This is a genomic window from Micromonospora sp. NPDC047527, from assembly GCF_040643015.1.
GTDB lineage: Bacteria > Actinomycetota > Actinomycetes > Mycobacteriales > Micromonosporaceae > Micromonospora.
Map to the genome: position 1 here is coordinate 170,632 of NZ_JBEYTK010000001.1, position 57,671 is coordinate 228,302.

Sequence of the window (57,671 nt, forward strand, 5' to 3'; positions counted from 1 at the left end):
CAGAGATGACGTCGCTGCGCAAGCTGGCGTACGTGACCTGCGGCGACTGGCACACGGCAGAGGACGCCGTGGCCAACGCGCTCATCAAGCTCTACCCGCGCTGGCGGAAGCTGGAACGGCCCGATCTCTACGTCAAGACCATGGTCTACCGGGCCGCGATCGACGAGACCCGCCGGCCCTGGCGGCGCGAGCGGTCGGCCGGCAACGCCATGCCGGAGGTCACAGGCGGGGACCCGGTCAGTGCGGCCGACGAGCGGATGCGCCTGCGGGCGGCGCTCGACGCCGTGCCGGCGCGGCAGCGGGCCGCGGTCGTGCTCCGGCACTACCTGGGTCTGAGCCTGGAGGACACGGCCGGCGTCCTCAACTGCACGGTGGGCACGGCCAAGAGTCAGGTCTCCCGCGGCCTGGCGAAGCTGCGCGAGTCACTGGCCGGCGAACGCATCAATCTGAACGGCACGTCGATGGAGGAGTGGACAAATGCAGTTGCATGACCTGGTGGACGCCGTGACGGGCGACGAGCCGCCGATGGCCCGTACCGCCGACGACATCATCACGGCAGGCCGGCGGGCCGAGCGGCGTCGTCGGGCCGGCTTCGCGTCGGCCGGCGCGGCCGGCCTCGTCGCGGTCGCGGTCGCCGGCGCGTTCCTGCTGCCGACCCTGGCCGCCGAGCAGAGCACCCCGGTCGCACCGGCCCCGGCCGGCGCGGCGACGTCCGAGGTCGACGCGGCCGAGTGGTCCGACGCCGCGCCGTTCACCTTCACCTTCAAGGGGTACGACGCGGGCACGCTGCACGTGCAGGACCCGATCGTGGTGTCCACCGCGTACCAGATCGCCTCCGTCTACTCCGACGGCCACACCTCGAACGACAAGCCCGTCACCAAAGAGGAGGCCGATGCTCAGGGCGACACCATCGAGCAGAAGAAGAAGGCCAGCGGGGGGAAGCCAAGCCTGTGGGCGTACCTGACCGTCTACCGACCGGGCGCCTTCGACCCCGCCGGGATCAAGGACGGCAGGAACGTCACAGTGGCCGGGCGCAAGGCCGTGCAGGCGACACTGCCGGTCGGCCTCGATCCGCGGAACGAGTTGGACCCGGGCAACAAGCTGTTCGCCTGGGAGTACGCCGACAACGCCTGGGCGGCCGTCACGTCGGTGTCCAGCGACGACGCCACCCCGAGCTTCGAGACCCTGGGCGGCCTGGTCGAGGGCTTGAAGCCCAGCCAGCCGACGCCGGCCCTGGTGCCGTTCACGGTGGGCTACGTGCCGCAGGGCTACAAGCCCCTGCAGATCGGCACGCACGCCATGCCCGGACTCAGCGGCATCGCCGCGGCCCGCGCCGGTGATTACGGCGGCGCGACGTACACCAAGCCAGCGGCGCCCACCTCGGGCCTGACCGCGCCGTACGACGCGGTCGAGGGCGCCATCAAGGACGGGTTCCACATCTTCGTCACGCCGAGCACCAGCTCGAACCAGTCGCCGGAGCCCGGCACCACGAAGTGCTACAACGGATCCGACCGGCGCGTCGGCGACGGCGGCGGCCCCGAAGACGGCGGCTTCTGCAACATCTGGAGCGCCGACGGAAGGGTCGTCCTCCAGGTCAGCACGAGTGGCCTCGGCAACGGACTGCCGCAGTCCGAGCTGGAGAAGATCGCCAAGGGAATCACGGTCGCCGACGTCAAGGACGAGTCGACCTGGACCCCTGCCGCGAAGGCCCTCCAGCCGTAACAACCAGCGCCGGACACCACGGGCGGCTCTCTACCGTCGCTCGGCTCCGGGACGCGCACCATGGTCACGGGCAACTGCCGGCGGTTCCGGCAGTTGCCCGTGACCGTCTGCGGAGGCGACAACTTGTCTAGGGCTCGAGTGTGGCGGGCATGCTGAAGGCGGCGACGTGGCGGGCGCCGATGAAGGCGTTGCTCTCCACGATCTTCCCGTTCTCGATCCGGAGTACGTCGACGACCAACGCCTCGTAGTGCGGGCTGCCGGGCCGGCGGAGATAGTTGATCAATGCCGGGCGCCCGTTGGCCGAGGTGGGGAACGTACGCCAGTCGAGCGGTCGGCCGAGGAACTCCGCGGCCGCGTCGATCCCGACGACCGGCGGCTCGGGCGGCATCGTGATCCGTACGTCCTCGGCGAGCAGTGCCCGGATCGTCTCCGGGTCCTTCGCGTTGGCGTAGCGGCGCAGGATTTCTTCGTCCTCACAGGTGAGCTGCGGGCGGCGCCAGTCCTTCGGGTCCGACGGCGCTTGCCGTCGGAGGGTGTGGCGGGCCCGCTGGAGGAGGCTGTTGACGGCCGCTACGGCGGTGTCGAGCGCGGCGGCGATCTCCTGCGGCGTCCAGCCGTGGACGTCGCGCAGCACGAAGGCCGCCCGCTGCCGCGGCGGCAGGTACATGAGCGCTGCGATCACGGCCAGCTCGACGGTTTCCCGGGCGGCGAGACCGGTCTGCGGATCGTCGGCCAGCAGGGCGTCGGGATAGGGACCGAGCTCGGTGGACCACTCCAGCGGGTCACCGTACGGTACCGTCCGGTGACCGGCCGCCTTGCGGCTATCGAGGAAGACGTTTGTGGCGATCCGGTAGAACCAGGTGCGCGCCGACGCGCGACCCTCGAAGCGGTCGCGAGCCCGCCAGGCACGCAGGAAGGTCTCCTGCACCAGGTCGTCCGCGTCGGTGACGTTCCCGGCGAGGCGGTAGCAGTGCACGTGTAGCTCACGCCGGTGCTCGTCGAAGGCGCGCTGCAGCCAGACCGCCTGCTCGTCAGGCGCGTCGGACATGTGATCTCCCCGGGGCTGACTGGTCCTCACAACCGTACTGACGACCACGGACCCCATCCGTCATCGGACACCGATGACGATCGCCGACTCGGTCGTCTGTACCTGTGACCGATCCCCGCTCCACGAAGGAGATAGCCGTGACGGCAACCCCCGCGTCCAGCGCCGCCGCGCCCCCGGTCGTCGACCGGGAGACCTGGCTGCGTGAGCGCAACGAACTGCTGGTCCGGGAGAAGGCCCATACACGCGAAGGAGACGCGATCGCAGCCGCTCGTCGTCAGCTGCCGATGACCTTGATGCCGACGGTGACGGTGCGGGGCCCTGGCGGGGACACCCCGCTGGTGGAGGTGTTCGAGGGCCGCCGGATGCTCATCGCCTACTTCCACATGTGGCACGACGGCAAACCGTACGAGCATCAGTGTGAGGGGTGCACCTTCTCGACCTGTCACATGCAGATGCTGGACTACCTGCACGCTCGGGACGTCACCTACGCCGTGTTCTGCCAGGGTCCCTACGACGAAAGTGCCCCATTCGCGGAGTTCATGGGCTACAGGTTCCCCTGGTATTCGGCGAAAGACTCCGACCCGGCTCTGGCCGACGGTCGTGACTTCGGGTTCATCGCGTGCTACCTGCGCGACGGCGACGACGTCTACGAGACCTACTGGACCACCGGGCGGGGCGTGGAGGCGTTGATGACCACCTACCACGCCCTGGACCTCACGGTGTACGGCCGGCAAGAGAACTGGGAAAACTCGCCTGAAGGCTGGCCGCGGGTCACCGGGCACCCGTGGCGTCTCAACGGCCGCCCCACCGCGCAATGGTCACGCCCCGGCGTCGCACCGCGATGACGTCCTGATGATCGAGGTGATCATGCTCGGGTCGGCCGCGGTGTCAGCCTGCTGCTGCGTCGTGCTCACCTGACAGAGGTGACCGGTTGCCGCTGTTTGGCGAGGCGGACGGCGTCGTGCGGGGTGCCTTCATCGGGGGTGAGGGCATAGCCAGCGCGTTCGTACAGCCTGATGTTGCGGTTGCTGCGGCGGCCGGTGAACAGTTCGTAGTGCTCGGCCTTCTGGGGGGCCTGCTGCTCGACGTGCGTCAGGAGCCAGGTGCCGATGCCGTTGCCGGCCTGGTCGGGAGCGACCATGAGGCGACCGATCAGCCATGCGCGCTCATGCGCCCGTGCACGCACCGCTGCCACGAGGCGTCCGTGCCGCCGTACGCACCACAGTTGCCAGGTCGGCATCGATTCGCGCAGTTCGTCAAGTGTCTCCCGCAGCGGCGCCAGGTCGAGGGTGTCGTTCGCGAGGGCCTCCTGCACCCAGCAGCACCGCTGGAGCACGAGCAGTTCGGCCAGGTCGTCGGGCTGGGCTGTGGTCAGCCTCAGCCCGTCGACCGGCCCGGTGACCTCACTCTCGGGTTCGGTACGCAGGGACCGCATCGCTGAGGCCACCCGGGTCAGCTCACGCAGCATTCTGCGGGCGGTCTCGTCGAGTCCTGCGGATTGCAGTACCTGCCCGTTGCGTGTGCTGTCGGCGATGCGCAGAGCGACTGTCGCACCGATGGGCATCATCTTCAATGTGGTGACGACCTGCTTGGCCATCTGCACGGAGCGGGTGCCGGCCGAGGTGTTGCCGTAGCTGACGAACGCCACCGGCTTCCACGCCCACTCGTGGTAGAGGAAATCGAAGGCGTTCTTCAACGCCGCAGGCATTGCGTAGTTGTATTCGGGTGTCACCACGACGAACGCGTCGGCGGCGGCAACCCGTCGGCTCCACGCCCGGGTGTGCTCGTGCGCGTACACGCCGCTGGAGGGGTGCTCGGGCTCGTCGAGCAGCGGCAGCCCGATGTCGGCCAGGTCCGCGGTGTCGACAGTGACCCCGGCGCGGGTGGCCGCCGGAAGGGTCGCCTGGACGAACCAGTCGGCGATTGCCGGGCCCAGCCGTCCGGGGCGGGTGCTGGCGACGATGACAAGTACGTGCAGGGGTGAGGCCGCTGAATTCGATGACATGTCACAGAAGCTAGCCGAGTTTTCAATGACGTGTCAACGAGTAGTACTGTGGCCAGGTGGACACCCAGTGGCTCAGCAAGGACGAGGAGCACGCGTGGCGTGCCTTCCGGCGACTGCTGACGGCGCTGCCGGCACGGCTCAGCCAGGACCTGGCCCGCGACTCGGGGCTGTCGCCGGCCGACTACGAGGTGCTGAGCACGCTCTCGGAGAAGCCGAACCGGCGGTGGGCGCTCAAGGACCTCGCCGCCAAGATGGAGTGGTCGCGCAGCCGGCTGTCCCATCACGCGGCCCGCATGCAGGCGCGAGGGCTGATCGACAAGGAGCCCGACCCGCAGGACGCCCGGGGCTGCATCCTGCACCTGACCGATGACGGCTTCACGGTGCTGGAGGAGGCCGCCCCGCACCACCTTCGTTCCGTACGAGCGCGGTTCCTCGATCATCTGAGCCCGGACGAACTCGCGGTGCTGCGCAAACTGTCGACCCGGATCGCCGACCTGCCGGACTGATGACCGGAATCACCGGGCAGCCGGCGGCGCGGTGCCGGGCTCGTCGCCATCCGGTCGGGCCTGTGGGAGCGGTGCATCGACCGCACCCACAGGCTCTGCCGGATCGGGCCAGGGCCCCCGGCGTCAGCCCGCGACCGACCGGAAGACCGGGTAGAAGCCGCCGGACTGGCCGGCCGCGGTCGGGTGGTAGGAGATGCCGATGTTTGCGAAATTCAAGGCGTGCAACCACTTGTCGCCGTAGCTGCACAGTTGGTGTCCGACGAACTTCGACCGTACGTCGGCGAAGGTGAAGCCGGCGGCCAGGGCGGCGCTTCGGGTGATGTCATCCACCAGATTGATGCCCTCGTTGATCTTCGCGCGGGAGGTGGCGCTGAGCCCGACACACGTCGTGCCGAGCTGGTAGAAGACCGGGTAGCCGACGACCACCACCCGGGCCGAGGGCGCCCGGGTGCGGATTCCGTTGTAGACGGCGCGGAGCAGGTTGGCGAGGTCGGCCCGGGCCTTGTCCTGGGCGGCCTGCACGGCGGCCACGCAGTCGGTGGTCCCGTAGAGCACGCAGGTGGTCATGATGTTGGCGAAGCCGACATCGTTGCCGCCGACAGTGACGCTGACCAGTGTGGTGGTGGCACTGAGCGCGCTGAGCTGCGTGTTGATCACACTAGTGGTGGTGGCTCCGGAGCAGGCAACCGAGCGGTACGACGCGGGTCGAACGTTGGTGGCGTACAGCGCCGGGTAGGCGTTGGTGCTGCGCTGACAGGAACCGCTTTCGGCGGTGTAGCTACCGGCACCCACCCCTGAGGAGTAGGAGTCGCCGAGAGCGACGTAATGGTCGGCGGGAGCAGCCTGGGCAGGCGCTGCCAGGGTGAGGGTGGCACCCAGGGCCGCGGCCAGGCTCAGGGCGAGGGTTGCCAGACGGGATCTCCACACGTCGCGCTCCGGTGGTTAGGAGGATCGGTGTGAAATAGATACCACTAAATATTGATGTAGGAAAGATTCCTGCGAGCCCAGCCGCTGCTGATCGGCCTACAGCGCTTGCCGCCGGGCTCGCGCCTCGCGCGGGAAGACGTCCGCCTGCCACGCCGTTTCACGGCGTCGCAGCGCCAAGGCCGGCGTTCGGACGGCCCGTCAGCGACGGGCCGAGCGGACCGGCTCGGTGCGGGGGCGACCGACGCGAAACACCGCGAGGGGTGTGCCGCCCACCCGCTCGGCGAGCCGCGCGGCCGTCGCCGGGCAGTCGATGAGCTGGCTGAGCGGATGGACCGCCAGGCCGTGCCGGGCGAGAGTCAGCCACGTACGCAGAAGGCGCCTGCCTGCGGCGATGCGGTCGTCGCCGTCGGCGAGCAGGACCAGGATGCTGCCGTTGTAGCGCAACAGGCCGCGACCGCTGGCGGCCAGCAGGGCCGGAAGGCCCAGCCGGCGGGCGACGGGGTACGCGCGAAGCGCTGTGGACAGGGCCCACGCTTCGGACCGGGACAGGGCGAGTGCCCGGTCCGTGAGTCCGTCGAGGTGATACCGAGGGTGGCGTGGGCTGAGGCGCAGCCAGTCACGCAACTCGACCGCGACGGCTGGCGTGCCGAACATCCAGCGGTCGGCGACCGCCAGATCCGGTGCGAGATCCCGGGTCGCAACGTGCGCGATGCCGGGCTCCAGCTCCGCGATGACATCGGCGTCGACGTACCCGGGCTCGTAGGGACCACGGGCGACCCGGCGGGCCTCGACGTCGGCGATCGTGAAGGGAGTCCGGTAGCGGTTCGCCGCGGGGATCAGTTGCGGGCCGGGGGCCGCGGTGACGGAGAGACCGAGTTCGGCGGAGACGATGAGGCAGGTCTCCACGAATGCGCCGATACCGAGGGCCAGATCGCGGCCGGTCGGGTCGGAGTCGGGCAGGCTGCGGGCGGCGTCGACATCGATGACGATCCTGTCGGCGTGGTATTCCGGTCGCCACGGCTGCGTGTTGTGCGCGCTCGGTGCCCGGTTGCAGATCGCCGCGTTGGCCCGCAACTGCTCCACCCAGCTCACGCCGTCGCCCTCTCGTAGAAGGTGTACCCGTGCAGGGGCCGTCCGCCGGCGCGCCGGTACTGGGCTGCCGAGGCGTCGTTCGTCCGCTCGACGAAGGTGCTGCGCAGGGTGCGGTACCGGTTGCTGGAAAGGTTGCGATGCAGTTCCCGGGACAGCAGCGTCAGGTACCCCTTGCCCTGCTCGTCGGGCACGGTGCCCTTGATGATGAGGACGGCGTCGCGCCGGTACCGGTCGCGGGTGGCGAGGAGGCGGAGCTGGTTGATGACGCCGAGCCGACCGCCGATGCTCATGAGGTACTCGGAGATGTCCGGCACTGTGACGACGAACGCGACGGGTCGGCCGGCCTTCTCCAGCCAGAGCAGAAGGGCCTCGTCGAGCAGGAACGCGAGGCCGTCCGTCTGCTCCGCCAGCTGCTCGGCGGAGATGGTGGTGTAGTAGCCGAGCTGGGCGAAGCTCGCGTTGAGCATCTGCCGCAGGATCGGCAGCTGGCGGTGCAGGCGCCATCGGGAGCCGTGCCGGATGACGAGCTGTTCGGCGTCGACCCGGGCGTCGTCGAAGGCAAACCCGTGGTCGGGGTCGCCGGTGGCCGTACCGTCGAGGTCCACAAGCCAGGTGTCCGCCTCGAAGCGACGGTGGAAGCCGTGCCGCTCGTACATCATCGGGTAGTAGGCGGGGTTCCACGCGGAGTCCACGAAGCCGCGGTCGGCGAAGCCGGAAGTGATCACCCCGCCGGTCTGGTTCGGCAGCAGCGCCACCGGACCGAAGAGCGGTCGGCCGTCGGCCCTGGCCTCGACGCCGTCCATGATGGCGGCGAAGACGTCGTCGTCATCGACGAACTCGGTGTGCCCGAACAACTGTCGAGGGCCCACCTTGGCGTCGAAGGCCGCACTGCGGTGCATGCTGGTGCGTCCCACGACGGTGCCGTGTCGATCGCGGACCAGGAACAGTTCGGCGCTGCGGCGTTGGGTCGCGGTGACCGATGACAGCAGGGGAACGTACCTGTCGGTCGGGTGGAGCCGGAGCGGGAAGTCGACGAACGCCCGCAGGTCTGCCCGCGACCGCACAGGAACCAGTCTCATCCGCGATGCACCGCCGGGCCGGACGTCTCGGTGGGCAGGGGAGTGAAGGTCGGGATGTGTGCCATGCCGTCGGACTCGGCGCGCCAGACGCCGTTGCTGTAGCCCTGGGGCTCGGCGTTGTACAGGCGGATGTAGCCGCCTGTCGCGTTCTTCGTGCCGTGATCGGTCACCCAGCACATGAGGTCGCGGTGGTGACGGCTGCGGGCGAACTTCAGCAGCGCGTCGCGGTCGCTGAAAAAGGCGATGGTGCCGAGAGTGAAGGGGAACTGGTAATACACGGTGTGCCACCGGTATCCGTCCATCCGCTTCATCTGCCGAACCATCTTGAACCACACCCGGGTGAGCGTGAGGATCGAGCGCGGCCCCCGGTAGCGGGTGGCGCCGACGAACATCGCTGTCGCCTGGCCTACCGGAGGCGCGGCCGAGAAGTCGCTGGTCCTCACACCGTCACGCCCTTCACCAGGTACACGTTCTTGATCTTAGAGGCGGCGTCGGCGAACGGCCCGGTGCCGAACTCGTGGACCTCCACCCGCAGGTCGGCGGCGGACGGATCCTCGGCGAGGGATTCGGCAAAATCGCGGCTGACCTGGGCGAGGTGACGCAGGACCCCCGCGCGGCAGGTGTCCACGAGGCTTCGCCGCTCGTCGGAGCCGAGTGTCAGGTGCTCGCGAAGTTGCAGGTGGATGACCGGCCGAGTCTCCAGGTCGGCCTGCTCGGTCAACTCCAGGCAGAAGCTCTCCAGCAGGTGCGCCTGCGAATTGCCTGCGTAGAGGCCGTACTCGACGTCCTGCGGGTAGATGTTGGCGCCCATGTAGGAGATCGTGCTGTCCTTGCGGCCGTACAGGAACAGAAGCGGCAACCGCATCCGGTCGACCTGCCAGGCGCGCTCCGCGTCGGCCCGCGCCTCGGGGTCGGCGATGGCGGCCACAACCTCCGGGTACGACACCAGCCGGCCCTCGTCGCCGATGTTGTAGCGGACCCGCGGATTGAGCACCGCCGTCGAGTTGATCGTGCAGAGGACCTCCTGATCCGGGGTGGTCTCCAGGTACGTCTCCAGCGGGTTGTACTGGAAGACCATCGGCAGCCGATGCTCGCCGGCCCCCAGCAGGGCGGTCCGCAGCGCGACGTCGGTACGTAGACGCCGGCGGACCCAGACGCTGAAGTCGGTCTCACCGGCGATGCCGATGGTGAGGTCGCTGGCCCCGTAGCCGGAACGCACCTTGACGAACCGCTCCTGGAGATAGTCGCGTAGCGCCTCGGTCATCCCCTCACCGCCGACCAGGCCACTGATGCGGTACTCGGCCCACGGGAAGTCCTCGGCGTCGAGCTTGTCGCGCAGATGCTTGAGGAACGGGGGGTACGCGGTGACGATGTAGTCGAAGCCGGGCCCGAAGTACCGCAGGGTATCGACGATCTTCTGCAGGTCCGGTCCGGTGTTCTTCACCATGGCGATCGTGGACATGGCGATGCCGGTGTTGGTCCCGGTGGCCCAGGCACCCATCGAGTACGCGTTGATGACGAACCGCCGCTTCGACGGAAAGACCATTGTGGCGAAGCCGGCCAGGTTCTTGTGGACCGAGCGCAACTCCCGGCGGCTGCGGATCCAGTTGAACGGCTGACCGGACGAGCCCGACGACTCGTCGACCACGCTGCCAGCGATCTCGATCTCACCGTGCCAACAGCGCTGCGCCTCCGGGTACGCCTGCACGTAGGACCGCTTGTCAGTGGGCGGGTACGACGACAGGTCGAACCACCGGAACCGCCAGTGGTTGCGGCGGAGGTAGTCGCCGTACGCGGGCACGTCGATAGCGGCGAACTGGCAGGTCATCCAGGCGTGCAGCCGGGCGAAGCGACCCATGTACGGACGATACTGACGTGCGGTGAGCCGCCACATCGCCGGATGGATCCGGTACAGCGTGTAGAGCCAGGTCAGTGCGAAGCTCGCGAAGCGCAACGTCCACCGGCGCAGGAATGTCACCACGCGCCGAGGCTATTGGACCTTCGGGTCGGGCGCCTGGTGCCGGATACTCGGCCGTCCTGAGTATCCGGACCCAGCCGCCACCCACCGGGAGGGTCTGCCGCTGCGACAGCTGAAGCGTACTCCGCGTCCATGGTCCGAGGCGGCAACCACGAGTACGGTTTCGGTTCTCGACAGGCACGGGAGGGAGCGAGGGTGGCGCAGCAGAGAGCGTTGGTGGTCCGGGGCGGCTGGGAGGGGCACCGGCCGGTCGAGGCGACCGAGTTGTTCATCCCCTTCCTCGAACGTAGTGGCTACGCCGTACGGGTTGAGGAGTCGACGGAGATCTACGCCGATGCCGCCGAAATGGCCGCCACCGACCTCGTCGTGCAGTGCGTGACGATGTCGCAGATCACCGCGGAGCAGGCGGCGGGCCTCAGCGCGGCGGTCGTCGCCGGTACGGGGTTCACCGGCTGGCACGGCGGAATCGTTGACTCGTTCCGTGCGTCATCTGAGTACCTGCATCTGGTGGGCGGTCAGTTCGCGACCCATCCGGGTCGGGAGCCGTGCGAGCGTCGCGGCGGCGAGGAGGACAACTTCCTGCCGCACACGGTGCACATCACCGATCTCGGCCGGGAGCATCCGATCACCGCCGGAATCGAGGACTTCGACCTGGTCACCGAGCAGTACTGGGTGCTGCACGACGACCTGATCGACGTCCTGGCTGTCACGACCCACCCGACGCAGGAGTGGCATCCGTGGCACCGGCCGGTCACCTCGCCGGCGATCTGGACCCGACTCTGGGGTGCCGGGCGCGTCGTCGTGACCACCCCGGGGCACAGCCTTGACGTGCTGGAGCACGCGAGCGTCCGTACCGTCATCGAGAGGGGGATGATGTGGGCGACCCGCACCGCGTCGGCGTCGTAGGTCTCGGGGTCATCTCCCGCGCGTACCTGGACACACTGGCGAACCACCCGGCGGTGACCATCGCCGCGCTTGCCGACCTCGACGCTGCCCGGTCGGCCGCCGCGGCGGCCACCATCCCCGGCGCTGAGGCGTTGACCGTCGAGGGTCTGCTCGCCCGCCCGGACGTGCAGACGGTGCTCAACCTGACGATCCCCGCGGCGCACGCGGAGATCTCGCTCGGCGCGATCGACGCGGGCAAGAACGTGTACGTCGAGAAGCCGCTCGCCGTGACGTTCGAGGACGGCCGTTCGATCGTCGAACGCGCCGCGGCGGCCGGCGTCCGCGTCGGGTGTGCGCCGGACACCGTCCTGGGCACCGGCACCCAGACGGCGCGGGCGGCGATCGACGGCGGGCTCATCGGCCGCCCGTTGTCCGCGTCGGCCGTCATGGTCACGCCAGGGCACGAGCGCTGGCACCCCCACCCCGACTTCTACTACGCCCCGGGCGGCGGCCCGTTGCTGGACATGGGGCCGTACTACATCTCGGCGCTCATCCACCTGCTCGGGCCGGTTCGCGCGGTGGGCGGAGCCGCCAGCCGTCTGCGCGCCGAGCGCGTCATCGGCTCGGGCCCGCGTCTCGGCCAGCGGATTCCGGTTGAGGTGGACACCCACGTGACAGGCGTGCTCGAACACGTCAACGGTGCTCTCTCCACCATCACCATGAGCTTCGACGGGGTCGCGACGACAGCCGCACCGATCGAGGTGCACGGGGAGACCGGCACGCTCGCCGTACCCGATCCGAACGACTTCGACGGTCAGGTCCGCCTCTGCGCGCTCGGCGGCACCGAATGGCGCGTTCTCGAGCCGCGGGCCGGTTACGCCGAGGGTTCCCGAGGCATCGGTCTGATCGACCTTGTCCGGGCCGACGGTCAGCGTCCGCCGCGCGCAGGCGGCGACGTCGCGCTGCACGTACTCGAAACGATGACCACCCTGCTCCAGTCGGCAGCCGAAGGCCGGCGGATCGAGCTGACGACGGTGGTGGAGCGACCCGCGCCAGTGCCGCTCACTCCGGTCGCGGACTGGAAGGTGTACGACGCCGCGTAGGCGAAACTGTCCAGGCTCAGTTGCCCGCGCCCCTGACCTCGCTGACGCTGCCGCCGATCACGGTCCTGAACTGGGGTGTACCGGCGGATCCGTGCGGCGCGGGCGTGGCGAGCAGCATCCGCAGCCCTTCGGCGAGGCCGGCGCTCCTGGTGACCCGCTGGGCGAACGTCAGCCGGACGTCGGTGTGCCGGTCCGGCGCCTCGGCGCGGAGCACGATGCCGTTGGCGTCGACGGCGACCGGTACGACTCGCGTCGACCCGGCGGTCAACGCGGGGTCGAGCAGTGCGGCGAGCTGGTCGAGGAGATCACCGTGCTGGTCGGTGAGGTGTTGCAGGTGTACGGCCTCGTCGGCGGCGAGCGGGTCCGGCCGCGCGCCCCGATAGGCGCTGACGCTCAGCGTGGTGTCGCCGATGTCGCGGGTGAGGCCGACCTCGACCGGTTCGACAGCCCACAGCGCGACGGGAGGCAGATCGAGCAGGGACATGACGGTGTCGCAGTCACACGAGTCCAGGACGCCGGAGTCGAACCGGCGCGCGGTGCCCAGCATCCAGACTCTGGCCCGCACGCGGGAGCGTACGGCGACCGGGACGAGTTGCGTCACGTCGAGCCGCGCCGCGCCCTGCCGCCCGCGTGCCGCGACCAGCAGGCCGCCGGTCCGGCTCATCGCGTCGACGGCGAGGATCACCGTGCCGTCGGGCAGGACGGCGTGCGATTCGATGAGGTCGGCGCAGGCGTCGCCAAGTCGGAGCCGCAGGGACGACGCAGCGGCCAGGGTCGATCGTGCCGTCACGGCGGCCTGATCAGCCGCTGCGGCAGCGTGCGCGGGATCCGCCAGCTCCGTTGGTCGCACGGCTGGGTGGAACACCATGTCAGTCCCCTTGGCCCGTAGTGAAGGTGAATCGGCCTCGGATCGTGACAATAGTAGGTAAGGCTAACCTTTGCCAAGGCGGTGCCGTGCCGTGGGTGTGACGTCACGTCGGCACGCGCCAGTGGCGTCAGGCCGGCTGGTAGGTGAGGCAGTCGCTGGCGGTGGCGCCCGGGCCGACGGTGATGGACTCGGCCGTGCAGGCGAGGTTGGCGTTGTAGGTGCACTCGGAGCGCGCACACGCGCCCACCGCGCCGGTCACCTCCGGGATGCCGCCCTGGATCGAGGACTCCACGAACGTGGCGCAGGACGCGGCGTCGCCCGTCGAGGCCACGGTGATCGCCGGAGCGTGGCAGCCCTTTGCGTTGAAACTGCACGCGGTGGCGGCACATTCACGCACGGGGGGCGACTGGAGCAGAGTTTTCATGATGTTCTCCCAAGCCAAACCGTAGGGGCCGGCGCGGTAAAGGAAGCCGGCGTGCTCATATGTCAGTCCGTATATTTGCCACTCAGGTGGAAGGCAAACCCGCCACCGATCGGGACCTTGAAGACATCACGCTAACAGCGCGACGTGTCCCGCACGACGTTTTCATCGTTCCTTCGCGGTCGCGCCGGAGGCAAGTCGGAATTTGTTAGGTAAGTCTTGCCTTACCTGTTCGGAGGCTTTGTGTGCGCCTGGCGGCCCTGATTTCAGCATCACGGAAAGGAGAGGGGGTTCGGCAATTACCGCAATTGCTCAACAGCGCTTTCAGCTTTCGGCGCTACTTCACGAACGTGGGAAGGTGCCGGGTGGCGGTCAAATAGATCCCGCCTTCGCGGTACGGCCGCACAGGCGCCAGGTAATGCGGCCGGTCGGACCGTCGTCATGGCCCGGCCAAGCCCTCGCCGGATCGAGACCGTTCAGCGTGGTACGCGTGCGCCAGGGCACGACCCGAACGTCCGAGGCGTACGCCCGCCGGAGTCCGCGACGATGAAGGCTCAAGTGCTCAGTTGCCGCCGGCGTAGCGAGCGACAGCCTGGACGGCGGGTCGCGCTGTCGGTCCGGCCCGATCGCTGCCCTACTCTGCATTGGACATGTTGGGACCATCGTTGTGGTGATGGCATGCAGTTCCGGCTGCTAGGTCCGCCGGAGATCCTCCGGGGCGGGCGAGTGGTGCCCCTCGGAGGACCGAAGCAACAGGCGCTGCTGGCCCTGCTCCTGCTGCGACCCAACCGGTTCGTGGCCGCCGACTGGCTGGTCGAGGCGCTGTGGGACGGACGGCCGCCGGCCAGCGCCCAGATGACGCTGCGCACGTACGTGGCCGGGTTGCGTCGGGTCGTGGAGCCCGAGCGGTCCCATCGCGAGCCGGCACGAATCCTGCGCAGCCACCCGAGAGGGTACGAGCTGCGGGTGGACGCCGAGGCCATCGACGCGGTCCGGTTCGGCAGCCTCGTGGACCAGGCGGCGGATGCGTTCGCGGCCGGGGAGCTGGCGGCCGCCGAGGATTGCTACGCCGAGGCGTTGGCGTTGTGGCGGGGTGAGCCGCTGGCGGGCGTCGCCGAGCTGGCCGCGGTGCGCCCGGAGGTGACTCGGCTGGCTGAGCTGCGGTTGAGCGCCGAGGAGGGGCGTTTGACCGCCGCCGTCGTGGCCGGCCGGCACGCGACGCAACTGGCGGAACTGCGCCGGTTCGTGTCGGCGAACCCGCTGCGCGAGAGGGCTCGGGCGCAGTTGATGGTGGCGCTGTACCAGTCCGGCCGGCAGACCGAGGCGCTGGCGGCCTTCGACGAGGGGCGCCGGATCCTGGCCAGCGAGTACGGGCTCGACCCCGGGGAGCAGATCCGGGCGGTGCACCGGCTGATCCTGGAACAGGCCGAACCGGCGGAGTCCGACGGTCCGGCGACGGTCGGTCCGGACGTCGTACGGGTGGCCGAGACCCTGCCGCTCCGCGTCGAGTCCCTACCGAGCTCAGTCGCGGTGGTCCCGAACGAGCCCGGAGCCGAGGGCGCGGACCCGCTGGTGGGTCGTGGCGCGGAGCTGGAGCGCCTACGGGAATCGCTCGACGCGGCCACCCGGCACGGCGGGCGGGTGCTGGCTCTGGTGGGGGAGGCCGGCATCGGCAAGACCAGCCTGGCCGCGGCACTCGGCGCGCAGGCCGCCGCGAACGGCGTCCCCGTGGTCTGGGGCCGCTGTCCCGATGTCGGGCAGGCGCCACCGTTCTGGCTGTGGAGCCAGGTGGTACGCGCGCTCGTGGCGATGCCGGAGGCCAGCGCCACGGGTTCGGCGAGCCGGCTGGGCGGGTTCGCCGCGGGGTCGCTGCCGGCCCCGGCGGACGGTGGCGGGTTCGACCCCACGGCGCGGTTCCAGGTGTACGAGGCGGTGTCGGAACTGGTGCACGCGGTGGCCCGGCGGCGCGGCCTGCTGGTCGTGGTGGACGACCTGCACGCCGCCGACCCGGACTCGCTGCTGTTGCTGCGGTTCCTCTCCGCCGATCTGTCGGCGGCCCGGGCGCTGGTGGTGGCCACCCTTCGGCCGTACGACCACGATCCGGCCCTGGTGGCGACCGTCGCCGAGCTGGCTCGCGGTCGGGGGTTCGGCCAACTTCGGCTCGCCGGGCTGGACGCGTCCTCGGTCGCCGACCTCGTCCGGGACCGGACCGGGGTGGCACCGCCGGAGCCCGTCGTGGCGCGACTCGTCACCCGTACCGGCGGGAATCCGTTCTTCATCACCGAGCTGCTCCGATCCCGGACCGACCCGGCAGCCGCCGCGGAGCTGCCGCCGAGCATCCGCGACACCGTACGGCTGGGGCTCGGTGGGTTGCCCGAACCCGCCCGACGCTGCCTCGACCTGCTCAGCGTGGCCGGACACGACCTGGACCTTCAGGTGATGGCGGCGGCGCTGGACACCACGGCCCCGGCGGTGGCCGAAGGGCTGACCCCGGCCTACACGGCGGCACTGGTGACCGAGGCCGGACCGGGCGCGGTCACCTTCCGCCATCCGCTCATCGCCGAGGTCACCTACGCCGAGCTGGTCCCGCCGCGCCGGGCCGCTCTGCATGCCCGGCTGGCCGTGGTCTACGAGCGGGCGGCGGACGTCGCACCGGCCGAGTTGGCCCACCACTACGGTCAGGCGATCGGGCTCGGCCACGGTGAGGACCACCTGCGGTGGTCGCTGCTCGCCGCCGACGACGCGACCCGGCGGGTCGCCTACGAGGACGCGCTCGGTCACCTCGAACGCGCCGCGCACCGGCTGGCCCCGACCGCGCAGGGCTCGCCCGACGTGGCGTCGACCGAACTGGCCGTCCAGTTGCACCGCGCGTCGCTGTTGCAGATGACGGTCGGTGTCGGCAGCGACGCGGTCGACCAGATCTGCGCCCGCGCCCGGGAGCTGCTGACACTGGTGGGGCCGGACGCCGACATCCGGCACGCGCTCTGGGCACTGGGCGAACTGGCCGCCAACCGGGCCGAGTTCGCGTTCTGCACCGACCTGGCGGAGCGGCTGGTGCGGGCCGAGGACGACGGCAGCCGGCTGATCGCCGTGGCCGGCGAGTACCTGCTCGGTGCGGTCGGCTACTTCACCGGCCGGCTGGCCGACGGCGAGCGCCGGCTCACCGTCGCGATCGACCGGCTGCGAACGGTCGATCGGGTGCTGCTGCGCCGAGAGATTGGTCGGCGTCCGGTTCTCGGCTGCCACAACTTCCGGGCGTTGGTCCGCTCGGTACGCGGCAACCCCTCCGGCGCCTGGGCGGACATCGCCGATGCCGAGGCCCTTGCCGAGGAACTCGACGACCCGTACGGCCGGGCGAACGCGGCACTCTACGCCGCCTGGCTGGCGATGCAGGAACACGACGTCGCCGCAGCCGACGTCGCGGGGCGGCGGTGCCAGGACATCGGCCGGGCCACCGGCCTGCCGCACCTGATGGCGACCGGCGCGTTCTTCGCCGAGTGGGCTGCCGCGCGGGGCGGTGAGCACGGCCGGCTCGAAGCGATGCGCGCCGCCGGTGAGGAGATCTACCGTCCAGGACTGCGGTCCACCCGGACCATCACGCTCTGCGCGATGGCCGAGGCGTACCTGACTGCCGGTCAACCGGAGACCGCGGCGACGCTGGCCGAGGAGGCGCTGGCCGTGGCCGACCGGGTGGGGGAGCGGGTGTTCGTCGCTGAACTGCACCGCATCCGCGGCGTCGCGCGCCGCGACCGCACGGAGTGGGACGTCGGGGCCCAGATCGCCGCCGAACAGGGCGCCGGGCTGTTGCTGCCCCGGTTCGCCGGTTTCTGACCGGCGTGGAGGCCCGCCTCCACGCCGTCTCCACAACTTTTCCACGCCGAGCTGGTGCCCTGGTTGGCGTCGGGGAGGACGGCCGGGTGCCGTCCCCACAGGAACGTGTTCCGAGAGGGCACCGCCATGCGTCCAGATCAGCCGTCGGCTCACCACCCGGTCCAGGAGGTCGACGTGGCCGTCATCGGCTGCGGACCGGTCGGTGCGCTCACCGCCAACCTGCTCGGCGCTCGCGGCGTCACCACACTGGTCGTGGAGCGGAGCGCGGCCCCGCACGGCCAGCCGCGAGCCTTCTCCTGCGACGACGAGGCGCTACGCATCTACCAGCAGGCCGACCTGCTCGACGAGGTACGGGGTGAGACGATCGCGCCGCCGCTCGTCGAGTACGTCAACCGCGCGGGCCGGGTCTTCGCCCGGATGGCGTTGTCCGAGACGGATTTCGGGTACGGCCACGCCCCGCTGCGCTTCTTCGACCAGCCACGACTGGAACGGACGCTACGGTCCGGGCTGGACCGCTTCCCGCACGTCCAGCTCTCACTCGGCACCGAACTGGTCGGCCTGACCCAGGACGAGCACGGGGTGACCGTGCTCCTGTCCGACGTGGTCACCGGTCAACGGCGGGCAGTTCGCGCCAGGTACGTGCTCGGCTGCGACGGCGCCCGCAGCGCCACCCGATCCGCCGTCCGGATCCCGCTGGGTGGGGCGAGCTACGCCGAGCCGTGGCTCGCGGTCTCCGGCGACGTGCCGCCCGACGCGGTGCGGGTCAGGGACACCCGGTTCGTCTGCGACTGGCAGCGCCCGGCGTTCGTGTCTCCCGGCGCGGCCGGCAGCTACCGCCTGGAGTTCATGCTGCGCCCGGGGGAGACCGAAGCCGAGATGCGGCACCCGGAGATGATCGCCGCGCTCGTCTCGCCGTACGTCGACCCGGACCGGTTCGACGTCACCCGGGCGGTGGTCTACAGCTTCCACCACCTCATCGCCGAACGGTGGCGGGAGGGGAGGGTCTTCCTGCTGGGCGACGCGGCCCACCAGATGCCCCCATTCTTGGGTCAGGGTCTGTGCAGCGGCCTACGCGACGCGGCGAACCTGTCGTGGAAGCTGGCCCTGGTGTTGTCCCGCGCCGCCGACGCCGCGGTGCTGGACACGTATGAGACCGAGCGGCGCCCGCACACCCTGGAGATGGCGCGGACGAGCGTCCGGCTGGGGCGGGTCTTCCTGGCCCGCAACCGGTCCGCCGCCTGGGTGCGGGACACCGTGCTACGGGCGGTCCAGACGATCCCCCGGGTACGGCGGTTCGTGGAGCGGTTCGAGTTCAAGCCGGTGCCGGCGTACCGGCGGGGCCTGATGTCCGGCGGTCGGCGCGACGGCGTGGTCGGGACGATGTTTCCCCAGCCGCGGATCCTCATCCCGGGATCGTCCGGTGCGCGTTTGCTCGACGAGGCGCTCGGTGACGGCTTCACCGTGCTCGGCCTCGCCACGGCGGGCAGTTCGCTCGGACCGCAGTGGCGAGGGCTGCCGGTACGGTTCGTCGCCGTCCACCCGTCCGGCACTCCGGTGGCTGGCCTGCCGGACCTGTCCGGGGACGGCCAGCCGGACCGGGTCGATGTCGTTGACGTCGACGGTGTGCTCGGCAGTTGGCTCCGGCACCGCCGCGCCGACCTGGTGGTGCTGCGGCCGGACCGGTTCGTGTTCGCCCTGTCGGCGGCCGCCGGGATCGACCAGGTCGGGCGGGATCTGTCGGCCGCCCTCGGCGTGCCGTCGGATCGACCGGGTCAGTCCGTGCGGCCGGTGGGCGGGGCTGCCTCGTGACCTGGTGCAACCACGTCCACCGGCGCCCAGAGGCCGGCCGACCCGCGACGAGGTCAGTACCTGACCTGCACTCCCATCTTGCGCCAGGTGCGCGGGCCGACCGCGCCGTCGGCCGTGAGGCCCTGCATCTTCTGGTACCAGCGGACCCCGGCCTCGGTCCGGGTGCCGAACTCCCCGTCCGCGGTGCCGCACCGCCGCTCGCCGATGAACCGCTGGACGAAGCCGACGTCGTCGCCGGTCGCGCTGCGGCGCAACGTGCGGGAACCGGGCTCCCGTCGGGGTTGAGCCGGCGGCTTCGTCGGGGGCTTCGCGGGCGGTTTGGTCTGCGGCTTCGCGGGCGTCGGCGGCTTCGCTGTTGTCGACGGCTTCGCGGGCGTCGGCGTGGACGCCGTGCGGAGGGCCGCCACGGTCTTCGGCCCGACCAGGCCGTCGACCGTGAGCTTCTTCGCCTTCTGGAAGCCGCTGACCCACGCCTCGGTACGGCTGCCGAAGTCGCCGTCCACGGTGAGCGGTGGCTTCGCGCCGAGCGTGTTCGCCAGGGCCTGGAGTTCGCGGACGTCAGCGCCGGTGCATCCCGTACGCAGCACCCGGTCGCCGAGCTTCAGGGGCTTGGTCGGCACCCCGGCGTCGATGCCCCAGGCCCGGCGGCTGTTCTCCAGTTCGGGGGAGTGGCTGACGCTGACGTGCAGGTGCTTGGTGTGCGGGTTCGACCCGGTGTACCGGGACGGCGTGAACCCGCGGGTGCGGCTCCAGATCGTCCGGTCGAAGATCACGTACTGGGTGGACGGGTGGACGATGGCCCGGCGCACCACCAGCTGCGGGTCGATGCCGTCCCGGTCGACGTCCAGCGCGTTGACGGAGTTGTCGTGGTCGGGGTTGTGGTCCGATTTCGTGGCCTGGTGGGCGGTGTCGCCGATCCAGCCGTCGGAGGCGCGGTCCCGGTTCGGCCAGCGGGCGTTGATCTCGTTGCGCAGGCACACCAGCACCGGGGCGAGCCGGACCGGCGGGCGCATGCCCGGCGGAGGTTCCTCGCCGTCGTCCGGGTCCTCCCCGCCCGGGTCCTCTCCGGGACCGGTGCCCGGGTCGTCGTCCGGACCGAGGTCGTACTCGACCTCGTCGCCGATCAGGCTGCCCGGGTCGTCGTCCTCGTCGTGGTGGGTGACATCCGGATCGTCGATGTCGGGTGCCACGTCCATGTCGTCCTCCCAGGGGTTGGGTCTCGGCGGCGGTGCGGGAGACGAGCCATCCCGGCCGCGGTCGCCGCCAGCCTGGATCTCCAGAATTCCCGTCCACAAGGGCAAGTCGGGTTCCTTGCAGTAGGAGGGCCGGACAGGTTGAGCCGCTGCCGACCGATCGGTAGGTCGGCCGCCCGCGAAAGGCCCCTGGTTGGCAAACGAAGGGTTACGAGTTGATCGGCAATCGAGCGATGTTACTGAAGGGTCACCGCAGCGTTGACTGAGCGCACGGGACAGCAGCGAGCTTGGAATGGGTGGCGTGTGAAGGGATCCAACGCATTGGAGGTGTCCACAATGGACATACATGGCCAGTTCGGTGCCGTCGGCTCGGGCCCGTGGAGGTCGGCGTGACCTGGCAGCCTCGCCCGCTCGCCAGCCTCCCGCTGGTGCTGGCCGGCCCCCTGCTGCGGCGGGTGGACGGCACGTCCGTCACCGTGTGGTTGGCGCTGCGCGAACCCCGCAAGGTCACTCTCCGGGTCTACTCGTCGGACGCCGACGGGGTCGGGGTGACCCAGGTCTGCGAGGGCAGCCGCAACACGGTCAAGGTGGCCGCCAACTGCCACCTGGTCGCGGTCACCGCCACCGGCGCGGCGCCGCTGGCGGCCGGCACCCTCTACCGGTACGACGTGTTCTTCGCCGCGCCCGGTGACGAATCCGTGCCGGTACCGGCCACCGAGCCCCGGTTGTACTCCCCGAACGTGGTCGCCGCCACGGCGGCCGCCGCCCGCGCGGCCCTCAGCTACGCCGGGCCGGGCGCGCCGAGCCTGCCGAGCTTCGCCACCCCGCCGGAGGACCTCAACCGGCTGCGCGTGGTGCACACCTCCTGCCGCAAGCCGCACGGCGGTGGCGACGACGCGCTCGCCGTGCTCGACGAGATCCTGCGGGCCGATGTCGCCAACCCGCTCGCCCGGCCGCAGCAACTGGTGCTCAGTGGCAGCCAGATCTACGCCGACGACGTCGCCGACCCGCTGCTGGCGGTCGTCACCGGGCTTGGGCAGACCCTCAAGGCCGGCCCCGAGGCGCTGCCCGGAGTCGTCGACGCGGACCCCCGAATGCGGCCCGGGCACCGGCAGGAGCTGGCCACCGGGGCGGCCGGACTGACCGCCACGGCGGCGAAGAGCCACCTGCTGACGCTGGCCGAGTTCTGGGCGATGTACCTGCTCGTCTGGTCCGACGTGCTCTGGCCGGAGAACCTGCCGGAGTTCGCCGACGTACACCCGGACGACCACGCGCTGCTGGAACGCTCGCTCACCGACTCGGGGCTCTCCGACGCGTGGGCCGCCATGGCCCGGTACGGCCCGGCCAAGCAGCGGCGGGACACGTTCGCCGACGAGCGCGCGGCGGTGCTGGCGTTCCGGTCCAGTGTCGGCGCGGTCCGCCGGGTGCTGGCGAACACCCCGACCTACCTGGTGCTCGGCGAGCACGAGGTCAGCGAGGACTGGTTCTCGACGCAGGGTTGGACGGAGAAGGCACTGTCCACCACCGGCGACGCCAGCGGGCTGGGCCGCCGGGTGATCCAGAACGCGCTCACCGCGTACGCCCTCTGCCAGGGCTGGGGGAACACGCCGGAACGGTTCGCGCCCGCCGGCCCGGCCGGTGAGCCCGGCCGGCGGCTGCTGGCCGCCGTCGCGGCCTGGGACGGCACCGAGAACGACACCTCGGCGGCCATCCGTGCCTGCGTCGGCCTGCCCACCGGCTTCACCAGCGGCGTACCGCTGCGTCCCGCCGGGGCGCTGAGCTGGCACTACCACGTCGAATGGGCGAAGCACCAGCTCATCGTGCTGGACACCCGGACCACGCGGGTCTTCCTCGGCGGGCCGGGCGACCCGCCCGCCCTGCTCTACGGCGACGCCGCCCTGAAGGAACAGGTGCTGGACCCGCCGGACCTCGGCCCGGAGGCCGCCACCTTCGTGGTCTCCGCGACACCCGTGGTCGGCTACCCGTTCGTCTCCGACTTCGTGCAACAACTGCTCGGCAAGCGCTACCGGGGTCGGGCCACCGTGGACGGCGAGGCCTGGGGGCTGCAACGCGCCGGGTACGAGAAGCTGCTGTCCCGGCTGTTCAACCGGGGCGCCGCACGACCGGACGGCACCCGCCGGCAGCGACTCATCCTGCTCTCCGGTGAGGTCGGCTACGGTTTCGCCGCGCGGCTGCGCTACGACGGAGCGGTGCCGTTCCGGGCCACCGCTCCGGTGCCCACCCGGGGAGTGGTCGCGCAGTTCGTGGCCAGCGCGGCGCGCAACGAGGACGGGCTGACCCGGTTCCTGCACGGCACCGGCTTCGACGTGACCGCCGACGTGCTGCCCCGCAGCAGCCGGGTCGGCTGGGCGAACCCGGACGGCGGGAGCCTCACCGTCGGCTCCGAGCTGGTCGACACGATCACCGGGCACCTGCGGAGCGTGCCGTGGACGGTGCACGGCACCCCCGCCGTGGCGGAGACCGGGCCGCTGCGCACTGTCACGCGTACCCCGGACTGGTCCTACGACCTGAGCTTCGCCAAGCACGACGCCGCCGACCCGACGATCCCGCCCCGACCCGGCTCGCCGCGACCGGTCTACCCGCCGACCGGCGACCGCGCGGCGGCCCTCGGGCAGTACCTGGCCGCCACCGAGAACCACGACGACTACCTGGGCAAGTGGGGCGACGGCAAGGAGGTGGTCGGCTACGCGAACATCGGCGAGGTCAGCCTCTCCTGGCAGCCGGGCAACGCCAAGAAGGCGATCCAGACCCTGTGGTGGCGGCTGCCCGGCCAGGAGGCCGCCGCACCGTTGACCCGCTGCGTGGTGAGCCTCTCCACCCGGGCGGCCACAGCGCCGCACGACCCCGACCACCTCGTGCTGATGACCGGGCGGCCCGCCGCGGGCGGGGTCGCCGCGACCAGTCAACCCGCCGAGGACACCTGGGTCTACTGGCGTACCGGCGGCGCTGTCCGCCGGCTGCGCGCCGGCACCGACGGCTACCTGTACGCCAGTGCCGTCGCCGGGTCGACCGAGCCGTGGGACTACACCGAGGCGTTCAAGCCGGCCGCCGGCACGGTCGCCGAGGTCGCCTACAGCACCGGCGCCCGACCGCTGCCGGACGCGCTGCTCGGCACCGCCGGCCTGTTCCAGCAGCGCACCGTGCCGCCCGTGCCACCGGCCGGCGACGGGGAGCCCGAACCGGTCACGGTCACCCTCCCCGCACGTGTACTGAGCCTGGTCAGTCCCGAGGAACTGGCGCTCTGGCCGGTGCTGTGGCATGTGCCCGACACCTACGCCAAAGCGGGGCTCCGGCAGCAGGCCAACGCGTGGGCGCCCCCGGCCGTGGTGCACGGCGACCCGGCCCCGGCCGCAGTGGCACCGGACCGGCCGGTGGAGCGGGGCCTGCGGATCGAGGGGCAGGTCGACGCCGCGGCGACGCAGGTCCGGCTACGGCTGCAAACCTCAGCCGGCGTCGCACTGCGGTTGCGGACCGGGATCGCGGCCGACGCGCCCACCGCCGACGAGGTGACGGCGACGCTGGCACCCCCGGCCGGCGGGGTGCGTACGTTCACCGCGACCGTGTTCCTGCACGACGCGGCTGCCGCGTTCGGCCCGGTGGAGGTCCTGGTCGTCGCCGAGGGGCCGGCCGTGCCACACGTCGAGTCGTTCACCCTGCATCTGTGCGGCCTACAGACCGCGCTGGTCGACGACCCGACCGCGCAGGATCGCGGCCCGCTGCGCGGCGAGGCCGACGAACTCGTCGTCGTGGACTTCCTCCGGTCGCCGCAGAACACCCTCGCCCTCCTCGACAACGAGACGAGGGTCCGCCGGATGGTGCCGTACCAGTTCCGTAACGAGCGACGGCCACTGGTCGCCGGTGGGCCGGACCGGCTGCGACCGCAGATGCCGATGTGGATGGGGGAGGTGCACTTCGTCGGCGTCACCGACGATCAACTGCGCGACCTGCTGCGCCGGCGGTACGCCCGGTCGGCGGTGCTCGACCCGCCGGACCCGGCGGCCAACCCGGCTCCGCCGCGCAAGCTGCGCATCGACTGGGCCTGGAACCTGCGGCTGAGCTGGGACGGCCCGGACGACAACGCCGACGCCATGGCCGGCCCGGTGCAAAACCCGCAGCTCGGCCACAACTACCAGTTGGACCTGGCGGAAAGCCCGACGGTGGTGCTGCACTACGGCGCCACCGGGCAGTTCACCGACGCCCGGGGGCGGGACCTCGTCGTGGACGACCAGGGACGGGTGCCGGCGGCCTTCGCGCCCGCACCGACCGTGGTCCCGTTCCCGGTCGCGAACCGGCGGTTGCCCGCCGTGCTGGTCACTGGCCAGCAGCGGCCGTGGGGGCGTCTCGCCGGTGCCCAGGCGCGGCCGGCACTGGTGCTGGAGTTCCAACCTTCGGTGACCGATGCCGGGCGGGAGGTGATCCGGGGCGGCGACGGGAAGTTGGGCGTGTCGAGCTTCTCGTTCGACGAGCGACCGCTGGATTCCGGGCTGATCCCCAACGCGGCAGGAGTGCTCGGGCCACCGCCGGCCGCCGTGCCGCTGCTGGTGCTGCCCGACTTCCGGGTCCTCGGGCGAAACCCCGCGCCCGACGCCGAGATCGAGGCGGTCATCGAGGACATCGTGGAGGAGTACTACAACACCAATCAGGCCCTGCCCCGGGTCAACATCCTGAGTTTGGCGTGCTGGCAGCGGACCGCGCTGTTGATCTTCGGGCACGAGAGCGGCGTACGTGGCGGCTACAACCAGTTCCGTACGGACCCCCCGCGCCGCCCCGAGTACACGTTCCAGGGCGGCTCCTGGCGGTACGGCCACGAGACGGACATGCCGCTGTTCGGGCCGCCTCACGGTTATGGAATCGGCCAGCTCGACAACTGGGGCAACCCGCCCACGGGCGTCGATGCCGACGAGGCGTGGAACTGGGTGGAAAACATCCGTCGAGCCGTCCGCCTGATTTTCGGGACCTACGGCGCCGGCGCCTACAACCTGATCGACGACCATCTGCCAAATCCGATTGACCAGCGCATCCGCGCGGTCTTCCAGCGGGAGACGATCCGCCGCTACAACGGCGGTCGGGAGTTCCAGTGGAACGGCAACGCCTGGGAGATCGAGCCGAGCATGCAGTACCGGACGCCGGGCAACGTGGCCTCCGGCCCGAACCCCCGGCTGCTCTACCCGAACCAGGTCCTGGCCCACGCCGGCGTGCCGGCCATCACCTACTTCAGCAGTGCGGCGGGCGCCGCGAACGTCGGCGACGGGGCCAACACGGTCTACAACCGGCCTGCTGCCTTCACCGCGGCTCACTACGGACCGGAGACGGCATGACCGACGACGGCAACTTCCAGACACAACTGCTCGGCGAGATCGAGGCGTTGCTGTCGCCGATCACCATGGCCGCCACCAGCCAGTGGCGTCGCTCCGGCATCCTCGACTCGCTCGGTTGGGACCTCGCCGCGCTCGCCGGGATGCCGGCTGACGAGTTCGAGAAGTGGTTGACGGACTGCGCCGAGGCTGTCGACGGTGTGCGCCGGATCGTCGAGCACGGGCCGCCAGAGACGCTCGACGACCTGACCGCGGCGCTGGACACCGTGTCGGCGGCGGTCGCGGCGGTCAGCGGGCTGCCACCGGCGCTGAGCGCTGGTGCGGCGAACCTCCCGCCGGCCGAGGTGCTGGCCGAGGATCTGATCACCTTCCTCACCGTCAACTACCTGCAACGCCAACACCCGGTCGCGTACCAGGTGGCGATCCTGCTGACGCTGCTCACCCCGGCGGGTGAGCCGCCGGTGAGCGCGCCGATGCCGGCGACCGGCGCACCGGTACGGCTGCCCCGGTCCCGGCCCGAGTTGCACCTGGACCGGCTCGGTGACCTGCTCAGCGACCCGGTCGGCACGCTGCGCGCGGAGTACTTCCCGGACGGGCTGGCCACCACGGCGGCGGCGGACGCGGCGGCGGCGAAACTCTTTCCCCGCATCGCCGCCGTACTCAAGGAACTCGGCGTGCCGGCGCTGTACGGCCTGAACCCGGCCGACGGGCCGGACCTGGGGGCCGTCGGCACCGCCCTGGCCGCCCGGATGCTCACCGTGGCCGCCCCGATCCGAATCGGCGACGCCCGGGTCACCGTGGGGGCGAGCGCGGCACTGTCCGCCGCCGACCGGGGCGGGCTCGGCCTGGTCCTGGCGCTGCGGGGCGCCCTGGAACTCGATCGGATCGTCGCTGGCTGGGCGTTGAAGCTGGCGGTCCAGGGGGCCGGCGCCGGCTTCGCGATCGGCCCGGACGGGCTGACCCTGCCGGCTGGTCTGGACGCGATGGTGCGGATCGCGCTCACCGCCGACCGGGTGCCGGACGCGACAGGGGTGGCCCTGCGCATCGGTAGCGCCACCGGCACTCGGCTGGAGGTGCAGGGTCTGCGGCTGGCCGTCGGCGCAGCGCTGGGCGGCGGGGTGGACGACATCGAACTGTCGGTCTCGGCGGCCCGCGCGGCGCTGGTCGTCGCGGCCGGCGACGGCGACGGGTTCCTCGCCCAGGTGCTGCCGCCGGAGGGGCTGCGCGCCGAGTTCGACCTCGCGCTGACCTGGTCGCTGCGCAAGGGCCTGACGTTCCGGGGCGCCGCCGGGCTCGACGCGGACCTGCCGCTGCACATCTCGGCCGGCCCGGTCGAGATCTTCGGCCTGCACGCGGCGCTCGGCGTACGCGGGGAGGGGCTCTCCGCCGCGCTGGCCGCCTCGGCGACCCTGCGGTTGGGGCCGTTGCGCGCGGTGGCCGAGCGGATCGGCGTCGAGGCGGGCCTGACGTTCCCGCCGGGCGGCGGCAACCTCGGCCCGGCCGAGACGACGCTGGCGTTCAAGCCGCCGTCGGGCATCGGGCTGTCGCTCGCCGCCGGGCCGCTGGTCGGCGGCGGATACCTCTTCGTGGACGCCGACGCCGGCCAGTACGCCGGTGCGCTGCACCTCCAGTTCGAGTCGATCGCGGTGAGCGCGGTCGGCCTGCTCGCCACGAAGAACCCGGACGGGTCGCCGATCCGGATGCCGGACGGCAGCGACGGGTTCTCCCTGCTGGTCATCATCGCGGGCGAGTTCACCCCGATCCAGCTCGGTTTCGGCTTCACCCTCAACGGGGTCGGCGGGATGCTCGGCGTGCACCGGACGGTCAACGTCGAGGCGTTGCGTTCCGGGGTGCGCAACGGGTCGCTGAACTCGCTGATGTTCCCGACGGACCCGGTGGGCCGGGCCGCGGAGACGGTGGCGGCGGCCGGCGCGATCTTCCCGGTGGCCGTCGGCCGGTACGTCTTCGGCCCGATGGCCCGGCTCGGCTGGGGTACGCCGACCCTGCTCACCTTCGACCTCGGTCTGGTGCTGGAGTTGCCGGCGCCGCTGCGCCTGGTGGTGCTGGGGCGGCTGCGGATGGCCCTGCCCGACGAGAAGAACCCGATCGTAAAGATCAACATGGACGTCCTGGGCATCGTCGACTTCGGCGCCGAACAGGCGTCCATCGACGCGTCGCTCTACGACTCGCAGATCGCCGGCTTCCCGATCAGCGGGGACATGGCGATGCGGATGTCCTGGGGAGCGAAGCCGACGTTCGCGCTCGCGGCCGGCGGGTTCAACCCGCGATTCCAGCCGCCGCCGAACTTCCCGCAACTGCGTCGCCTCGCGATCGCCCTGTCCGAGAAGGACAATCCCCGGCTGCGACTGGAGTCGTACCTCGCGCTGACCTCGAACACCGTGCAGTTCGGTGCCCGACTGGAGGTCTACGCCGAGGCGGCCGGCTTCAACGTCTCCGGGATGCTCTCCTTCGACACCCTGGTGCAGTTGGCGCCATTGGGCTTCGTCGCCGACATCGCGGCGGCGGTGGCGTTGCGCCGGGGCAAGCGGGAGCTGATGGCCGTCGCGCTCAGCGTGACGCTCAGCGGGCCACGGCCGTGGCGGGCGCGCGGCAAGGCCAAGTTCAAGGTGCTGTTCGTCAGCGCCTCGGTCTCCTTCGACCTGACGATCGGATCGCGGACCCCACCGCCGCTGCCCACCCCGGTCGACGTCGGCGGGCAGCTCGACGCGGCGTTCGCCGACCCGCGCAACTGGACGGCGCAGCTGCCGCCGCAGGGCGAGGCACTGGTCACCCTCCGCAAGATCGAGGTGGCGCCCGGACAGTTGCTGGCTCACCCCCTGGGCGCGATCGCGGTCACCCAGCAGGTCGCCCCGCTGGGCCTGACCATCGACCGGTTCGGCAGCGCGCCGGTGACCCAGAAGACCGGCTACGCGATCGCGTCGGTGCGGTTCGGCGGTGTCGACGCCACCGACGCCGGCACGGTCACCTACGAGCATTTCGCGCGGGCCCAGTTCCAGTCCATGACCGACGACCAGTTGCTCTCCACCCCCTCGTTCGAGCGGATGGAGGCGGGCCGCAGCTTCTCCTCCCCGGAGGTGGAGTACGACCTGGCCGCCCCGCCGCCGGTGCCGCTCGGCTACGACGTGCTGATCATCGACGAGCCCGACGTCGCCGCCCGTACCCCGGGCGGGACCGGGCGGGCGAAGCGGTCGGCGGTCGACCAGGCCCCGGCCATGCGGCCGATGGACGGAGCGACGCTGAAACGACTGACCCGATCCAGCGCGGCCGCGCTGGCCCCCGCCCGGGCCACCGGCCCGGCCGCCTACCGCGCCGGGCTGACCCCCCTGGTGCGGTTCACCGAGCCGGTCGCCGGTTCGCGCACCCCCGAGGAGGCACGCCGGTGACGGCGCAACTGCATTTCCTGGCGTACGTCCGGCAGGGGCTGGCCGCCGCCGGTGCGGTGGCCGACCCGCTGGAGACGGACATCCCCGCCCGGCAGCCGGTCACGGTGGGCGTCCGGCTGGCCGGTCGCACCGAGCACCAGTTCGACATCCGCCTGTACGGGCCGGGCGACATCCGGGGCATCGACACCCGCCAGGTGATCCGCACCGATCCGCCGGAGCGGGCCAGCGACTTCGAGCCGAACAACCTGGTCACCATCGAGTTCGACCGGCCGGACTTCCCGTGGCTGTTCACCCCGGCCGCGCCCGGCGATCGGCAGCGGCTGCGTCCCTGGCTGTTCCTGGTCGTGGTGCCGGTGGAGAACTCCGACCTGCGTACGGACACCGGCACCCCATTGCCGGTGCTGGAGTGCGCGTTGCCGGACCTGCCCGACCTGGCCGAGTCGTGGGCCTGGGCGCACGCTCAGGTCGCCACCACCGGGGCGGGCGAGCCGGTCGCCGACGTGCTGGCCGGTGACCCGCGCCGCACCCTGTCCCGGCTGATCAGCCCACGCCGGCTGGCTGCCGGCATCGCCTACCGGGCCTGCCTGGTGCCGGCGTTCGAGGCCGGCCGGCGGGCCGGGTTGGGCCTGCCCGTCGACGACGGCGCGGATCTCGCCCCAGCCTGGACGCCCGGTCTGGGCGCCGCGCCGCTGCTGCCGGTCTACCACAGCTGGGAGTTCTCCACCGGGGCCGACGGCGACTTCGAGTCCCTGGTCCGGCGGCTGCGGGCCCGTGGCCTGCCCGCCGACGCGGGGCTGCGCCCGATCCTCCTCGGCCGGTCCGGGGTCCCCGGGCTCGACCCGTCGGTGCCCACGGTGACCCTGGGCGCCGAGGGTGCGCTGCGTGGAGCGCTCACCATGCCGACCCTCTGGCCGGCGCAGTCCCGGGAGGCGTTCCAGGAGCTGCTGCGGGCGCTGATCGCCGACACCGGCACCCGGCTCGGTCCGCCGCTCTACGGCGGCCGGTACGCCGGGGTCGACCGGGTACCCGGCGCCGCGGCCCACCCGCACTGGCTCCGGGAGCTGAACCTCGACCCCCGGCACCGGATCGCCGCGGCGCTCGGCACCCGGGTGGTGCGCGAGCAGCAGGAGGAGCTGATGGCGGCGGCCTGGGAGCAGGCGGCCGAGGTGCAGCGGGCCAACGAGGCGATCCGCCAGGCCCAGCTCGCCGCCGAGGTCAGCCGCTCGACGTACGAGCGCCGGATCGCCGGTCCGGAGGGTGCCGGTCTCGCCCGCTCCGACGCCGGCCGGCTCGCCCTCGGCGGCCCGCTGGCGGCCGGCCGGCTGTTGCAGGTCTCCGGGGCGGTGCTGGACGCCGTGACGGTCACCCCACGCGGCAAGCGGCTGGTCAGCGGCGAACTGCACCGCAACCCGACCGCGACGGCGACCCTGTCGGCGACGTTCCGCCGGATGACCCGGCCGGACGGTCCGCTGGCCCGGCGGGCCGGCGCCGACGCGCTGGAGTCCGTGGTCGAGGCGGCGGCGAGCAACGAGGTGACCGCGACGCCGCCGGAGCAGCCGCCGGCGGGCACGGTGCTGTTCGACGACGTCGCGGGCGACGACATCGCCTTCCACCTGATCAACCGGACCCGCATCGACCGCGCCGACCCCTGGTGGCGGGGACGCGCCGCGGGCCTCGCGGCAGCCGCGACGACAGATGCGGCCACCGCTGAGGCACCGGCCGTGGCGGCGGACGAGCCCGCGCCGGCGTCGGCCGTCGCGGTGGATGAGCCGGCTCCGGCAGCGGATGCCGTCCCGTCGACGTCGGAGCCGGAGGTCGCGCTGGCTCCACCGACGTCCGACGGCACCGGTGGCGACAGCCGGCCGGGGCTGACCGGCCTGCTCGACACCCCGGTCGGCGCCGCCACCGTCGAGCAGTTCGGCGAGGTGTGGACGGTGTCGCCGTTGCGACCGATCGAGCCGAGGCTGCCCCCGGACGACCCGAACTGGCCGCCGCGAGACCCCTATCCCGATCCGGAGCCGATCCCGGACCCGCCGCAGCCGTTGCCGGTGTCGTACCCGGACACCAGCCCGCTGCCTGCCGGCGTCCTCGCCGCACCGACCGGCCTGCCGGGCACGGTGCTCAGCCCACCCGGCCCGGCGGTGAACGACCGGCAGACGTTCGTCACCACCAGCGACGGCCGGTTGTTCGAGCGGTCCTACGACGGCACCCGGTGGCTCTGGTTCGACCACGGCGCACCGCCCAGCACCCAGGCCGCCGGGGTCGAACCCGGCGGGGTCATGGACGGCGGCCGGCGGATCTTCGTCGCCACCGTGCACGGCGGGCTCTTCGAGCACTACCGCGAGGACGACCGCTGGTACTGGCGCAAGCATCCGATCCCGCCTGGCAGCTACGGGCTCGGCAGCTCGCCGTTCCTGGTGCTCAACAACCAGAGCATCTTCCTGACCACCACCACCAACGGTGGCGGCAACCGGCTCTGGGAGCGGCGTCGCAACGGCGCCCAGTGGAGTTGGGTCGACCACGGCAACCCCAACCACTACAGCGCCGAGAAGATCGTCAGCACCCCGGGCAGCGCCCAGGGCAACACGAGCTTCTTCGTCACCAGCGACGCCGGCCGGCTGTGGCAGCGCTACTGGACCGGCACCCGCTGGGAGTGGCGCTGGCACGGGCACCCGACCGGCGCCCCGCTGCGGCACGTCGCGCCGCGGACCGCCCCGGTCAGCGTGTTCGCCGTGTCCTACGACGGTCGGTTGATCGAACGGGTACTGGCCAGCGGCACCTGGGGCGACCACGGCACCCCGCCGGGGACCACGCTCACCAACGCCCCCGGCGACATCATCGTCAGCGGCAACGAGGTGATGATCTTCTGCGGGGCCGCTGACGGGCGGCTGTACATCCGGTATTGGAACGGCTCGGCCTGGTCGTGGCAGAACCTGGGGTTCCCACCCGGTACGAGGGTGATGCAGGTGCCCGGCGCGGCGATGTGGGGCCGGTTGACGGTCTTCGTGACCGGCAGCGACGGCCGCCTCTTCACGGTGAGCCGTACCGGCAACGGGTGGAGCTGGGACGATCAGCACGGCTTCCCGGTGGACTCCCGGGGCGCCGGCTCGATCGCCGCGGAGCCGGTCGGCGGCCCCCGGTGGGCGCTGCCGCTGGGCTTCATGTCCAACCTGGTCGCCGCGCACGTCGACAACGGCGCGACCGACAACGTCATCTACCACCGGGTGGGCCGCGACCTTGGGTTCGAGGCCGAGGTACGCGGCGGCTGGTCCGCGCAGATCAACAAGCCGGGTCCGATCGGCTGGGAGACCCAGGGCCTGGGCATCGCGGTCGCCGACGTCAACGGCAACGGCCAACCCGACCTGGTCCTGATGTGGGTGGACAACCCGGCTGGCGCCAACGCCGTCCACTACCAGATAGGCTGGAATCTCGGTGTCACCGGCGAGGTGACCGGCGGGTGGAGCGCGGTGCACCGGCTGCCCGACGAGGTAGCCGCCGAGATCCAGGGCGCCGACCTCACCGTGGCGGACCTGGACGGCGACGGTCGTCCCGAGCTGATCCTGGCGTACGCCACCGGCGGTGCCGCGCCAGGGCTGTACTACCGGGTGGGCTGGCGGCTGGACACCCAGGGCGCGATCAGCCGGGGGTGGTCCGACGCGGTGTCGGTGCCCTGGACGCCGCGGCCGGTGCAGGGCGTCGGGGTGGCCGTCGCCGACCTTAACGACAACCTGACCCCGGACATCATCGTGCTCACCATCGAGCCGTCCGGCGGCACCAACCAGGCGGTCTACCGGATCGGGTGGCAGCTCAACGCCCGGGGCCGGGTCGCCGGCGGCTGGGCGCCGGCCAAGGTGGTCGGCGGCGGCCCGCTGCCGGCGGCGCACCAGGGCGCCGGCATCGCCGTCATGGACGTCACCGGAACCCGCCGGGCCGATCTGGTGCTGTTCCACGTGGCCAACCCGGCCCAGTCCAACCGCGGCTACTATCGGGTCGGCTGGGACCTGGACCGGTACGGGGTGGCCCGGCAGTGGACGGCCGACGCCGAGGTCCCCGGCTGGCTCGGGTGGGAGGGGCAGGGGGCGGCCATCGCCCTCGCCGACCTCGACCCGGCGTTGACCGCCGCCCGCACCGCGATGGGCGACCGGTTCGCCGCCGCCGCCGGACGGCATCAGGACCGGGTGCTGGCGGCCCAGGCGCTCGCCCAGGCGAAGCAACGGGTTTCGGTCGACACCGCCACGCTGGCGGCCCGGATGACCGCCGCCCTGGAACCCGTCGGCGGGATCACCGACCAGACCGCCGGCCGGTTGAAACTGGCCGGTGCCGAGTCGGCGCAGGAGTTGCGCGAACTGGTGGTGGTGCCCCGGTTCACCCGCCCGATGTACGAGGCGCTGCGGGACCTGTCCCAGGAGCTGCTCTTCCCCGGGGTGTCCGCGATCCCGCCGGAGACGGTCACCCTGTTGCGGGTCAACGCGTCCTTCGTGGAGGCGTTCATGGTGGGTCTCAACTCCGAGCTGGGCCGGGAGATGCTGTGGCGGCGCTACCCGACCGACCTGGGTGCCACCTTCTTCTCCCAGTTCTGGGACGTCCGGTCAGCGCAGCCGTCCGTCGGCCCGCTCTCCGACATCCCACCGATCCAGGGCTGGAAGCCCGGGAACGGGCTGGGCGAGAACGCCACCGCGGTCGGTGCCGGCGACCTGCTGGTGGTGCTGGTCCGCGGCGAGCTGCTGCGCCGGTACCCGGGCACGGCGATCTACGTGCAGAAGGCCTTCTTCGCCGAGGACGGCAGCCGGCAGTTGGCCGACGAGACGCGTGAGCCGCAGTTCGCCGGCCGGCTCGACCCGGACATCCAGTTCTTCGGCCTGCCGCTGGGGGTGTCCGACGCCCGGGGCAGTGACACCGACGCCGGCTGGTTCATCGTGCTGCGGCAGCCGCCGACCGACGCCCGGTTCGGGTTGGACGCCCCGCCCGACGGGGCGAGCTACGGCGGTGCCCCGACGCACTGGTCGGACGTGCACTGGCGGCACCTGACGGGCGACGCGTCCGAGGAGCAGCGACTGCGGCACGCCCAGGCCTCCGGCCGGCTGAGCAGCCTGCGACTCGGTGGCCTGGAGTGGGGATACAACAGCGCCCACCAGGCGCAGATCACTCTCCAACGGCCGGTCCTGGTGGCGATCCATGCCAGCGACATGATCCCGCCGATCGACGACACCTGGCAGATCGAGGCGGTCGCCCGGCACGCCGCCGGGGTGCCCCAGCACCGGATCGTCGCCGTCGGCGGGCGCCGTGTCGACGGCACGCCGTGGCGGATGAGCACCGAGGAGGTGATCGCCGCGATCGGCCGGCACGAACGGTTCTTCGTCGAACGCCCCGTCGGTGACCAGGTCCAGGTGCTGGTCTCGCGGACCGTGACCGGTCGGCCGTACCTCACCACCGAGGCCGACGGCGACCTGCCCAACAACCTGCTATTCCTGCCCGAACTGGCCGAGGACGCGTGATGAGTACACCCAACCCGCCGTGGCACCTGCCCACCCAGTGGCCGGTGGCCCTGCTGCCGGTGCGCGTGGAGACCCGATTCGTCGACACCGGACCGACCGGCACCGAGCTGTGGCTGCGGGTACTGCCGGACGTGCTGCACGTCGACACCCACCAGCCCCGACTGACCGACGACGAGGTGGCCTGGGGCAGGCAGTACTGGATCGACGTGTGGCGGGCCGGGCGGGTCGCCGCCGACGAGGTCATCGCCTGGCGGCGGCTGTGCCAGCTCGTCGACCCGGAACGGGCCGTCTGGATCGCCCGGGCGCTGGAGCCGGCGGCGGACGGCCGCCCAGGCAAGCCCGTCCCACCCGGCCGGCCACTGCTACGGGAACCGGACTTCCCGCCGGTGTCCGGCGGCGCCGACGCCTGGGACCGCGAGCCGGTGGCCCGCGCCCTGCCGAGCCAGTGGCACGCCACCCTGTGGCGGGCCGGTGTCGCGCCGGTGTACGCACAGTCCACGCCGGTACGCCGCCCGCTGGTCGTCGGCCCGTCACCCGCGGCCGACCTGACCTCGCTCAGCGACGAGGAGCCGCCGGTCGACGACAAGAGCCGGTGGCTCGTCGACTTCCAGGCCGCCGTCGACGCCGGCATGGCGATGCGGATCCCGCTGCCCCCGCAGATGACCCAGGGCGGCATCGATCGGCTGGTCGTGTTCGGTGTGGACACCGACGAGGTGGTCGCGCCGGAAACCCCGGCCGGGCGCGGCGCCCGGGTTCTCGGTGAACTGCTCGACGCCCACTTCCACACCCACGGGCTCGGTTTCGTGCCGCCGGGCACCCCGACCAACAACACGGCCGGCGCCCGCTCCGGCCACGACCCCGACGACCCGCAGCGGATCGACCTGCTGCGGGTGCTGCCCGGCCAGGAGCCGCCGGCCGAGGTGGACGGCGACGCGCCGGTCACCGCTCGGGCACTGGGCGTCCCGCTCGTTGCGCAGCAGGGCGACCCGCTGCACGTGGTCCGGGGCGGCACAGTCACCGGGTCGCCCCGGGCGCTGGCCCGCGCCGCGCTCCGCCCGGAGGGACCGCCCACCGCCCCGGCCCGTGCCGCGGTGTCGCAATCCGCCGGCGCCCGCCACATGAACACGGTCACCTGGGCCGCGACCTGGGGTTACTTCCTCAGCGACATGGTGGCCGGGGTGGTCACCGAGGACGACATCCGGCACGGGCGGCGGCACTACATCGAGCACGTACGGGCCGCCGGGCCGGTGCCGGCGCTGCGGGTAGCCGAGCAGCCGTACGGGGTGCTGCCGGTGACGGCGCTGGACCGGTGGACCGGCACCGACACCCGGGACACCGCCCTGGTCGGCTTCCTCCGGCTGCTGCGGGACCGGGTGTGGCGTCCCTCGGCCACCGAGATCGAGGCGGAGACCGGTCTGCCGGGCGTACCCCGGGTCGGCGGTCCCGGCGACCCGCGGGAGGTGCTGTTGCGGATCCTGGCCCAGGGCCCGCTGGGGTCGCGGTGGCAGGCCCGCAGCCTGCTCGGCATGGACTACCTGACGCACCTGTGGCGGTTCCTGCGGCTGGACATGGACGAGAACTGGCGGGTACGGCAGGCGTTCGAGCCCAGCCAGTTGATGGCGTTGCTCGAACTCGACTGGGACACCCGGCTGTCCCAGGCCACCTTCGCCGAGCGGGCCTTCACGATCGGTGGACCCCTGGTCGCCCCGCCCGAGGGCGCGGGGCCGGCCGACTACCTGCCCTGGTTCGCCGCGCTGGAGCGAACCTGGACCGACCTGCGCGACCAGGCGGAGACCAACGGCACCGCCACCCCGCTGCTCTACCGGTTGCTGCGCCAGTCCGCCCTGGCCGAGTACGCCACCGCCGCCCGCCGGCTCCAACAGACGCTGGCGCCGCTGCCCGCCGACGCGTACCGGGACGCGGAGCTGATCGACATCCGCCCCGACCGGACGAGCTGGCCGCTCTGGCGGCAACTGGCACGCCAAATTCCGCTGCCGGGCGGGTCGACCGCCGTGGTCGGCGAGCACCTGCGGACCGCCCCGGGAACGGACCTGGCCGCGTTCCGGGAGAGCGCGTTGGCGCTGGCCGCGTACCCGGCCGCCGAGCTGGAACGGTTGCTCGCCGAGTCGATCGACCTCTCCTCGTACCGGCTCGACGCCTGGATCACCTCGTTCGCGACGAAGCGGCTCGCCACGATGCGCCGGACCCAGGCGACCGGGGTGCACCTGGGCGGGTACGGCTGGGTGGAGAACCTGCGCCGGAGCAGCACCGCCGGCGACCCGGCCACGCTGCGGGAGGGCGCCGCGAACGCCGGGTACGTGCACGCGCCGTCGCTCGGCCAGGCGGCCACCGCCGCGGTGCTGCGCGCCGGGTACCGGGCCCACGGCTCCAGCGGTGACAACCCGCTCGCGGTCGACCTCAGCTCCGACCGCGTGCGGCTGGCCAGCTGGCTCCTCGACGGCGTACGCCAGGGACAGCCCCTCACCGAGCTGCTCGGCTACCGGTTCGAGCGCCAACTCCAGGACCATCCCCGGGTGCTGGAGCAGTACCTGCCCCGGCTGCGGGAGATCGCGCCGGTACGGGCCCTGCGGGTGCAGCACGACGCCGAGGCGGAGCCGGTCGTCGCCACCGCTGCCGTGGTGGACGGCCTCGACCTGTACCAGCGCTGGCGGGACAGCGGGATCGACTGGTCCGGCGACCCGGACCTGCCGAACCCCGGCGACGGCGACCAGGTGGCGCTCGCCGAGGTGCTCACCTCGCTCGGCGAGGCGATCGACGCGGTGGCCGACGCGCTGCTGGCCGAGAGCGTGCACCAGGCGGCGCAGGGCAACCCGATGCGGACCGGGGCCACCCTGGACGCTGCCTCCCGGGGCGACGTACCCGCCAGCGAGCTGGAGTTCGCCCGGACCCCGCGCACTGGCCTGGCGATCACCCACCGGGTGGCGCTGCTCGGCAACGACTGGCCGGCCGCGACGCAGGACTGGCCGACCACGGGACCCACCCCCCGGGCGGCGGCCGAGCCGCGGCTCGACGCGCTGGTCGGCGGGCTGCTGCCCCGGCCGGCGTCGGTGCGCGCCCGGGTGGAGTGGGCCGGCCCGAACGGCCCGCTCTCCGGCGAGGTCGGCCTCGACCGGATCGGCCGGTCGCCGCTGGACCTGCTCGCGCTCACCGACGCCGACGAGATCTCCGCCGACAGTGAGCTGGTGGCCCGGATCCTGGACGCCGCGATCCCGCCCGCGGGTGCGACCGGGTCCCGGCCGCTGCGCGTGCTGCCGGGCCGGGGCGTGAACTGGGCCGCCGACGTGCTGGCGCTTGACGAGTTCGTCGAGGTCGCCCGCGCGGTGCGTACCCTGGTCGCCTCGGCCCGCCCGCTGACCGCCGCCGACCTCACCCCCGGCGGCACCGATCCGGACCCCGACACGTCGGGCATCGACGGCACCGAACCGGACGGGGACCCGACCCTGCGCGACCGCGCCGACGACGCGGCGGACCTGCTGCGGCGGCTCGTCGCCGACCTGGCGAGCGAGGAGCCGGCGGTACTCGGTCCGGCGCTGGCGACCGCCGCCGGCATCGGGGTGCTGGGCGCGTACGTCGGTCCGGACGCGACGCCGCCGGCACTGCTGGCCCGGGCTCGCGCGGTCGGCGCGGAGGTCGGTGCCCGGCACGCGGCCCTGCTCGCGTTGACCACCAGCTTCGACCGGGCCAGGGAAACCGCCGAGCAGCGCCGGGACCACGACGTGGCCCGGTTGCAGGCGGTCTTCGGGGCGGACTTCCGGGTTCTGCCGGCGTTCACCCTCGCCGAACCGATCGGCCTGAGCGCGGCACTGGCCGCGAGCACCGACCTGCAGGGCGGGTCGCCACACGAAGCCGGCGACTGGCTGGCCGACTCGGCACCGGTCCGGGCCGGTGTCGACCGGCTGGAGACGGTACGCGGCTACGCCCAGGCGGTCCGCCCCGACCGGTACCAGGACCTGCGGGTGGCGCAGCTTCCGTACACGCCCGGCGACCGGTGGGTGGGGCTTCGCTTCGGTGCCGAACGGCCCGCCGGGTCCCGGCTGTCGATCGTCGTCGACACGCCGGCCACTGTCGATCCGGCCGCGCCGTTGTGCGGACTGCTCGTCGACGAGTGGGTCGAGGTGGTGCCGAACGAGGCCGAGACCACCGGGGTCGCGTTCCACGCCGAGACGCCCGGTCAGGCGGCACCGCAGGCCATCCTGCTCGCCGTGCCGGCGGACGACGCGCCGCTGTGGACCCGGGAGGCCCTGGAACGCACGCTCGTGGAGACCCTCGAACTCGCCCCGCTGCGCGCCATCGACGTGGCGACCCTCGGCGAGGTCGGCCAGTTCCTGCCCGCGCTCTACTTCCCGTTCAACACCGACGGCGAAACCGCCTCGACCGACTTCACCCGCACCGTCCCCGCAGGCTAAGGAACCCACGATGTCCTCTGTCACCTCATGGACCCGGCTCGAACCGGGCGCTCGCAGCGACGACCTAGCCCCCGGCCTGCAGGCCCGGATTCACGACCCACTCTGGATGCTGTCCCGGCAGTGGCAGTTGGGCGAGTTCACCGGCGAGGACGCCGGTTCGCCGGTGTCGGTCAGCCTGCGGGCGGAGGTCGCGCCGGTGACCCACTACCGCCCGCACGGCGGCACCGTGCGGCCCTACGACCGGGGCCGCCCGCTGGAGACGGCGGTCGAGGCCGGCTCCTCGGGCCGGCTCAGCGACCTGCGGATCGCGGCCCGGGCCGGCCAGCGCTTCCTGCGGCTGCTCGGCGGGGATCCGGCACTGGCCGGCTACCGGGACCGCTTCGCCGCGGCGTACCCGCTGACCCTCGACGACGGCGGTGACGGCCCGCTGGACCCGCAGAGCCGGCGCTGGTTGTCGGTGCTGGGGCGGCGGACGCCGAGCGGTGCCCAACTGCTGCCGGAGATGCGCGCCCTCGCCGAGAACGGCACGCCGCCGACCCGGGTGACGGTGGCCTTCGCGGACCTGCGTGCGTTGCGGTCCAGGGCCCGGTCGTGGCTGACCTGGCTCGACTCGCTCGGGCTCACCCCGGACGGTACGGACACGGCACCGCCGGCCTGGGACCCGTCCAGGATGGAGTACCGGTTCGAGGTGGCGGCCCGGTCAGGTGGTGTCGACACGGTGCTCTCCGCCGCCGAGTACGACGGTGGCCGGCTCGACTGGTACTCGTTCAGCGTGGACACCGGTGCCACGCTGCCGGCGGCCGATCCGGTCGAGGCGCCCGCCGAGGAGATCGTCCGGACCGTGCTGCCGGCCCCGGCCGGCTATCCGGGCATGCCGGCGGCGCGCTGGTGGGAGTTCGAGGACGCGCGGGTGGACTACGGGCGGGTCGAGGCGGAGCCGACCGACCTGTCCCGGCTGCTGCTGGTGGAGTACGCCACGGTCTACAGCAACGACTGGTACCTGCTGCCGCTGACCCTGCCGGTGGCCTCCGTGGTGCGGATCGGGTCGCTGGTGGTCACCGACACCTTCGGTTTCCGGACCCTCGTCCGCCCCGCCGGTGCGCTGCCCGGCGACGGCCAGGACTGGAGCCTGTTCCGGCACAGCGTCACCGGCCCGGGGGCGGCGGCCGGTGGGCACTCGGACCGCTTCCTGGTCGCCCCGGCGATCGCCGACAGCCTGGAGGCCGAGCCGGTGGAGGAGGTCCGGATCTTCCGGGACGAGATGGCAAACGTCGCCTGGGCGGTGGAGACCACGGTGGCGGGGGCGACCGGCCGCCGGGTACGCCGGCACGAGACGGCCGAGTTGGTCGGTGCCGACGCGTCGGCGGGTTCCGGTGGCCCGACGGCGGCCTCGGGCGAGGTGGGGACCGACCACTACCGGCTGGCCACCAGCGTGCCGGAGCACTGGTTCCCGTTGCTGCCGGTGGAGCCGGCCCGGGGCGCCTACCTGCTGCGCCGGGGCAGTGTCCCCCGGCGCGACGCGGGGCAGACGGTGGACCCCCGGCCACGGGGCGAACTGCTCGAACCAGGGCGCGACCTGACGATCCACTCGGAGGAGGTGCCGCGCGAGGGGCTGCACGTCACCCGGGTACACCAGAGGGCCCGCTGGTCGGACGGGTCGACGTACACCTGGATCGGCCGCCGGAAGCGGCCGGGTCGCGGCGAGGGTTCGAGCGGCCTGGTCTTCGACGTCGTCGAGCAAGGCCCGGCCGGGTAGGATGTCTGTCCACACTGGTCAATCTCAGGGCCGGCAGCGCGGTGTACCGTCGCCGCATGACGGTGCTGCAGGAGTTTGTCGCCGCTCTTTCCAGCGGCCGGATCCAGGTTGTCGACCTCACCGCTCCGCTCTCGGACCAGACCCCGATCCTGGGTCTGCCCGAGCAGTTCGGCCAGACCTGGCCGTTCCGGCTCAGCGAGATCAGCCGGTACGACGACCGCGGTCCGGCCTGGTACTGGAACAACTTCTCCACCGGGGAGCACACCGGCACCCACTTCGACGCCCCGGTGCACTGGGTCACCGGTCAGCAGGGCGCGGACGTGTCGCAGGTCCCGGTGAGCCAGTTGATCGCCCCGGCGGTGGTGATCGACCACGCCGCCGAGGCCGCCGACGACCCCGACTTCCTCCTTGAGGTCGAGCACATCAAGGCGTGGGAGGCGGAACACGGTGCCCTGCCCACCGGTGGCTGGCTGCTGTACCGCACCGGCTGGGACGCGTACGGCGACGATCCGGAGCGGTACGCCAACGGCGGCCGTACCCCGGGGATCTCCGTCGAGTGCGCCCGCTGGCTGGCCGAGGAGTCGCCGATCCAGGGCGTCGGGGTGGAGACGGTCGGCACCGACGCGGGTGCCGCGCATTCGTTCGACCCGCCGTTCCCGTGCCACTCGTTCCTGCTGGGCCAGGAGAAGTACGGCCTGACCCAGCTCCGTAACCTGGCGCAGTTGCCGGCGACCGGCGCGGTGGTGATCGCCGGACCGTTGCCCATCGTCTCCGGGTCCGGCAGCCCGTGCCGGGTCCTCGCGCTTGTCGAACGGTAGGGCCCGGCCACCGATGCGGGTAGCCGAGGTGGTCGGGCGGGTCCTCTACGGACACGGCGCGCGGTTCGTCTTCGGGGTGGTCGGCAGCGGCAACTTCCACGTCACGAACGCGCTCGTGGCGGCCGGCGCGCGGTTCGTGGCGGCGGCCCACGAGGGCGGCGCGGCGAGCATGGCCGACGGGTACGCCCGTACCGCCGGGACGGTGGGCCTGCTCTCGGTGCACCAGGGTCCGGGCGTCACCAACGCGCTGACCGGTCTCACCGAGGCCGCGAAGAGCCGTACCCCGATGCTGGTCCTGGCCCCGGAGGCGACCGCGCCCCGGTCGAATTTCTTCATCGACCTTCCGGCGCTCGCCGCCTCGGTCGGGGCGGACTTCCACCGGGTACGCGCGACGCACGCGGCCGAGGACGCGGGCGCGGCGTACCGGGCCGCCGCCCGGGGCGCGACGGTGGTGCTGGGCCTCCCGTTGGAGGTGCAGAACACCGTGACCGAACCGTGGGTCGGCCCGGTCCCCGCGGTCGCGCCGACCCCGGCCACCGCCCCGCAGGTCGAGCCGTTGCTGGCCGCGCTCCAGGCCGCACGTCGCCCGGTCTTCATCGCGGGTCGGGGCGCCCGCGCGGCCCGGGAACCGCTGACCCGGCTCGCCGACGCGTGCGGCGCGCTGCTCGCGGTCTCGGCCGCGGCGAAGGGACTGTTCGCCGGCAACCCGTGGAACATCGACGTGGCCGGCGGCTTCGCCACCCCGCTCGCCGCCGAGCTGATCGGCGCGGCCGACCTGGTCGTGGCGTGGGGCAGCACGCTGAACATGTGGACCACGCGGCACGGCGAGCTGATCCCGCCCTCCGCCGTCGTCGTCCAGGTGGACCACGACCCGGCCGCGTTCGGGGTGAACCGCCCGGTCCACCTCACGGTGGCCGGCGAGGTGGCGGCGGTCGCCGAGGCGGTGCTCGGTCGGCTGGGCGTCGCCTCCACGGGGTCTGTGGACGCCGGGGCCGGCGGTTGGCGGACGCCGGAGCTGGCACGACGGATTCGTGACCACGGCCGGTGGCGGACGGTCCCGTACCAGGACGAGGGCGGCGGCAGCCCGGCGACGATCGACCCGAGGACGCTCTCGGCGGCCCTGGACGACCTGCTGCCGCCCGCCCGGACGGTGGTGGTCGACTCCGGCAACTTCATGGGCTACCCGTCGATGTGGCTCGACGTGCCGGACGTGGCCGGATTCTGTTTCACCCAGGCGTTCCAGTCGGTCGGGCTCGGCCTGGCCAGTGCGCTCGGCGCGGCGGTCGCCCGGCCGGACCGGCTCACCGTCGCCGCGGTCGGCGACGGTGGCTTCCTCATGTCCGCCACCGAACTGGTCACCGCCGTCCGGCTGGCGCTGCCCCTCCTCGTGGTGATCTACGACGACGCGGCGTACGGCGCCGAGGTGCACCACTTCGGCCCGGACGGGCACCCGTTGGAGACGGTCACCTTCCCCGACACCGACCTGGCCGCGATCGCCCGTGGCTACGGCTGCGACGGGTTGACCGTCCGGGCCGTCGACGATCTCGGGCCGGTACGCGGTTGGCTCGCGGGTCCCCGTACCCGTCCGCTGGTGGTCGACGCCAAGGTCTGCGCGGCGCGCGGCTCGTGGTGGCTGGAGGAGGCGTTCCGTGGCCACTGAGCCACGGGCCTGGACGCTCCCCGGCGGGGTGCCGGAGTGGGATCGTGCGGCGGCGCTGGTTCGCTGACCGGCGACCCCGGTGCCCGGTCGAGATCCGACTGCTCGCCACCCCCGCGCCGACCGTCCAGGGGCCGGCGCGGTAGTTTCCGTCCGCGGATCAGCGCAGGCAGGAGGCCCGGACATGGCGGAACACGACGTCATCGTGGTCGGACTCGGCGGGATGGGCAGCAGCGCCGCGTACCACCTCGCGGCGCGCGGCCAGCGGGTGCTCGGTCTGGAGCGGTTCGGGCCGGCCCACGACCGAGGGTCGAGCCACGGTGGCTCGCGCATCACCCGGCAGGCCTACTTCGAGGACCCGGCCTACGTGCCGTTGCTGCTGCGGGCGTACGAGCTGTGGGAGCGGTTGGAACGCGACACCGGGCGGGACATCATCTCGCTCACCGGCGGGGTGTTCGTGGGCCGGCCGGACAGCGCGACGGTGGCCGGGAGCCTGCGCGCCGCCCGCGAGTGGGACCTGCCCCACGAGACGCTCGACGCGGGCGAGCTGCGCCGCCGCTTCCCGACCTTCACCCCGGCCGACGACGAGGTCGCGCTCTACGAGGCCAGGGCGGGTTTCGTACGCCCCGAGGCGACCGTCTCCGCGCACCTCGACCTCGCCGCCCGGCACGGCGCCGACCTGCATTACGACGAGCCGGTACGCGGCTGGCAGGTGCTGCCCGACGGTGACGTCCTGGTCACCACCGACCAGGCGTCCCACCGGGCGGCCCGCCTCGTCGTCTGTCCCGGCGCGTGGGCACCGGAGCTGCTCGCCGACCTCGGCGTGCCGTTCACCATCGAGCGGCAGGTCATGTACTGGTTCCAGCCCGGGGCCGGGGTGGGCCCGTTCCAGCCGGGACGGCATCCGATCTACATCCACGAGGACGCCGCCGGCAGCCAGGTCTACGGCTTCCCGTCCATCGACGGCCCGCAGGGCGGCGTCAAGGTGGCGTTCTTCCGCCACGGCGAGCCCTGTACGCCGGACACCATCGACCGGCGGGTGCGCCCGACGGAGGTCCGGGAGATGTCCGAGCGTCTGGCGACGATCCTGCCCACGCTCGCGGGCCGGTTCGTCCGGGGCGCCACGTGCATGTACACGAACACTCCGGACCAGCACTTCGTCATCGCTACCCACCCGGAGCATCCGCAGGTCACCGTGGCTTGCGGGTTCTCCGGCCACGGCTTCAAGTTCGTCCCGGTCGTCGGCGAGATCCTCGCCGACCTGGCGACGGAGGGCGCGACCCGACACCCCGTCAGCCTGTTCGACCCACGCCGCCCGGCGATCAGGGAGGCCACGGGTTTCCGTGCCACCTCGACCTGACCAGGTGTTACGCCGTACCGCCCTCAGAACCGGGGCAGGCCGGCGGACAGGGCGTCGAGCACGGCGGTGAGCAGGGCGGGCGCCGACCGCCCGGCGGTGGCGTGGAGTTTGGCGCGGAGGTCCGCCTCGGTCAGCGGGCGAGCGGTGTGCCCCCGGGCGTACAGCACATCGAGGCGGAATTCGCCCTCGGCGGTGGTGAGCGTGACCCTCGCCGGGTAGCCGTCGCCGGTGTCGCGGAGCGTCTCCGAGGCGCGTACCGTGACGCGGCGGCTCAGCGCGAGGATGCCCGGATCGGTCAGGTCGTCGAACCAGGACAGCGGCGACCAGGATCATCGGGTAGCGGGCGGTGCGGTGCTGCCGCGCACGACGAGGGTCGTGCCGAGTTCGTATCGTTCCTGGGCCAGGCGACCGCCGTCGGCCAGGGCCAGTGCGAGTCGGGCTGCGGTGGCGCCGATTTCACCGAACGGCTGTCGTACCGTGGTCAGCGGCGGTGTCAGCCATGCGGCCTGGTCGATGTCATCGAAGCCGACGACGCTGAGGTCCTCCGGAATCCGCAGGCGTGACGCCCGCGCCGCGGCGTAGACGCCCAGTGCCTGGAGGTCGTTGCCGCAGACGACGGCGGTCGGCGGGACGGCTTGGGCGAGCAACTGGGCGCCGAGTTCACGGCCGTCGTCGAAGCTGAACACACCGCGCCGTTCGAGGGCCTCGTCCAACGGGACCTCGGCGTAGTCCAACGCGGCGCGGAAGCCGTCCAGGCGAGCCCGCGCGGTCAGGTCGTCGACCGGCCCGGTGATCACACCGATCCGTCGGTGGCCGAGGTCGAGAAGGTGCCGAGTGGCGGCGAGGGCCCCACTCCAGTTGTTTGCCCCGACGGCGGGCGTGGGGGACAGGTCACCGGTCGGGTCGATGGCGACCAGCGGTATGCCGGCGGCGGCCAATCGCCTACCGTGATCGGCTGTGACCAGGGAGAACGCTGTGATGACGGCGGTCGGCTGGCGTAGGAGTAGGGGCTCCACCCAGGGCTGGCCCGCCAGTATGCCTTGTCGAACATCGGTGAAGCCGACCGTGCAGTCCCTCGTGCCGGCGACCTCCTGGACACCGCGCAGGATTTCCATGGCGATCGAGGGCAGCATCTGGTGAAAGACCACCTCGATGCAGAGGGTCGCGCCGCCGGCTTGTCGTCGGCGGTAGCCGTGGTCGCGTAGCAGCGCCTCCACCCGTTGCCGGGTCTGCTCGCCGACGCCACCTCGGCCGTTGAGAACCTTGGAGACCGTGGGCGGGGAGACCCCGGCGAGTTCGGCGATCGTGGCGATGGGCAGGTCACCGCGCCAGGGCTTGCGCGAGTGGCGTCCTTGACCTTCCTCGATCACGAGAGGAATTCTACGGGCGGCCAGTGGCCTGCTCGGCCAGCCGGTACGCCCGCAGTCGCGTGCTCCTGACCCATGGAAATGTTCACGACAACATTTCGTGCTGGGGCGTCCCGACGTCGGCCGTCCGATTCGCGGTGCGAATGTCGAGCGGATCGGGCGGACCCGGTGTGGTGCGGACTCGCATTCGACCTGGTCAATTGGCTGAGTCTCGCGCCCGGCGGGCTGCTCGTCCTCGCGCGAGGGTGCCGGAGCGAGCGTGGTCAAGGATGCCGACCGGCATGCGCTTCAGGTCAAAACTTTCGCGAAACGTCGTCATCACATCTTGACGGGCGGCGTTTCCATCCACGACAGTCGATGTGGGCAAAGATGGCGCGCCGTCCGGGAGCTCGGGCGCCAGCGAGACGTCGACGACGTCGGTGCCGGGTGCGACGAGCCGCACATGTTAGCGCTAACGACGATGTCGTCAGCCGACCTGGCCACGGCGTCGGTTCGCCGACGTCAATCGATCCCTGTCGAGGAGCCGTACGCGTCGCGGAGCCCTTCCAGGACTTCGTGGGCGGCACCGACCGTCCGACCTCGCACGGGCGTCAGGCAGCCACCTTCCGCGTCACGTCCTGAGGAAGCCAGCAACGACACCCGTCCCTCACCTGTACGCGCCTCCGATTCTGACGGCCACACACCCAGGAGAAATGTCGATGAGAAGATCGAGAAAGACCAACGCGGCCCTGATGTCCGCCGGTGCCGTTCTGTTGGCCTCGACGGCGGTGGCCGTGGCGGTGCCGGCCGGGGCCGCGGCTGCCGGCTGTTCGGTGAACTACAGCGTGTCGTCGCAGTGGCAGGGTGGCTTCGGGGCCAACGTCACCATCACGAACCTTGGTGACCCGATCTCAAGCTGGGCGTTGACCTGGTCCTACGGTGCCGGGCAGACCGTCACGCAGGCGTGGAACGCGACGGTGACCCAGAGCGGCGCGGCGGTCACCGCGAGGAACGTCAGCTACAACGGGGGCATCGCGACCAACGGCACCGCCTCGTTCGGTTTCAACGGTTCGTGGACCGGCAGTAACCCGGCTCCGACCAGCTTCGCGCTGAACGGGGTGGCCTGCACCGGCGGCACGACACCGACCACGCCGCCGCCGCCGACGACGCCGCCGCCGACCACGCCACCGCCGACGACGCCGCCCCCGACGACCCCACCGCCGAACGGGCCGGCGGACATCACGGTCAACAGCGCGACCAGGTACCAGACTGTCGACGGGTTCGGAGCCGCGCAGTCGATCTGGGGTAGCGCGTGGTCGACGGCCGAGACGCAGACGCTGGTCGGGATGGGCCCGAACCAGTTGGGCCTGTCGATCGTGCGTACCGGTCTCTCGCCGGTGTCCAGCGAGTGGGCGACGCATGTGAACTCGTTGAAGACAGCGAAGGCGTCCGGGTCGGGGGTGAAGATCCTCGCCTCGCCGTGGACGGCACCTGCGGCGTGGAAGACCAACAACAGTCGGGTCAACGGCGGCAAGCTGAGGACCGACTACTACGACGACTACGCCAACCACCTGAACAGCTACGTCCAGTACATGCGTGGTCAGGGTGTGACCATCGACGTGACATCGGTGCAGAACGAGCCGGACTGGCACCCCGATTACGACTCGATGGACTGGAGCGGCACCGAACTGCGCACCTTCGTCCGTGACCAGGGCGCGAGGGTGCAGAACACCAAGCTGATGGTCGCCGAGGCGGTGAACCTGAACTACGGCTACACCGACCCGACCCTGAACGACGCGACCGCCCGCAACAACATCGGCTACATCGGCGGGCACCTCTACGGCACCGAGGACTCCGGCCGGCTGCGGCCGTACTCCCTGGCCGAGCAGCACAACAAGCCGGTGTGGATGACCGAGTGGAACCTGCACGCGGCGGACGGCGGCGGCTCCAACATCTGGGGCAACCCCGCCAACGCGGCGGTCTGGAACGAGACGCTGGACGACATCATGCGTACGGTGCACAAGTCGATGGAGGCCAACTGGAGCGCCTACATCTGGTGGTACGGCAAGCGCTACTACTCCTTCATCGGTGACGGTGAGTCCGCGTACGGCACCGTCGCGGGCGCTCCCCTCAAGCGTGGGTACGCCTTCTCCCAGTACGCCAAGTACGTTCGCCCCGGCTACCAGCGCGTCGCCCTCACGAAGGGCTCCAAAGCCTCACCGCTGGAGGTGACCGCCTACCAGGGCGACGGGAAGATCACCCTGGTCATCCTCAACCGCTCCAACAGCGCGGTCAACAACACGGTGGTCCAGGCCCCGCAGAACGTCACCCGGGCCGAGCACTACCTCACCTCACAGAACGCCAACGCGGCCAGCCAACCCACCAGCGTCAACGGAGGTCAGGCCACCATCAACGTCGGCGCACGCAGCATCTCCACACTCGTCTTCACCCTCTAGGACCCGTGTCGGAGCCTGTCACTCGTTGACCGCGGCGATGGGGCACCGAGTTCGTCGGAACGGGTGGCCGCAGCGCGGTCACCCGTACTCCACGGCAGGACGCTGCTCGTAGGTTCGGGGTCGAAGGTCGGTGCCCAGCCGCCCTTCGACCCCGTTCTCATGTGTCTGCCCGGGTGGCGGCGGTTGGCCCGGGACGTCTCGGCCCCGACGTGCGGTCCCGAACGAACGCAGCGGACTGGCTACCGCGTCGGGCGCATTGCGCCGGTCGATGACGCTGGAGCTCTCCTGCGACGTGAGGTCCACCGCCATGGCGACCGTGCTCGTGCTGGCGGCCCTCGCGGCGAGGGCGCCGATGTCGAGGCTCCGGCCGGAGCCGTCGGTGATGACGCCGTCGTTCAGCCACAGGTCGGCGACGGGCGAGCCGAGAGTGGCCGACGCTGCCTTCAGCAGTCGCCGACGGGCTACGGCCGCGGCGACCCGGATGGGGGTGCAGGTCGAGATGATCGTGTTCGTTTCGCCGGTCACCTTGTTGAACGCCACGTCCGGCCCGATGTCGGCCAGTGTGACGTGGACCCGCCTGCGTGGCACGGACAGTTCCTCGGCGACCAGCATGACTGTCGAGGTGGTGAGGCTCTGGCCGACCCAGGTGCGGGGCAACGCGAACGACACGGTCCCGTCCTGGCTGACCTCGACGGAGATCAGCCCTGCTGCCGGCAGCGCGGCCGCGGTCATGATGTCGTTGAGGCCGAGCAACCGCGTCACGTCTGACGACGGTAGCGGGGCGGTTGTCGTGGACGTCGCCGCCAGTTCGGCCGCGGTCACGAGGATCGGGGCGGCCAGCACGTACCCGAGAAACCGTCGCCGGGCGGCCGGCTCCACCACGGCACGGCCGCCGTCGGAGACCGGCCCGCCACCGGACAACCTCCCCGGTGAGCCGAGAGCCCTCCGCGGTCCGCCCGCCAGTAGGAGGTCGCGCCTGCCAAGCTCAGTCATGCCTCGACTCCTTACCGGACCACCGGTGCCGGCACGCCGTTGAGTGCGTCGGGAAGAGCCAGTTCACGGGCTTGACCCGCGCCCTCAGCGGCGACGCTCCCGATCAGAAGTCGCGGTTGCCGACCGGGATCTCGATGTTGATCGACCGACCCTCGGACAGGAAGAGCAGGGCCAGTTTGCGCAGGAACTCGTCGAAGAGCCAGTAGCACTCCGGCGCGAGGGGGAGTGGGAGCAGGGCCTCCCGGACGGCGATGAACGGCCCCCAGAACGACCGCAGCAGCGAGTCCCAGAGCAGATCCCGGGGAATCTGGAGCCAGTTGGCGATCTGGTTGCCGAGCAGGAACCGCGTGAACGAGCCGAGGATGGGCTTGCTCAGGAGGCCGGCGTCGATTTCCTTGCCGAGGTCGAGCAGGATGTCCGCCAGCGCGATGCCCTCGGGCGTCGGTGCCAGCACCGGGTCGAGGATCTGGTCGGCCTGCGTGTTGGCCGCACTCCACGACGAGGGGATGTACTCGTCCTTGATGCCCAGCATGTGTGCGGCCACCTGCCACAGGTGGAGGAAGGCCGCCGACTCGCGGGCGGGGATCGGGACGTGCCAGGCGTTCAGCTTCCGCATGACAGTGGTCGGCAGGCTGTGCCAGGTGACCATCAGGTCCCGCTGACTGATCGGGATGTCCTCGGGGGCCACATCGGTCCACTCCCGCGACTGCGGCAGGAGGTGCCGCACGCCGGCGTGCGCCAGCCGGGTCTTGACGGCCGTCACGATCATCGATCCGTCGGGCTGGTAGGCGTTGGCCGTCCCGATGTCGTACCCGAGTTTGGCGGTCTTGGAGATGCGGTCCTTCATGTCCGCGCCGCCCTTGGAGTAGTAGACGGCGCGGGCCTCCTTCGGAATGACGGTGCTCATCATGCCGCTGGCCAGGCCATAGAGCACGCCGAGGTAGAGCCCTCGCTTCTCGTTGAACTGCACGGCCGTGGCCAGCTTGCCCTGGTCGACCCATGACGGCAGCACGCGGGCGCGCTCGATGAACTGGTGCACATCCGCCGGCAGCCCGGCTGGCAGTGGCTGACCGTTCTTGGTCCAGCCCCGTAGCAGTTGGTTGACCATGGGCACGTCGCCACGGTCGAGCAGTGCGGCGACAAGTGGGTCGGCCTCCTCATCCCACACCCACCGCGGGTCGACGCCCGCTCCGGCGCCCGCCACGGAGCCCGAGGGGGACCAGGTCCACAGCGACTGGGCCTGCGCCGGCGCGGCGACACCCAACGCGCCGAGCGCGCCCAACGCCCCACCGGCCTTCAACATGTTGCGTCTGCTGAGTGGATCCATGCTTCTCTCCTCCTCGATCCCCCACTGATACGATGAAACGAATGTTGCGTCCGTGTATCAGATGAGAGCACACTGTGTCAGTGATCACAAGAATGAATGTGATGGTTCTCGATGTCTGAGGCGAGTGTTGAGGCGCCTGGTGACGGCGTGCAGGACCTGACGGATCGGGTGCGGAGCTTCATCGACGATCAGGTGATCCCCGTCGAGCGGGAGATCGAGACCAACCCCGAGGTCCGCACAGGACTTCGTGCGGCCGCCCGCGCCGCCGGCGTCTTCGCCCCGTCGGCACCCAGGGGGTACGGCGGTCTGGGGCTGTCGATGCGCGAACAGGCCGACGTACTCGAAGAATCCGGCCGGAGCCTGCTCGGCCCGCTCGTCATGAACTGCGCGGCGCCCGACGAGGGCAACATGACCCTCCTCGAACACGTCGCCACGCCTGCGCAACGCGAGCAGTATCTTCGACCGCTGGCCACCGGCGACGTTCGTTCGGCGTTCGCGATGACCGAGCCCGCCCCCGGTGCCGGATCGGACCCCGCGGCGCTCACCACGACGGCCGTGCGCGACGGCGACGACTGGTTGATCGATGGCGGGAAGTGGTTCATCACCGGTGCCGACGGCGCCGCCTTCTTCATCGTGATGGCACGCACTGGCGCCGACGCCGCGACGATGTTCCTCGTCGACGCCGGCACTCCCGGCATGTCGGTCGGTCGGCACATCCCGACCATCGATGCCGGCTTCACCGGCGGGCACTGCGAGATGGTGTTCGAACGCTGCCGGGTGCCGTCGTCCGCCGTGCTGGGCGAGGTCGACCGCGGCTTCGTCAACGCCCAGGTCCGGCTCGGGCCCGCCCGCCTCACGCACTGCATGCGCTGGCTCGGCGTCGCCCGCCGCGCCCACGAGATCATGCTCGGCTATGTCGTCGAGCGTGAGCTGTTCGGTCACCGGCTGGCCGATCTCGGTCTGGCGCAGCACCTCATCGCCGACAACGAGATCGACATCGCGGCGTCCCGGTCACTGATCCGGACGACCGCCGCGACATTGGACAGGCTTGGGCGTGCGAACAACGAGACGTCGATCGCCAAGACGTTCGTGTCCGAGGCGGTCGGGCGCATCGTTGATCGCTCGGTGCAGTTGTGCGGCGGGCAGGGTGTCTCCCATGCCCTACCGCTGGCGCGGTTCCTCGCCGAGGTGCGGCCGTTCCGCATCTACGACGGCCCGTCCGAGGTGCATCGCTGGGCGGTGGCCCGACGCGCTGTCCGGCGGTACGAGGCCGCCCGACGCGGCGGGCAGGGCAGCGCTGAGTTCGTGACGAGAGACCCACAGGAAGGGATCCGAGCATGACCACTGTCGAGGGACAACTGCAGGGCAAGGTCGCCTGGGTGACGGGCGCCGGCCAGGGTGTCGGAGCGGCAATCGCCGAAGGACTGGCCGAGGCCGGCGCGTCCGTGATCCTCCAGTCGCGACGGAAGGATGCTCTGTTGGCGGTGCGGGACAAGATCGTCGCCAACGGTGGCACGGCGGACATCGTCGCCGGCGACGTCACCGACGAGTCCATCGCCGATGCCGTCGTGACGCTGGCCCGGCAGCGATGGGGTCGTCTCGACATCCTGGTGAACAACGCCGGCATCAGCCCGGCGCTGCACCGTAGCGAGCAACTGCGCGTCGCGGACTGGCAGCAGGTGATCGACACCAACCTGTCCGGGGTGTTCATCTGCGCCCGCGCCGCCGGCACGATCATGATCGAGCATGGCGCGGGCAGCATCATCAACATGTCCTCGGTGCACGGTCAGGTCGGCCTTCCGCGACTCGCCGCCTACAGCGCCAGCAAGGGCGGAGTCGAGCAGCTCACCCGGACGTTGGCGCTGGAGTGGGCGTCCGCCGGTGTCCGCGTGAACGCCGTGGCGCCCGGTTACCTGGAGACGCCGATGACGGAGGGACTGCGCAGCCACGAGCAGTGGTCGAAGCGGTTGCGCGAGCGCATCCCCATGGGTCGGTTCGGCCAGCCGCGTGAGGTTGTCGGCGCTGTCGCGTTCCTGGCCTCGGACGCCGCCAGCTATGTCACAGGCAGCGTCCTGCACGTCGATGGCGGGTGGACCGCCCAGTGATGACCGGCGATCCCGCGCGATCCGACTGGTTAGCCGGCGTTCGTCCATTGGCGACGCCCGCTCCCTGAGCTGAGCACATACCACCGATCGCTCCTTCCCAGAAAGTTAACCGTCGTTTACAGTGCTGGGACGGGCCGCGGCGCCCTCGACGGCACCACGATGAGGGGTGCGCCGACCTCAACTCACACCACCGCCAGGCCCGGTTACGGTTGAAGGAGTACCTCATGGATCCTGCCGACACCCTTGCCGACCAATGCGCCAAGACGGCCGCAGACCTCACCGTCCCCGCCCTCCTGCACCGCAACGCCACCGAGTTCGCCGACCTGCCGGCGCTGACAACGCTCGACCGCGACGACACCCGTACGTGGGCCGAGTTGCGCGATGAGGTCGCCGAGATGTCCGGTGGCCTGGCCGAAATCGGCCTGGAGCCGGGCGGTCACATGCTGATCATGATGTCGAGTCGGCCGGAGCACTGGCTGGTCGACCTCGCCGCGGTCCACCTGGGCGCGGTGCCCTCCACGATCTATCCGACGCTGAGCACCGATCAGATGCGACACCTGGCGCTACACAGCAGGGCCCAGGTGCTCGTGCTGGAAGGTGCCGCCGAGCTCGACCGCTGGCGTTCGGTCCTACCTGACCTGCCCAACCTACGCCGGGTCGTGCTGGTCGACGAAGCCGGCGACACGACCCCGGACACCGTGCTGCTGTCACACGTACGCTCCGTCGGCCAGGCCGCGCACCAGGCCGACCCGGCTGCCTTCGAGCGGCGCTGGCGCGCGATCCGACCCGAGCAGCCGGTGACGTTGCTCTACACGTCGGGGACGACCGGTGACCCGAAGGGCGTCGTGCTCAGCCACCACAACGTGATCTATCAGGCCGTGGCCCTGGAAGCCAACGTGTCCGTTCCCAACCACGCGCCGTCGGTGGCCTACCTGCCGCTGGCCCACATCGCGGAGCGGTTCCTGGGAATCTACAACCCCATCTACCGCGCCGGTCACGTGACCATCTGCCCCGACCCCACCCAGCTCATCAAGGCCCTGCGCACGGTCGGTCCGCCCTCGTTCTTCGGCGTTCCGCGCATCTGGGAGAAGATGGCCGCCGGCGTTCAGGCCCATCTGGGCACCGCGGAGCCGGCGGTGCGGGCCGCCTTCAGCGCCGCGAGCGCCGTCGCCCTGCAGGCGTACGAGCTGCGCGCGGCGGGCCAGCCCGTGCCCGACGAGTTGGCTGCCCGGCTGGCGCAGGCCGAAGCCACCGTTCTGCGACCGTTGCAGTCCACACTGGGCCTGCAGAACATGGTCTGGGCCGGCAGCGGCGCCGCCCCGATCCCGGTCGACGTCCTGCGGTTCCTGGCCGGGCTCGGCGTCGACGTGCTGGAGGTGTGGGGCATGACCGAGACCACCGGCACCGCCACCATCAACCTGCCGGAGGGCTTCCGCACCGGTACGGTCGGCCGGCCCCACCTCGGCATGCAGGTGCGCCTGGCCGACGACGGCGAGGTGCTCGTACGCGGGCCGCTGGTCTGCTCCGGATACCTGCGCGGCGACGGCAGCGTCGAGCCGATCGTCGACGCGGACGGCTGGCTGGCCACCGGCGACGTCGGCACGATCGACGACGACGGCTACCTCACCATCACCGACCGCAAGAAGGAACTCATCATCACCTCAAGCGGCAAGAACATCTCGCCGGCGTACATCGAGGGGCTGCTTCGGGCGCATCCGCTCATCGGTCAGGCGGTCGCGATCGGCGACCGGCGGCCGTACGTCACGGCGTTGATCGTGCTGGATGACGAGGTCGCGCCCCAGTGGGCGCGGTCGCGTGGCATCAGCGACGCGCAGCTGCCCGGCCTGGCCTCGGACCCGCTGCTGCTCGCCGAGATCCAGGCCGCCGTCGACGCCGCCAACGCCCGGCTCGCCCGGCCCGAGCAGGTCAAGACCTTTGAGGTGTTGCCGTCGAGCTGGACGCCGGCGTCGGGGGAGCTGACCCCGACGCTGAAGCTACGGCGCCGCGTCATCGTCGACCGGTACGGCGAGAGCATCGACGCCCTCTACCGGGCCACGGATCCGGCTGTCGAGTCCGTCACCGGATAGTGGCCGCCGCCCCCGGCCGCCTCCACAACCCGTGCGCGCCGGAGTCGAAGGGTCAGCGATCACCCGACGGCTCCGGCCCGGCGGCCGGCGGCGGTTCCGGGCGGGCCAGCCACGTCGGGTCGAGGTCGGGTGGCGGTGGCGGCGAGCCCAGATCGGCGGGCTCGTACCCGTGGGGGTAGCCGGGGTAGCTGCGGTTGCGCGGCGCCTGGGTCAACTTGCTCGTGGTCCGCGGCGGCAGCAGCCGCACCACCGCGGCCCGGGTCCGCAACCCACCCGTGACCGCCACGGACAGCCAACGTGGTGCGGCCGGGAACGCGAACGCGTCGCGTAGCTCGGCGGGCAGCAACGCGAGCACGCCGAGCCGCGCCGCACGGCGCAGGGGCACCGGGTACCACGAGCCGAACAGGTCCAGGGTGTAGGCGCCGATCCGCTGGTTGGTCGGGGCGTAGCGGAAGGTGGTGCGCTCGTACTCGCGCTTGAAGTCCCAGAACGCGTCGAAGTCGTCCGGCACGTCGCGGATGCCCATTCGCGCACCGACCGCCCGGTAGTAGTGGAACGCGGCCAGCCGCTCGTGCTCGTGGGGCCGACGCCAGCCGAACCGGTCCAGCCAGTCGATCGGCTCGTACACGAAGGTGGACAACACGTAGCGCATGTCGTCGTTGGAGATCGCGTACCGCTGGTGCGCCCGGTTGATGACCCTCAGCGCCTGTTTGCCGCGCGGCGAGTCGTAGCCGTGCTCCGCCATCTCGGCCATCAGCAACGCGGTGTCGTCGTACCGCTGCTGCGCCCGCAGCCGGAACTCGCCGGTCGCGTCGAGCAGCGCGGAGATGCTCGGCACGCAGTACGTCCGCAGGAGCGCGAGCTCCAGGGCCCGCTGGTAGTCGAAGGGAAACTCGTACCCGATCGAGATCCGGTATATCTCGTGGTGGTCGCGGACCGGATCGAGTGCCTCGATACGACGCAACCAGCGGTGCCGACCGCCATCAGCCATCGCGATCACCTCCCCAGCAGGTTCGGCGACGGCGCGGCGCGTTGTCAAGGCCGGGTGTCGTGCACCGGCCAGGTCCCGACGACCCTCACTAGAGTCGGCCACGGAGGCGATCGCCCGGGCCGTCCACACGTTACGACCGCTCGATCAGCACGTCAGCGACAAGACCCACCCCGGCGTACGGCGAGAGGAAGCCACCATGAACGCGAGCCTGGCCCGAGCCCGCTTCTCCGAGCTGCGCCGAACAGGTGGCCCGGTCTCCGCCGCCGAGCTCGACGAGATCTGGGCCGAATTGGACACGGTCCGTCCCGAAGGGATCCTCGGTGAGTGGAGGGGCAGCGCGTTCGACACGGGGCACCCGCTCAACGGGCAGCTGGACAAGGTGCGGTGGTATGGCAAGACCTTCGTCACCCGCACCGACGTCAAGCCGCTGATCTGCCGGAACGACGATGGCGAGCTGTACTCCAACACCGTGCTCGGCAAGGGCGAGGCCAGCCTGTGGACAGTCGAGTTCCGCGGCGAGTCGACCGCGACGATGGTCTACGACGGGCAGCCGGTCTTCGACCACTTCAAGCGAGCCGACGAGACCACGCTCATGGGGATCATGAACGGCAAGTACGTCCCCGCCGACGGTCCCTTCTTCTACTTCGTCCTCGAGCGCGTGGCCTGAGGCCAAACCGCGTGAAGGAGTTCGCCATGCGAATCCGAGCTGCCGTCACCGACACCCCGGGTGGACCGTTCGTCGTCCAGGCCGTGGATCTGGAGGCCCCACGACCGCACGAGGTGCTGGTCAAAATCGCCGCTGCCGGCCTGTGCCACACCGACCTCAGCATGCAGGCGATCTGGCCCCGGCGGCTGACTCCCATGGTCTTCGGCCACGAGGGGGCCGGCGTGGTCGAGGCCGTCGGCGCGGAGGTGACCACTCTCGCGCCGGGCGACCGCGTCTGCCTGACCTTCGGCAGTTGCGGCGCGTGTGAGCAGTGCGTGGCTGACCACCCGGCCTACTGCCGCCGCCAGGAGGCCCTGAACACCTCCGGCGGTCGGGGCGACGGCACGACCCCGCTGTCCCGCGACGGCGCTCCCGTACACGGGGGGTTCTTCGGCCAGTCCAGCTTCGCCACGTTCGCGCTCGCCCACGAGCGCAACGCCATCCGGGTCCCCGCCGACCTGCCGGCCGTCGTCGCCGCGCCGCTGGGCTGTGGTGCGCAGACGGGGGCGGGTACGGTGCTCAACCGCCTGCGCCCCGAGCCGGGAAGCTCCCTGGTCGTCATCGGCGCCGGCGGGGTCGGACTCACCGCGCTCATGGCCGCGATCGTCCGCGGCTGCGACCCGGTCATCGTCATCGAGCCGGTCGCCTCGCGACGCGCCCTGGCCACCGAGCTCGGCGCCAAGGCAGCCCTGGACCCGACGGCGGCCGGCCTCGTCGCCACCGTGCAGGACCTCACCGGCGGCGGCGCACACCACATCGTGGACACCACCAGCCGGCCGGAGATGCTCCAGCGGGCCGTCGCCATCCTGCGCCCCCGGGGCGACCTCGCCCTCGTCGGCGTCGGCACCACAGTCGCCTTCAACGTCATGAGCCTGCTCGCCAAGGGGATCCGCGTCCACGGCGTGCTCGAGGGCGACGCGAACCCGGCGCGCTTCATCCC

General features: G+C 71.7%; 37 protein-coding genes (2 of these 37 only partly in view). 22 read left to right on the forward strand and 15 right to left on the reverse strand.

What is annotated here, in order from left to right:
* Together ABZ808_RS00765 and ABZ808_RS00770 are read left to right on the forward strand one after the other, a co-directional pair.
* Window positions 1–491 carry the 3' portion of a SigE family RNA polymerase sigma factor gene (locus ABZ808_RS00765; RefSeq protein WP_356998957.1) on the forward strand. The gene continues 43 nt to the left of window position 1, outside the view, so 491 of the gene's 534 nt are visible here — the last part of the coding sequence; its start codon lies off the left edge, out of view; it ends in the stop codon at window positions 489–491.
* Window positions 478–1,722 (forward strand): hypothetical protein, encoded by a 1,245-nt coding sequence (locus tag ABZ808_RS00770; protein WP_356998959.1) that lies wholly within the window; start codon window positions 478–480, stop codon window positions 1,720–1,722. The genes ABZ808_RS00765 and ABZ808_RS00770 overlap by 14 nt, the downstream gene beginning before the upstream one ends.
* A gap of 127 nt (window positions 1,723–1,849) precedes the next feature.
* On the opposite strand, the gene ABZ808_RS00775 is transcribed toward ABZ808_RS00770, so the two are convergent.
* The gene (locus tag ABZ808_RS00775; protein ID WP_356998961.1) at window positions 1,850–2,770 is read right to left on the reverse strand and encodes an RNA polymerase subunit sigma-70; all 921 of its coding nucleotides are present in this window, start codon (window positions 2,768–2,770) and stop codon (window positions 1,850–1,852) included.
* A 137-nt stretch (window positions 2,771–2,907) separates the two neighbouring features.
* On the opposite strand from ABZ808_RS00775, the gene ABZ808_RS00780 reads away from it, so the two are divergent.
* A complete protein-coding gene (locus tag ABZ808_RS00780) occupies window positions 2,908–3,615 on the forward strand; it encodes a DUF899 family protein (protein WP_356998963.1) in 708 nt (235 codons plus the stop codon).
* A gap of 65 nt (window positions 3,616–3,680) precedes the next feature.
* On the opposite strand, the gene ABZ808_RS00785 is transcribed toward ABZ808_RS00780, so the two are convergent.
* Entirely contained in the window at window positions 3,681–4,775 is a 1,095-nt protein-coding gene (locus tag ABZ808_RS00785) for a bifunctional NAD(P)H-dependent oxidoreductase/GNAT family N-acetyltransferase (protein ID WP_356998965.1), read from the reverse strand.
* A gap of 56 nt (window positions 4,776–4,831) precedes the next feature.
* Between ABZ808_RS00785 and ABZ808_RS00790 the strand changes: the two genes are divergently transcribed.
* A complete protein-coding gene (locus ABZ808_RS00790) occupies window positions 4,832–5,281 on the forward strand; it encodes a MarR family winged helix-turn-helix transcriptional regulator (RefSeq protein WP_356998968.1) in 450 nt (149 codons plus the stop codon).
* A 123-nt stretch (window positions 5,282–5,404) separates the two neighbouring features.
* On the opposite strand, the gene ABZ808_RS00795 is transcribed toward ABZ808_RS00790, so the two are convergent.
* The 5 genes from ABZ808_RS00795 to ABZ808_RS00815 form a co-directional block, all read right to left on the reverse strand.
* A complete protein-coding gene (locus tag ABZ808_RS00795; RefSeq protein WP_356998971.1) occupies window positions 5,405–6,208 on the reverse strand; it encodes an SGNH/GDSL hydrolase family protein in 804 nt (267 codons plus the stop codon).
* 198 nt (window positions 6,209–6,406) lie between these two features.
* Entirely contained in the window at window positions 6,407–7,300 is an 894-nt protein-coding gene (locus ABZ808_RS00800) for a hypothetical protein (protein ID WP_356998974.1), read from the reverse strand.
* On the reverse strand, window positions 7,297–8,379 hold the full coding sequence (locus ABZ808_RS00805) for a hypothetical protein (RefSeq protein ID WP_356998977.1): 1,083 nt from the start codon (window positions 8,377–8,379) through the stop codon (window positions 7,297–7,299). Before ABZ808_RS00805 ends, ABZ808_RS00800 begins: the two co-directional genes overlap by 4 nt.
* Window positions 8,376–8,771 (reverse strand): DUF4188 domain-containing protein, encoded by a 396-nt coding sequence (locus ABZ808_RS00810; RefSeq protein ID WP_356998980.1) that lies wholly within the window; start codon window positions 8,769–8,771, stop codon window positions 8,376–8,378. The genes ABZ808_RS00805 and ABZ808_RS00810 overlap by 4 nt, the downstream gene beginning before the upstream one ends.
* A gap of 47 nt (window positions 8,772–8,818) precedes the next feature.
* Window positions 8,819–10,360, reverse strand: a complete 1,542-nt coding sequence (locus tag ABZ808_RS00815) for a phenylacetate--CoA ligase family protein (RefSeq protein WP_356998983.1) — start codon at window positions 10,358–10,360, stop codon at window positions 8,819–8,821.
* 192 nt (window positions 10,361–10,552) lie between these two features.
* On the opposite strand from ABZ808_RS00815, the gene ABZ808_RS00820 reads away from it, so the two are divergent.
* Together ABZ808_RS00820 and ABZ808_RS00825 are read left to right on the forward strand one after the other, a co-directional pair.
* Entirely contained in the window at window positions 10,553–11,263 is a 711-nt protein-coding gene (locus ABZ808_RS00820) for a ThuA domain-containing protein (protein WP_356998986.1), read from the forward strand.
* Complete coding sequence (locus tag ABZ808_RS00825; RefSeq protein ID WP_356998989.1) at window positions 11,233–12,345, forward strand: Gfo/Idh/MocA family oxidoreductase; 1,113 nt, start codon at window positions 11,233–11,235, stop codon at window positions 12,343–12,345. The genes ABZ808_RS00820 and ABZ808_RS00825 overlap by 31 nt, the downstream gene beginning before the upstream one ends.
* 16 nt (window positions 12,346–12,361) lie before the next feature.
* Here the strand turns inward: ABZ808_RS00825 and ABZ808_RS00830 are convergent, their stop codons facing one another.
* Together ABZ808_RS00830 and ABZ808_RS00835 are read right to left on the reverse strand one after the other, a co-directional pair.
* The gene (locus ABZ808_RS00830) at window positions 12,362–13,180 is read right to left on the reverse strand and encodes a DUF2470 domain-containing protein (protein ID WP_357002684.1); all 819 of its coding nucleotides are present in this window, start codon (window positions 13,178–13,180) and stop codon (window positions 12,362–12,364) included.
* A 160-nt stretch (window positions 13,181–13,340) separates the two neighbouring features.
* On the reverse strand, window positions 13,341–13,637 hold the full coding sequence (locus ABZ808_RS00835; RefSeq protein ID WP_356998992.1) for a DUF1540 domain-containing protein: 297 nt from the start codon (window positions 13,635–13,637) through the stop codon (window positions 13,341–13,343).
* A gap of 675 nt (window positions 13,638–14,312) precedes the next feature.
* On the opposite strand from ABZ808_RS00835, the gene ABZ808_RS00840 reads away from it, so the two are divergent.
* Together ABZ808_RS00840 and ABZ808_RS00845 are read left to right on the forward strand one after the other, a co-directional pair.
* Entirely contained in the window at window positions 14,313–17,465 is a 3,153-nt protein-coding gene (locus tag ABZ808_RS00840) for a BTAD domain-containing putative transcriptional regulator (protein WP_356998994.1), read from the forward strand.
* Between the two features lie 126 nt (window positions 17,466–17,591).
* Window positions 17,592–19,274, forward strand: coding sequence for a bifunctional 3-(3-hydroxy-phenyl)propionate/3-hydroxycinnamic acid hydroxylase (locus ABZ808_RS00845; RefSeq protein WP_356998996.1), 1,683 nt, complete (start codon window positions 17,592–17,594; stop codon window positions 19,272–19,274).
* 53 nt (window positions 19,275–19,327) lie between these two features.
* Here ABZ808_RS00845 and ABZ808_RS00850 read toward each other — a convergent pair whose 3' ends face one another.
* Window positions 19,328–20,470 carry a peptidoglycan-binding protein gene (locus ABZ808_RS00850; RefSeq protein WP_356998999.1) on the reverse strand — a complete coding sequence of 381 codons (1,143 nt, stop codon included), beginning with the start codon at window positions 20,468–20,470 and terminating at the stop codon, window positions 19,328–19,330.
* Window positions 20,471–20,856: 386 nt separating this feature from the next.
* On the opposite strand from ABZ808_RS00850, the gene ABZ808_RS00855 reads away from it, so the two are divergent.
* The 8 genes from ABZ808_RS00855 (at window position 20,857) to solA (ending at window position 44,720) form a co-directional block, all read left to right on the forward strand.
* Window positions 20,857–25,806, forward strand: coding sequence for a hypothetical protein (locus tag ABZ808_RS00855; protein WP_356999002.1), 4,950 nt, complete (start codon window positions 20,857–20,859; stop codon window positions 25,804–25,806).
* Window positions 25,803–29,207, forward strand: a complete 3,405-nt coding sequence (locus ABZ808_RS00860; RefSeq protein ID WP_356999004.1) for a DUF6603 domain-containing protein — start codon at window positions 25,803–25,805, stop codon at window positions 29,205–29,207. Before ABZ808_RS00855 ends, ABZ808_RS00860 begins: the two co-directional genes overlap by 4 nt.
* On the forward strand, window positions 29,204–34,702 hold the full coding sequence (locus ABZ808_RS00865) for a DUF3892 domain-containing protein (protein WP_356999006.1): 5,499 nt from the start codon (window positions 29,204–29,206) through the stop codon (window positions 34,700–34,702). Before ABZ808_RS00860 ends, ABZ808_RS00865 begins: the two co-directional genes overlap by 4 nt.
* Entirely contained in the window at window positions 34,702–39,129 is a 4,428-nt protein-coding gene (locus tag ABZ808_RS00870) for a hypothetical protein (RefSeq protein ID WP_356999009.1), read from the forward strand. Before ABZ808_RS00865 ends, ABZ808_RS00870 begins: the two co-directional genes overlap by 1 nt.
* Window positions 39,130–39,139: 10 nt before the next feature.
* On the forward strand, window positions 39,140–40,885 hold the full coding sequence (locus tag ABZ808_RS00875) for a hypothetical protein (protein ID WP_356999011.1): 1,746 nt from the start codon (window positions 39,140–39,142) through the stop codon (window positions 40,883–40,885).
* A 56-nt stretch (window positions 40,886–40,941) separates the two neighbouring features.
* Window positions 40,942–41,703, forward strand: coding sequence for a cyclase family protein (locus ABZ808_RS00880; RefSeq protein ID WP_356999013.1), 762 nt, complete (start codon window positions 40,942–40,944; stop codon window positions 41,701–41,703).
* Window positions 41,704–41,716: 13 nt separating this feature from the next.
* The gene (locus tag ABZ808_RS00885; RefSeq protein ID WP_356999016.1) at window positions 41,717–43,363 is read left to right on the forward strand and encodes a thiamine pyrophosphate-binding protein; all 1,647 of its coding nucleotides are present in this window, start codon (window positions 41,717–41,719) and stop codon (window positions 43,361–43,363) included.
* Window positions 43,364–43,544: 181 nt separating this feature from the next.
* Entirely contained in the window at window positions 43,545–44,720 is a 1,176-nt protein-coding gene (solA, locus tag ABZ808_RS00890) for an N-methyl-L-tryptophan oxidase (RefSeq protein ID WP_356999019.1), read from the forward strand.
* A 23-nt stretch (window positions 44,721–44,743) separates the two neighbouring features.
* Here solA and ABZ808_RS00895 read toward each other — a convergent pair whose 3' ends face one another.
* Complete coding sequence (locus tag ABZ808_RS00895; protein WP_357002686.1) at window positions 44,744–45,037, reverse strand: hypothetical protein; 294 nt, start codon at window positions 45,035–45,037, stop codon at window positions 44,744–44,746.
* Between the two features lie 12 nt (window positions 45,038–45,049).
* A complete protein-coding gene (locus ABZ808_RS00900) occupies window positions 45,050–46,090 on the reverse strand; it encodes a LacI family DNA-binding transcriptional regulator (RefSeq protein WP_356999021.1) in 1,041 nt (346 codons plus the stop codon).
* A gap of 695 nt (window positions 46,091–46,785) precedes the next feature.
* Here ABZ808_RS00900 and ABZ808_RS00905 point away from each other — a divergent pair.
* Window positions 46,786–48,522, forward strand: coding sequence for a cellulose binding domain-containing protein (locus tag ABZ808_RS00905; RefSeq protein WP_356999024.1), 1,737 nt, complete (start codon window positions 46,786–46,788; stop codon window positions 48,520–48,522).
* 78 nt (window positions 48,523–48,600) lie between these two features.
* On the opposite strand, the gene ABZ808_RS00910 is transcribed toward ABZ808_RS00905, so the two are convergent.
* Both ABZ808_RS00910 and ABZ808_RS00915 read right to left on the reverse strand, forming a co-directional pair.
* The gene (locus ABZ808_RS00910; RefSeq protein ID WP_356999028.1) at window positions 48,601–49,515 is read right to left on the reverse strand and encodes a molybdopterin cofactor-binding domain-containing protein; all 915 of its coding nucleotides are present in this window, start codon (window positions 49,513–49,515) and stop codon (window positions 48,601–48,603) included.
* Between the two features lie 103 nt (window positions 49,516–49,618).
* Complete coding sequence (locus tag ABZ808_RS00915) at window positions 49,619–50,842, reverse strand: oxygenase MpaB family protein (protein WP_356999030.1); 1,224 nt, start codon at window positions 50,840–50,842, stop codon at window positions 49,619–49,621.
* A 147-nt stretch (window positions 50,843–50,989) separates the two neighbouring features.
* On the opposite strand from ABZ808_RS00915, the gene ABZ808_RS00920 reads away from it, so the two are divergent.
* From ABZ808_RS00920 to ABZ808_RS00930, 3 genes are all read left to right on the forward strand, one after another.
* Entirely contained in the window at window positions 50,990–52,183 is a 1,194-nt protein-coding gene (locus ABZ808_RS00920) for an acyl-CoA dehydrogenase family protein (protein ID WP_356999033.1), read from the forward strand.
* On the forward strand, window positions 52,180–52,947 hold the full coding sequence (locus tag ABZ808_RS00925) for a 3-oxoacyl-ACP reductase family protein (RefSeq protein ID WP_356999036.1): 768 nt from the start codon (window positions 52,180–52,182) through the stop codon (window positions 52,945–52,947). Before ABZ808_RS00920 ends, ABZ808_RS00925 begins: the two co-directional genes overlap by 4 nt.
* A gap of 224 nt (window positions 52,948–53,171) precedes the next feature.
* Window positions 53,172–55,034, forward strand: a complete 1,863-nt coding sequence (locus ABZ808_RS00930) for an AMP-dependent synthetase/ligase (RefSeq protein ID WP_356999039.1) — start codon at window positions 53,172–53,174, stop codon at window positions 55,032–55,034.
* Window positions 55,035–55,086: 52 nt separating this feature from the next.
* Here the strand turns inward: ABZ808_RS00930 and ABZ808_RS00935 are convergent, their stop codons facing one another.
* Complete coding sequence (locus ABZ808_RS00935; protein ID WP_356999041.1) at window positions 55,087–56,025, reverse strand: oxygenase MpaB family protein; 939 nt, start codon at window positions 56,023–56,025, stop codon at window positions 55,087–55,089.
* A 196-nt stretch (window positions 56,026–56,221) separates the two neighbouring features.
* Here ABZ808_RS00935 and ABZ808_RS00940 point away from each other — a divergent pair, with 196 nt between their 5' ends.
* The gene (locus ABZ808_RS00940) at window positions 56,222–56,692 is read left to right on the forward strand and encodes a DUF4334 domain-containing protein (RefSeq protein ID WP_356999043.1); all 471 of its coding nucleotides are present in this window, start codon (window positions 56,222–56,224) and stop codon (window positions 56,690–56,692) included.
* Window positions 56,693–56,718: 26 nt separating this feature from the next.
* Window positions 56,719–57,671 carry the 5' portion of an NAD(P)-dependent alcohol dehydrogenase gene (locus ABZ808_RS00945; RefSeq protein WP_356999046.1) on the forward strand. The gene runs 139 nt beyond the window's last position, so only the first 953 of its 1,092 coding nucleotides appear in the window; the start codon lies at window positions 56,719–56,721; its stop codon lies off the right edge, out of view.

What these genes read in the sequence shown, in the direction of transcription:
- ABZ808_RS00770 (WP_356998959.1), top strand. Translation starts at nt 478, where the DNA reads ATGCAGTTGCATGACCTGGTGGACGCCGTGACGGGCGACGAGCCGCCG.
- ABZ808_RS00775 (WP_356998961.1), bottom strand. Translation starts at nt 2,770, where the DNA reads ATGTCCGACGCGCCTGACGAGCAGGCGGTCTGGCTGCAGCGCGCCTTC.
- ABZ808_RS00785 (WP_356998965.1), bottom strand. Translation starts at nt 4,775, where the DNA reads ATGTCATCGAATTCAGCGGCCTCACCCCTGCACGTACTTGTCATCGTC.
- ABZ808_RS00805 (WP_356998977.1), bottom strand. Translation starts at nt 8,379, where the DNA reads ATGAGACTGGTTCCTGTGCGGTCGCGGGCAGACCTGCGGGCGTTCGTC.
- ABZ808_RS00810 (WP_356998980.1), bottom strand. Translation starts at nt 8,771, where the DNA reads ATGTTCGTCGGCGCCACCCGCTACCGGGGGCCGCGCTCGATCCTCACG.
- ABZ808_RS00835 (WP_356998992.1), bottom strand. Translation starts at nt 13,637, where the DNA reads ATGAAAACTCTGCTCCAGTCGCCCCCCGTGCGTGAATGTGCCGCCACC.
- ABZ808_RS00840 (WP_356998994.1), top strand. Translation starts at nt 14,313, where the DNA reads ATGCAGTTCCGGCTGCTAGGTCCGCCGGAGATCCTCCGGGGCGGGCGA.
- ABZ808_RS00845 (WP_356998996.1), top strand. Translation starts at nt 17,592, where the DNA reads ATGCGTCCAGATCAGCCGTCGGCTCACCACCCGGTCCAGGAGGTCGAC.
- ABZ808_RS00850 (WP_356998999.1), bottom strand. Translation starts at nt 20,470, where the DNA reads ATGGACGTGGCACCCGACATCGACGATCCGGATGTCACCCACCACGAC.
- ABZ808_RS00860 (WP_356999004.1), top strand. Translation starts at nt 25,803, where the DNA reads ATGACCGACGACGGCAACTTCCAGACACAACTGCTCGGCGAGATCGAG.
- ABZ808_RS00870 (WP_356999009.1), top strand. Translation starts at nt 34,702, where the DNA reads ATGAGTACACCCAACCCGCCGTGGCACCTGCCCACCCAGTGGCCGGTG.
- ABZ808_RS00875 (WP_356999011.1), top strand. Translation starts at nt 39,140, where the DNA reads ATGTCCTCTGTCACCTCATGGACCCGGCTCGAACCGGGCGCTCGCAGC.
- ABZ808_RS00880 (WP_356999013.1), top strand. Translation starts at nt 40,942, where the DNA reads ATGACGGTGCTGCAGGAGTTTGTCGCCGCTCTTTCCAGCGGCCGGATC.
- ABZ808_RS00885 (WP_356999016.1), top strand. Translation starts at nt 41,717, where the DNA reads ATGCGGGTAGCCGAGGTGGTCGGGCGGGTCCTCTACGGACACGGCGCG.
- solA (WP_356999019.1), top strand. Translation starts at nt 43,545, where the DNA reads ATGGCGGAACACGACGTCATCGTGGTCGGACTCGGCGGGATGGGCAGC.
- ABZ808_RS00905 (WP_356999024.1), top strand. Translation starts at nt 46,786, where the DNA reads ATGAGAAGATCGAGAAAGACCAACGCGGCCCTGATGTCCGCCGGTGCC.
- ABZ808_RS00910 (WP_356999028.1), bottom strand. Translation starts at nt 49,515, where the DNA reads ATGACTGAGCTTGGCAGGCGCGACCTCCTACTGGCGGGCGGACCGCGG.
- ABZ808_RS00915 (WP_356999030.1), bottom strand. Translation starts at nt 50,842, where the DNA reads ATGGATCCACTCAGCAGACGCAACATGTTGAAGGCCGGTGGGGCGTTG.
- ABZ808_RS00925 (WP_356999036.1), top strand. Translation starts at nt 52,180, where the DNA reads ATGACCACTGTCGAGGGACAACTGCAGGGCAAGGTCGCCTGGGTGACG.
- ABZ808_RS00930 (WP_356999039.1), top strand. Translation starts at nt 53,172, where the DNA reads ATGGATCCTGCCGACACCCTTGCCGACCAATGCGCCAAGACGGCCGCA.
- ABZ808_RS00935 (WP_356999041.1), bottom strand. Translation starts at nt 56,025, where the DNA reads ATGGCTGATGGCGGTCGGCACCGCTGGTTGCGTCGTATCGAGGCACTC.
- ABZ808_RS00940 (WP_356999043.1), top strand. Translation starts at nt 56,222, where the DNA reads ATGAACGCGAGCCTGGCCCGAGCCCGCTTCTCCGAGCTGCGCCGAACA.